General features: G+C 38.5%; 60 protein-coding genes and 3 pseudogenes (2 of these 63 running past the window's edge). 29 read left to right on the top strand and 34 right to left on the bottom strand.

The genetic code is table 11. From position 1 onward, the window contains the following. The 6 genes in view from cybH to V3I05_RS09590 are tightly spaced (at most 40 nt apart) and all read left to right on the top strand, a layout consistent with a single transcriptional unit that may run on beyond the window. A protein-coding gene (cybH, locus tag V3I05_RS09615) for a Ni/Fe-hydrogenase, b-type cytochrome subunit (protein ID WP_300451887.1) crosses the window boundary here: on the top strand, nt 1-608 show its 3' portion. Its footprint begins 151 nt before the window's first position; only the last 608 of its 759 coding nucleotides appear in the window; the start codon falls outside the window, past its left edge; its stop codon occupies nt 606-608. 1 nt (nt 609) lies between these two features. Next, complete coding sequence (locus V3I05_RS09610; protein WP_300449096.1) at nt 610-1149, top strand: HyaD/HybD family hydrogenase maturation endopeptidase; 540 nt, start codon at nt 610-612, stop codon at nt 1147-1149. After that, nucleotides 1146-2903 (top strand): hypothetical protein, encoded by a 1758-nt coding sequence (locus tag V3I05_RS09605; RefSeq protein ID WP_343353453.1) that lies wholly within the window; start codon nt 1146-1148, stop codon nt 2901-2903. The genes V3I05_RS09610 and V3I05_RS09605 overlap by 4 nt, the downstream gene beginning before the upstream one ends. Before the next feature lie 40 nt (nt 2904-2943). Continuing rightward, nucleotides 2944-3717, top strand: a complete 774-nt coding sequence (locus tag V3I05_RS09600; RefSeq protein WP_295702222.1) for a cystathionine gamma-synthase — start codon at nt 2944-2946, stop codon at nt 3715-3717. A gap of 10 nt (nt 3718-3727) precedes the next feature. Next, nucleotides 3728-4882 carry a trans-sulfuration enzyme family protein gene (locus V3I05_RS09595; RefSeq protein WP_300449099.1) on the top strand — a complete coding sequence of 385 codons (1155 nt, stop codon included), beginning with the start codon at nt 3728-3730 and terminating at the stop codon, nt 4880-4882. Beyond that, nucleotides 4882-5811: a PLP-dependent cysteine synthase family protein gene (locus V3I05_RS09590; protein WP_300449100.1), complete on the top strand. Its 930-nt coding sequence runs from the start codon at nt 4882-4884 to the stop codon at nt 5809-5811. Before V3I05_RS09595 ends, V3I05_RS09590 begins: the two co-directional genes overlap by 1 nt. On the opposite strand, the gene V3I05_RS09585 is transcribed toward V3I05_RS09590, so the two are convergent. Then, nucleotides 5808-7769 carry a methyl-accepting chemotaxis protein gene (locus tag V3I05_RS09585; RefSeq protein ID WP_343353451.1) on the bottom strand — a complete coding sequence of 654 codons (1962 nt, stop codon included), beginning with the start codon at nt 7767-7769 and terminating at the stop codon, nt 5808-5810. The two genes, V3I05_RS09590 and V3I05_RS09585, sit on opposite strands and share 4 nt — an antisense overlap. A gap of 313 nt (nt 7770-8082) precedes the next feature. Here V3I05_RS09585 and V3I05_RS09580 point away from each other — a divergent pair, with 313 nt between their 5' ends. After that, nucleotides 8083-8619 carry a DinB family protein gene (locus V3I05_RS09580; RefSeq protein WP_295701963.1) on the top strand — a complete coding sequence of 179 codons (537 nt, stop codon included), beginning with the start codon at nt 8083-8085 and terminating at the stop codon, nt 8617-8619. A 15-nt stretch (nt 8620-8634) separates the two neighbouring features. Here the strand turns inward: V3I05_RS09580 and V3I05_RS09575 are convergent, their stop codons facing one another. Genes V3I05_RS09575 through lepA form a run of 5 tightly spaced genes read right to left on the bottom strand, consistent with a single transcriptional unit; the run spans nt 8635 to nt 13897 of the window. Then, the gene (locus tag V3I05_RS09575) at nt 8635-9726 is read right to left on the bottom strand and encodes a DegT/DnrJ/EryC1/StrS family aminotransferase (protein ID WP_300448302.1); all 1092 of its coding nucleotides are present in this window, start codon (nt 9724-9726) and stop codon (nt 8635-8637) included. A 30-nt stretch (nt 9727-9756) separates the two neighbouring features. Beyond that, a complete protein-coding gene (locus tag V3I05_RS09570; protein ID WP_295701967.1) occupies nt 9757-10158 on the bottom strand; it encodes a sugar 3,4-ketoisomerase in 402 nt (133 codons plus the stop codon). Between the two features lie 2 nt (nt 10159-10160). Further along, a complete protein-coding gene (gene rfbB, locus V3I05_RS09565) occupies nt 10161-11171 on the bottom strand; it encodes a dTDP-glucose 4,6-dehydratase (protein WP_300448305.1) in 1011 nt (336 codons plus the stop codon). Continuing rightward, a complete protein-coding gene (rfbA, locus tag V3I05_RS09560; RefSeq protein WP_300448307.1) occupies nt 11168-12058 on the bottom strand; it encodes a glucose-1-phosphate thymidylyltransferase RfbA in 891 nt (296 codons plus the stop codon). The genes rfbB and rfbA overlap by 4 nt, the downstream gene beginning before the upstream one ends. Nucleotides 12059-12094: 36 nt before the next feature. Then, nucleotides 12095-13897 (bottom strand): translation elongation factor 4, encoded by a 1803-nt coding sequence (gene lepA / locus V3I05_RS09555; RefSeq protein WP_295701973.1) that lies wholly within the window; start codon nt 13895-13897, stop codon nt 12095-12097. A 131-nt stretch (nt 13898-14028) separates the two neighbouring features. On the opposite strand from lepA, the gene V3I05_RS09550 reads away from it, so the two are divergent. Next, on the top strand, nt 14029-15492 hold the full coding sequence (locus V3I05_RS09550) for a DEAD/DEAH box helicase family protein (RefSeq protein ID WP_343353448.1): 1464 nt from the start codon (nt 14029-14031) through the stop codon (nt 15490-15492). A gap of 135 nt (nt 15493-15627) precedes the next feature. On the opposite strand, the gene V3I05_RS09545 is transcribed toward V3I05_RS09550, so the two are convergent. Continuing rightward, the gene (locus V3I05_RS09545) at nt 15628-15753 is read right to left on the bottom strand and encodes a hypothetical protein (RefSeq protein ID WP_300599994.1); all 126 of its coding nucleotides are present in this window, start codon (nt 15751-15753) and stop codon (nt 15628-15630) included. Between V3I05_RS09545 and V3I05_RS09540 the strand changes: the two genes are divergently transcribed. The 5 genes from V3I05_RS09540 (at nt 15725) to V3I05_RS09520 (ending at nt 20415) form a co-directional block, all read left to right on the top strand. Next, nucleotides 15725-16078 carry a type I restriction enzyme subunit R domain-containing protein gene (locus tag V3I05_RS09540; protein ID WP_425531752.1) on the top strand — a complete coding sequence of 118 codons (354 nt, stop codon included), beginning with the start codon at nt 15725-15727 and terminating at the stop codon, nt 16076-16078. The two genes, V3I05_RS09545 and V3I05_RS09540, sit on opposite strands and share 29 nt — an antisense overlap. 273 nt (nt 16079-16351) lie before the next feature. Next, the gene (locus V3I05_RS09535) at nt 16352-16942 is read left to right on the top strand and encodes a hypothetical protein (protein ID WP_300451504.1); all 591 of its coding nucleotides are present in this window, start codon (nt 16352-16354) and stop codon (nt 16940-16942) included. Nucleotide 16943: 1 nt separating this feature from the next. Then, nucleotides 16944-18587 carry a class I SAM-dependent DNA methyltransferase gene (locus tag V3I05_RS09530; protein ID WP_343353443.1) on the top strand — a complete coding sequence of 548 codons (1644 nt, stop codon included), beginning with the start codon at nt 16944-16946 and terminating at the stop codon, nt 18585-18587. Between the two features lie 570 nt (nt 18588-19157). Beyond that, a complete protein-coding gene (locus tag V3I05_RS09525) occupies nt 19158-19322 on the top strand; it encodes a hypothetical protein (RefSeq protein WP_300448318.1) in 165 nt (54 codons plus the stop codon). Next, complete coding sequence (locus V3I05_RS09520) at nt 19309-20415, top strand: restriction endonuclease subunit S (RefSeq protein ID WP_366916076.1); 1107 nt, start codon at nt 19309-19311, stop codon at nt 20413-20415. Before V3I05_RS09525 ends, V3I05_RS09520 begins: the two co-directional genes overlap by 14 nt. Nucleotides 20416-20686: 271 nt before the next feature. On the opposite strand, the pseudogene V3I05_RS09515 reads toward V3I05_RS09520, so the two are convergent. Then, nucleotides 20687-21800 (bottom strand): annotated as a pseudogene (locus V3I05_RS09515) (N-acetyl sugar amidotransferase). A gap of 174 nt (nt 21801-21974) precedes the next feature. On the opposite strand from V3I05_RS09515, the gene V3I05_RS09510 reads away from it, so the two are divergent. The 15 genes and pseudogenes from V3I05_RS09510 (at nt 21975) to V3I05_RS09440 (ending at nt 34295) form a co-directional block, all read left to right on the top strand. Continuing rightward, nucleotides 21975-23036: a nucleotidyltransferase family protein gene (locus tag V3I05_RS09510; RefSeq protein WP_295701988.1), complete on the top strand. Its 1062-nt coding sequence runs from the start codon at nt 21975-21977 to the stop codon at nt 23034-23036. A 254-nt stretch (nt 23037-23290) separates the two neighbouring features. Continuing rightward, on the top strand, nt 23291-23605 hold the full coding sequence (locus tag V3I05_RS09505; protein ID WP_343353440.1) for a hypothetical protein: 315 nt from the start codon (nt 23291-23293) through the stop codon (nt 23603-23605). Continuing rightward, entirely contained in the window at nt 23551-24075 is a 525-nt protein-coding gene (locus V3I05_RS09500) for a methyltransferase domain-containing protein (RefSeq protein ID WP_300744162.1), read from the top strand. The genes V3I05_RS09505 and V3I05_RS09500 overlap by 55 nt, the downstream gene beginning before the upstream one ends. 56 nt (nt 24076-24131) lie before the next feature. Further along, entirely contained in the window at nt 24132-24923 is a 792-nt protein-coding gene (locus tag V3I05_RS09495; RefSeq protein ID WP_295701994.1) for a cytidylyltransferase domain-containing protein, read from the top strand. Further along, a pseudogene (locus V3I05_RS09490) lies at nt 24924-25622 on the top strand (Gfo/Idh/MocA family protein); the annotation flags it as partial. 255 nt (nt 25623-25877) lie between these two features. Beyond that, nucleotides 25878-26627: an acylneuraminate cytidylyltransferase family protein gene (locus V3I05_RS09485; protein ID WP_300451515.1), complete on the top strand. Its 750-nt coding sequence runs from the start codon at nt 25878-25880 to the stop codon at nt 26625-26627. A gap of 103 nt (nt 26628-26730) precedes the next feature. Next, nucleotides 26731-27441, top strand: coding sequence for an acylneuraminate cytidylyltransferase family protein (locus tag V3I05_RS09480; protein WP_343353438.1), 711 nt, complete (start codon nt 26731-26733; stop codon nt 27439-27441). A gap of 48 nt (nt 27442-27489) precedes the next feature. Beyond that, on the top strand, nt 27490-28281 hold the full coding sequence (locus V3I05_RS09475; RefSeq protein WP_343353437.1) for an SDR family oxidoreductase: 792 nt from the start codon (nt 27490-27492) through the stop codon (nt 28279-28281). After that, nucleotides 28275-29330: an oxidoreductase gene (locus V3I05_RS09470; protein WP_343353436.1), complete on the top strand. Its 1056-nt coding sequence runs from the start codon at nt 28275-28277 to the stop codon at nt 29328-29330. Before V3I05_RS09475 ends, V3I05_RS09470 begins: the two co-directional genes overlap by 7 nt. Next, nucleotides 29330-30046 carry an acylneuraminate cytidylyltransferase family protein gene (locus V3I05_RS09465; protein ID WP_300448386.1) on the top strand — a complete coding sequence of 239 codons (717 nt, stop codon included), beginning with the start codon at nt 29330-29332 and terminating at the stop codon, nt 30044-30046. The genes V3I05_RS09470 and V3I05_RS09465 overlap by 1 nt, the downstream gene beginning before the upstream one ends. After that, nucleotides 30043-30951 carry a class I SAM-dependent methyltransferase gene (locus V3I05_RS09460; protein ID WP_343353434.1) on the top strand — a complete coding sequence of 303 codons (909 nt, stop codon included), beginning with the start codon at nt 30043-30045 and terminating at the stop codon, nt 30949-30951. The genes V3I05_RS09465 and V3I05_RS09460 overlap by 4 nt, the downstream gene beginning before the upstream one ends. A 21-nt stretch (nt 30952-30972) precedes the next feature. Next, complete coding sequence (locus V3I05_RS09455; protein ID WP_343353432.1) at nt 30973-32265, top strand: glutamate-1-semialdehyde 2,1-aminomutase; 1293 nt, start codon at nt 30973-30975, stop codon at nt 32263-32265. 41 nt (nt 32266-32306) lie between these two features. Continuing rightward, a complete protein-coding gene (locus V3I05_RS09450) occupies nt 32307-33116 on the top strand; it encodes a class I SAM-dependent methyltransferase (RefSeq protein WP_343353430.1) in 810 nt (269 codons plus the stop codon). After that, complete coding sequence (locus V3I05_RS09445; RefSeq protein WP_300451473.1) at nt 33113-33826, top strand: hypothetical protein; 714 nt, start codon at nt 33113-33115, stop codon at nt 33824-33826. The genes V3I05_RS09450 and V3I05_RS09445 overlap by 4 nt, the downstream gene beginning before the upstream one ends. 304 nt (nt 33827-34130) lie before the next feature. Further along, complete coding sequence (locus tag V3I05_RS09440; RefSeq protein WP_295702148.1) at nt 34131-34295, top strand: hypothetical protein; 165 nt, start codon at nt 34131-34133, stop codon at nt 34293-34295. A gap of 127 nt (nt 34296-34422) precedes the next feature. Here the strand turns inward: V3I05_RS09440 and V3I05_RS09435 are convergent, their stop codons facing one another. The 16 genes from V3I05_RS09435 to V3I05_RS09360 all read right to left on the bottom strand — a co-directional run bounded on the left by V3I05_RS09435 (nt 34423) and on the right by V3I05_RS09360 (nt 46681). Further along, on the bottom strand, nt 34423-35295 hold the full coding sequence (locus tag V3I05_RS09435) for a pyridoxal-phosphate dependent enzyme (RefSeq protein ID WP_343353429.1): 873 nt from the start codon (nt 35293-35295) through the stop codon (nt 34423-34425). Next, the gene (mnmE, locus tag V3I05_RS09430; RefSeq protein ID WP_343353428.1) at nt 35295-36692 is read right to left on the bottom strand and encodes a tRNA uridine-5-carboxymethylaminomethyl(34) synthesis GTPase MnmE; all 1398 of its coding nucleotides are present in this window, start codon (nt 36690-36692) and stop codon (nt 35295-35297) included. The genes V3I05_RS09435 and mnmE overlap by 1 nt, the downstream gene beginning before the upstream one ends. Next, nucleotides 36655-37464 (bottom strand): Jag N-terminal domain-containing protein, encoded by an 810-nt coding sequence (locus tag V3I05_RS09425; protein WP_300451467.1) that lies wholly within the window; start codon nt 37462-37464, stop codon nt 36655-36657. Before V3I05_RS09425 ends, mnmE begins: the two co-directional genes overlap by 38 nt. Further along, nucleotides 37461-39203, bottom strand: coding sequence for a membrane protein insertase YidC (gene yidC, locus V3I05_RS09420; RefSeq protein WP_300448347.1), 1743 nt, complete (start codon nt 39201-39203; stop codon nt 37461-37463). The genes V3I05_RS09425 and yidC overlap by 4 nt, the downstream gene beginning before the upstream one ends. Continuing rightward, nucleotides 39187-39570, bottom strand: coding sequence for a membrane protein insertion efficiency factor YidD (yidD, locus tag V3I05_RS09415; protein WP_300448349.1), 384 nt, complete (start codon nt 39568-39570; stop codon nt 39187-39189). The genes yidC and yidD overlap by 17 nt, the downstream gene beginning before the upstream one ends. An 8-nt stretch (nt 39571-39578) precedes the next feature. Continuing rightward, nucleotides 39579-40013, bottom strand: coding sequence for a ribonuclease P protein component (gene rnpA / locus V3I05_RS09410; RefSeq protein WP_295702161.1), 435 nt, complete (start codon nt 40011-40013; stop codon nt 39579-39581). 26 nt (nt 40014-40039) lie between these two features. Continuing rightward, entirely contained in the window at nt 40040-40174 is a 135-nt protein-coding gene (gene rpmH / locus V3I05_RS09405; protein WP_011114959.1) for a 50S ribosomal protein L34, read from the bottom strand. Between the two features lie 60 nt (nt 40175-40234). After that, entirely contained in the window at nt 40235-40951 is a 717-nt protein-coding gene (locus V3I05_RS09400; protein WP_300448353.1) for an OmpA family protein, read from the bottom strand. Between the two features lie 15 nt (nt 40952-40966). Beyond that, entirely contained in the window at nt 40967-42886 is a 1920-nt protein-coding gene (locus V3I05_RS09395; RefSeq protein WP_300448356.1) for a hypothetical protein, read from the bottom strand. A 23-nt stretch (nt 42887-42909) separates the two neighbouring features. Beyond that, nucleotides 42910-43290: a biopolymer transporter ExbD gene (locus V3I05_RS09390; RefSeq protein ID WP_295702168.1), complete on the bottom strand. Its 381-nt coding sequence runs from the start codon at nt 43288-43290 to the stop codon at nt 42910-42912. Next, entirely contained in the window at nt 43287-43739 is a 453-nt protein-coding gene (exbB, locus tag V3I05_RS09385) for a TonB-system energizer ExbB (protein WP_300448359.1), read from the bottom strand. Before exbB ends, V3I05_RS09390 begins: the two co-directional genes overlap by 4 nt. A 9-nt stretch (nt 43740-43748) precedes the next feature. Next, nucleotides 43749-44216 carry an SsrA-binding protein SmpB gene (gene smpB / locus V3I05_RS09380; protein ID WP_300448362.1) on the bottom strand — a complete coding sequence of 156 codons (468 nt, stop codon included), beginning with the start codon at nt 44214-44216 and terminating at the stop codon, nt 43749-43751. 3 nt (nt 44217-44219) lie between these two features. Further along, entirely contained in the window at nt 44220-45005 is a 786-nt protein-coding gene (locus V3I05_RS09375; protein WP_343353423.1) for a 4-(cytidine 5'-diphospho)-2-C-methyl-D-erythritol kinase, read from the bottom strand. A 3-nt stretch (nt 45006-45008) separates the two neighbouring features. Continuing rightward, nucleotides 45009-45254, bottom strand: coding sequence for a carbon storage regulator (locus V3I05_RS09370; protein ID WP_300448368.1), 246 nt, complete (start codon nt 45252-45254; stop codon nt 45009-45011). Further along, on the bottom strand, nt 45223-46068 hold the full coding sequence (truB, locus tag V3I05_RS09365) for a tRNA pseudouridine(55) synthase TruB (RefSeq protein WP_343353421.1): 846 nt from the start codon (nt 46066-46068) through the stop codon (nt 45223-45225). Before truB ends, V3I05_RS09370 begins: the two co-directional genes overlap by 32 nt. Before the next feature lie 97 nt (nt 46069-46165). Continuing rightward, complete coding sequence (locus tag V3I05_RS09360; RefSeq protein ID WP_300448374.1) at nt 46166-46681, bottom strand: PAS domain-containing protein; 516 nt, start codon at nt 46679-46681, stop codon at nt 46166-46168. 166 nt (nt 46682-46847) lie between these two features. Between V3I05_RS09360 and V3I05_RS09355 the strand changes: the two genes are divergently transcribed. Beyond that, nucleotides 46848-47648 carry a methyltransferase, TIGR04325 family gene (locus V3I05_RS09355; RefSeq protein WP_343353419.1) on the top strand — a complete coding sequence of 267 codons (801 nt, stop codon included), beginning with the start codon at nt 46848-46850 and terminating at the stop codon, nt 47646-47648. An 85-nt stretch (nt 47649-47733) separates the two neighbouring features. Here the strand turns inward: V3I05_RS09355 and V3I05_RS09350 are convergent, their stop codons facing one another. The 10 genes and pseudogenes from V3I05_RS09350 to prpD all read right to left on the bottom strand — a co-directional run. Continuing rightward, nucleotides 47734-49962 carry a type I restriction endonuclease subunit R gene (locus V3I05_RS09350; RefSeq protein ID WP_343353417.1) on the bottom strand — a complete coding sequence of 743 codons (2229 nt, stop codon included), beginning with the start codon at nt 49960-49962 and terminating at the stop codon, nt 47734-47736. After that, nucleotides 49854-50759, bottom strand: a complete 906-nt coding sequence (locus tag V3I05_RS09345) for a type I restriction endonuclease (RefSeq protein WP_343353415.1) — start codon at nt 50757-50759, stop codon at nt 49854-49856. The genes V3I05_RS09350 and V3I05_RS09345 overlap by 109 nt, the downstream gene beginning before the upstream one ends. 381 nt (nt 50760-51140) lie before the next feature. Continuing rightward, the gene (locus tag V3I05_RS09340; RefSeq protein WP_295701523.1) at nt 51141-51401 is read right to left on the bottom strand and encodes a type II toxin-antitoxin system RelE family toxin; all 261 of its coding nucleotides are present in this window, start codon (nt 51399-51401) and stop codon (nt 51141-51143) included. Continuing rightward, a complete protein-coding gene (locus V3I05_RS09335; RefSeq protein ID WP_295701526.1) occupies nt 51398-51673 on the bottom strand; it encodes a type II toxin-antitoxin system RelB/DinJ family antitoxin in 276 nt (91 codons plus the stop codon). The genes V3I05_RS09340 and V3I05_RS09335 overlap by 4 nt, the downstream gene beginning before the upstream one ends. 207 nt (nt 51674-51880) lie before the next feature. Further along, nucleotides 51881-52156, bottom strand: a complete 276-nt coding sequence (locus V3I05_RS09330; protein ID WP_300448207.1) for a GIY-YIG nuclease family protein — start codon at nt 52154-52156, stop codon at nt 51881-51883. A gap of 84 nt (nt 52157-52240) precedes the next feature. Next, on the bottom strand, nt 52241-53641 hold the full coding sequence (locus V3I05_RS09325; protein ID WP_343353413.1) for a restriction endonuclease subunit S: 1401 nt from the start codon (nt 53639-53641) through the stop codon (nt 52241-52243). 108 nt (nt 53642-53749) lie between these two features. Further along, nucleotides 53750-55304 (bottom strand): annotated as a pseudogene (locus V3I05_RS09320) (type I restriction-modification system subunit M). 130 nt (nt 55305-55434) lie between these two features. Then, nucleotides 55435-57084, bottom strand: coding sequence for a cation/acetate symporter ActP (gene actP / locus V3I05_RS09315; protein ID WP_300448212.1), 1650 nt, complete (start codon nt 57082-57084; stop codon nt 55435-55437). 10 nt (nt 57085-57094) lie between these two features. Beyond that, nucleotides 57095-57439, bottom strand: coding sequence for a DUF485 domain-containing protein (locus V3I05_RS09310; protein ID WP_295701535.1), 345 nt, complete (start codon nt 57437-57439; stop codon nt 57095-57097). Nucleotides 57440-57471: 32 nt separating this feature from the next. After that, nucleotides 57472-57671, bottom strand: partial view of a 2-methylcitrate dehydratase gene (prpD, locus tag V3I05_RS09305; protein WP_343353412.1) — the final stretch only. The gene runs 1258 nt beyond the window's last position; only the last 200 of its 1458 coding nucleotides appear in the window; its start codon lies off the right edge, out of view; it ends in the stop codon at nt 57472-57474.

Below are 57671 nucleotides of genomic sequence, written 5' to 3'. Positions count from 1 at the left end.
CCGAAATTACACAAGCTACTTTGGAGGGGACTTTACAGGGAGAGGTAGTGATCAAGCAACCTATGGGCGTAGTAGGCACATCTTACTTGCAGGCTTATATCCGCAGTGTGCATTTGATTATGGGCTTTGTGCTGATTGCCATCTCGTGTTTTAGGCTCTATCTCTTTTTATTTGATAAAAAATCCCTGCCCGAGCGCATTTCCTTTGCTCAAGTCAAAGATAGAAAAATATGGTTAGCGCAAATCAAAGCCTATCTTTTTATAGGCAATCACCCTCATATTAATGGCGCATACAATCCTTTGCAGTTTGTTACATATTTTTGTCTTGGTGTGCTTGTATTACTTATTTCACTCACAGGTGTAGTGCTATATTATAATGTCTATAATGATGGACTTGGAGCAATCTTAGCATTTTGCTTTAAATGGGTGGAAGTGCTTTTTGGTGGCTTATCCAATGTCCGTAATTTTCACCATATTTTAACTTGGGCATTTGTCATTTTTATCCCCGTGCATATTTATTTAGCCGTGTGGAATGCAGTGAAATATCCTAATGGTGGAGTAGATTCTATCATAAGTGGTATGTGCTACACTGATGATGTAAAAATCTAAAATGAAAATTTTAGTGCTTGGCATTGGCAATATCCTCTTTGGCGATGAGGGTATTGGAGTGCATTTAAGCAATTTTTTGAAACTCAACTATCGTTTTAGTGGCGAAAACAAAGTAGATTTTGTCGATGGTGGGACATTAGCTACTATGCTTATTCCTTTGATCACTTCTTATGATAAGGTGCTTATCCTTGATTGCGTGAGTGTTAATAATGCTGCTATTGGCGAGGTGTATTACTTTGACTTTGATAATGTCCCTAACGTCATCACTTGGGCAGGAAGCGCCCACGAAGTAGAAATGCTCCAAACCTTGCGTCTCACAGCCATTAGTGGAGATTTGCCTCCTGTAAAAATTATAGGTATTATCCCTGAAGTTATAGGTGAAGATACTGCTTTTACCCTCTCTCCTGCGGTAAAAGAGGGGGCAAAAGTGATGGAAAAACTTGCCCTAGAATTTTTAGAACAAAATGGAATCTATGCGCAAAAAGTCGATAATAGAGATTTACAAGAAGTGGCAAACGGCTCTTTTAGAGGCTATGAATGATTTATGACTTTAGCTTCTTTAACACAAGTAGAGATGAAAAATTTTTCCTCTATATCCTTGCTAGAACAGCTAAAAGCCTACATTTAGACGCATTTTTCTATACACACGCAGAGCATACGCATTGCCTCTTGCCCGATATATCCGCTTTAAGCGAATCTTACAAAACATATATTTCCACAGATGGCAACCCCTTAGAATCGTATAGAAACAACGACATCAATTATGCGCAAAATATCCTACAGTTTGCCAATGATATGGCGCACAATATGCCCCTTTCGCTTTATTTTTATTTCCTGCAACTTACCCCCATTAATCCACCAAAAGACTTCTATGAGGCACTTAATATCCCATCATCTCCAATATCTCTAAGCGATATTTGCACCCACGCCCTTCCACTAGGCAGCCCTCAAATCACAAGTGACACAATCTTACACAATACAGAATCTATTCTCGCACATTTTGATACACCAAAGACTTATTACTACACACCTTTAGCATTTCAGCATATTCTTAATCCCTCTAGTGGCACCTTTGGGCTTTTAAACCCGCCAAATACCCCAGCACACAAGCCTTTTACAGAACCAAACAAAGATTATTTCACACAAAGCGTTCAATCGCTCAAATCTGGAGAAAGCATTACATTTTCTACATCACGTGGGACACAGCTTCTCTCCCTTGTTCCCACATCTAGCACACACACGACCATTGCATGCGATATTGCCTCACTCAAAACCTACTTTCGCGCCCATCAAACACATATTGATATCCTTGCAAGTTTTGAAAAGCCCTTAACGCATCTTGTGCCAAAGGAGGTTTTTCAATCCCAATTTCCCATTAATAAATGCGGCTTAGTGCAGGTTGGACTGCCCTATGATATGCCCTTGGCGTTACTTGGGGCATTGCTTTTGCAAGAAGAGATTTCCTACTTCTTCCTCTCGCACACTACAGAATCTGCACCTTTTGACTTTCAGCACTCCCCTAGCCCAAAGGAGCAGATTCTAAGCATTGCTCAAAATGGCATATTTATCGATACACACATTACACAAGGCAACACCCTGCAATCCCTTATAGACGCACATTTAAACCCTAAAGACAATCAAAGACATCTAGTAATTTATCTTAGCACACGCAACCCAAGTGCATTTCTTATTGTCGAGCAAACAGCTAGAATCCTCCTTGATATTGCCTTTGAGAATAATCCTCGCCTAATCCTTGAAAACATTGCACGTTCCTATGAAAGCGGCGATGAGCTACTCAAAAACTTTAGTAGACTTTTTCCCAATCTTGCCTCTAATGCTTTCACTCTACCCTCCACGTCTATACCCTCAAGCAACCTTATAGATATTTTTGATAGTGCAGCCACCATACTCGGCTTTCACGCACAAGAGAGCAATGATAAAAATGCTATTTTCTATCGTGCATATCGATTCGTGCGTGAGAGGGGACCCCGCATTGATTATAAACTTTTACGCAAGGATAATGAGATTTCTTTAGATTATCATCGCATTATCCGCTCCTGTCTTAGCTTCAAATGCGCGGGTATGGAGGATGAAATACTCTGCTTTGGGCTATTAGATTCTCTAAGTGAGTTTGTCGCTACGCTCGTGCGCGATACTTTAACCAATCTTACCATTGACAAAGTTCTTTTGCTTGGCGATATGCTAAGTCATCATATATTCCTTGATAGAATCTTAGAGTATCTGCCTAAAAATATTCAACTCCTTTTGCCAAAAGATGGTTTGATAGATTACTGAAAATGGCTATAATCCCACGCATTTTAATCAAAGGAGAGATATGAAAGCTATCATATATACCCTAATATTCACCTTTGCAGCCCTTATGTTAGGTGCTTGCAGTAGTGATAAAGATGTCCTTAGCACGAATGAATGTCCGCAAAATGCACTTTGCCTCTATAAAAATGTATCCTTCACACACAATATTATGCCTAATGCCTATAAGGCGAGTATCCGCATTACTGAAAGCGATACCTTACGAAAAGGTGGCGAGATAGAATCTAACACAAAAAAAGACATTGCTAATACGCTTAATGATATTCTTAATTTGAGTAAAGAGCGGGGATTCTGTGAGGGGGGCAATCACGATTTACGCCCTAATATCCAATACAAAGATGGTGCGGCAAGGGATACAGTGGGCTATACACTAAGCTTCAACCTTGAATGCGATGTCCCAAGTGAAAAAAAGAAAGAATATGATACATTCATCGCTAATATTGATAAAAAAATCAATCAAAACAAGTATCTTAGCTTCCTTGCACCCAATGTCAATGTCATTGCCACACCTCAAGCGTGGCAGGACACGCAGGATAAAGCCTTTGGCGGTGCGTTAGAACTCGCCAAACACAAAGAAAAGGATTATTCTAAGATTCTAAATAAGCATTGCATTCTCGCAAGTGCTGACGCTATGGGTAATAATACCCTGCAGCCTGAAGTAATGAGAATGACTAAAACAAGTAATGTCTCTGCTTATGCTGATGTGAACTGGGAGCTGCCTATGCCTAAAGAGCAAGAAATCACAGCTAAAATCCAAGTTAAATACATTTGTAAATAAAAGGAATGATATGAAAAGCACACTTGATACGCTCCTCATACACGGAGGAATGACGACAGACCCGCACACAGGTGCGGTAAATCGCCCCATATACCAAACATCTACCTACGCGCAAAAAGCCTTAGGGGAGCATTCAGGCTATGAATACTCCCGCACGAAGAATCCCACACGTGATGGTATTGAAAGCCTTATCGCAGAATGTGAGAGCGGGAAATATGGCTTTGCCTTTGCTTCAGGTATGGCAGCTATTGGGTGTGTCCTCTCTCTCTTTAAAAGCGGAGATTCTATCATTATCTCCCAAAATGTATATGGCGGGACATTTAGAATCTTAGATAAAGTCTTTTCTCATTTTAATATCAGCTATAAGATTATCGACACAAGGGATTTGAGTGCCATTGAAGCAGCCATAACACCTGAAGTTAAAGCGGTGCTTATAGAAAGCCCAGCCAATCCGCTTTTAAGCATCACTCCACTAAAGCAAGTGGCTACATTGTGTAAGAACAAGGGCATTTTAAGCATTGTAGATAATACCTTTATGACGCCCTATCTGCAAAAGCCCTTAGCGCTTGGTATAGACATCGTGCTGCATTCCGCGACAAAATATCTAGGCGGACATAGCGATGTGATAGCTGGACTTGTCGTAGTCAATGATGAGGAACTCGCCCAAAGAATAGGATTCTTACAAAATAGCATTGGCGGGGTATTAGCCCCTTTTGATAGCTTTTTGCTCATACGCGGTATGAAAACATTAGGTTTGCGTATGCAACGGCATTGTGAGAATGCCCTATTCCTCGCCCAATCTCTAAGTAAACATAAAGCCATAAAAAAAGTATATTATCCGGGTTTGCCTAGTGATGAAGGCTATGCAATCCACTCTAAACAAGCACGTGGCGGTGGTGGAATGCTAAGCTTTGAACTAAAGGATGAATATGATTACAAAACATTCTTTAAATCCACTGCTATTATTGTCCTTGCTGAAAGTCTTGGCGGCGTAGAATCGCTCCTTTGCCACCCTGCCTCAATGACACACGCCTCCATTCCCAAAGATATACGTGAAAATATAGGGATAAGCGAGCAGCTTATCCGTCTATCGGTAGGGATTGAATACGCACAGGACTTATTAGAGGATTTAAATCAAGCCATTGAGAGATCAAAGATAAAATAATGTTTATTGCTTCAACTCTTGAACTCATCGGCAATACACCACTTTTAGAACTCACCCGCATAGCAATTCCAAACAACAATCGCATTTTTGCTAAATTAGAATCTCGCAATCCGGCAGGGGGCGTTAAAGACCGCGTAGCTTTGCATATTTTCACACAGCTTTATGATAAGGGCAAACTCACCAAAGATTCTGTGGTCATTGAAGCCACAGCAGGCAATACCGGACTTGGAATCGCACTTGTCGCACAGCAATTTCAATGCAGGGCAATACTTATCGTGCCGGAGAAATTCTCCATTGAAAAGCAAATTTTAAGTCGTGCTCTTGGGGCAGAAGTGATTAGCACCCCCAAAGAGCTAGGTATGCAAGGCGCGATAGAGAAGGCAAAAGAGCTTTTAGACACGATGCCACACGCCTTTAGTCTTAATCAATTTGAAAATCCACAAAACCCCAAAGCACATTATCTCACCACAGCAACAGAAATTTATGCTGATATGCAAGGGCTTAAACGCCCAAATGCACCGCTTTTTGATTATTTTGTATGCGGTGCGGGAAGTGGTGGGAGCTTCAGCGGCTGTATGCGCTATTTTAAAGAGCAAGATTCTTGCATACAAGGAGTGCTATGCGACCCGATAGGTTCGATTATTGGTGGAGGAGTGGAGAGCTGCGCGAATATTGAGGGTATTGGCAATAATGTCATTCCCAAGACTATGGACACTTCTTTAATGGATAAAGTCAAAAAAGTGAGTGATGAGGAAGCCTTTGAAGGTGTAAGAATCTTAGCCAAACAAGAGGGAATCTTAGCTGGAATCTCATCTGGAGCTTGTCTTAATGCTTCGCTTCAACTCGCGCAAGAAGTGCAAAATAGCTTTATCGTAACGCTTTTTGCTGATGATTTAAGCCGCTATTTTAGTAAAAACTTGATACATTAAGTATCAAAATGTTTTTTATTAGCATCTTGTAAAATATCTCCTGCAATTTGCTCAATACCTATGCTTACCTCTTGTGTTTTACGTAAGGTTTCTACATTATGTTGGGTAATCTCCCCTAACCTTGTGATAGCTTCATTGATTTGAGTAACACCTGTAGTTTGCTCTCTAATAGATTCTCCCATATCATTAATACTTTGCACTAAAAGATTTGTATTCGCTTCTATCTCTCCTAGAGATTTTTGAGTTCTCTCTGCTAGCTTTCTTACTTCATCAGCTACCACTGCAAATCCTCTGCCGTGTTCTCCTGCTCTTGCTGCTTCTATTGCTGCATTAAGAGCAAGTAAGTTTGTTTGGTCTGCTATATCTCTAATAATACCTATAACATTTTTAATATCTTCACTTTGTTGAATGACTTCTCCTGTTTTACCACTTACATTTTGCATAGATGAAGTAATCTCTTCTACAGCTTGAGCAGTTTCTCGCAAAGATTGCACCTGTTTTTTTGAGCTTTCACTTAATCCATTAGTAGAAGCTTCCAAATCTTTTGCTTTGTCATTAAGCTTTTGCGCAAAATCAAGGCTTGTAACAAGCATTTTGCGTATCTCCGCGCCCAAATCAAAAACGCCTTGATTCATTGTTTGCAATTCACCCTCTAATGCGCTAATAATATCCGTATCCTGCTTAATGTAGTTATTATCAGCATATCTTTGCAAAACGCTAAGAATATGCGATATATTGTGATTAAGCGAATGTAGCATCTCATTGAGTAAATCACCAAGTTGGTTGATTTGCGGATTATGCGCATTTGAGGTAATTTGCAAATGCAAATACCCACGTTTGATTTGCTCTACCGCCTTAGAAAATGCCTCTAGGCTATGATTATCCTGTAAAATATTTTTTTGCACACTCTCTACATTTTGCCCAATGACTTCTGCCATTTCTTGAAACTCATCTTTACTGCGCAAAACAAGGGGTTTTATCTCCTTATTTTTATGATTTAAAAACGCAAAAAATTCAAGTAGGTATACCTTAATAAGCCCAATAGGTCTAAGCAGATAACGCAATAGCAAATAAAGAGCAACGATAAGAAAAGTAGCAAAAATAATAAGCATTGTGAAAATAGGCATATTATTATCATACACCTTATTTATAATGCTCTCTTGTGGAATAATTGAGCAGAGCAGCCATTGTGTTTGAGCGTGAATCTTACAAGTGGCAATATCACTATTAAGGATAAAATGCTCCTCTTGCGAATTAAAATAGCTTAGAATTTTTTGAGACATATCATCACTTGTTAGCAGCTTTTCTTCATTAATATGACTTACATAGCGTCCCTTAGAATCAAGGATGATCACATTTTCAGCCATATTTTCCTCTATAGATTTAGCTGTATGAATATATTTATTAAGCGATTTAAGCGCAATATCCGCACTTGCCACACCCACAAATTTACCATTCATTATTAATGGCGCAGAAAAGCCAAAAACGGGAATCTTATACGAAGTCTGGATCCACGGCTCCCCCAGCACTTCATCTTTAAGTGAAGTCTTAGGGATAGAAAACCAGCTGCGACTTCGAGGGTCATATTCATCGCTAGCATAGGTGTGATTGCCATTACTTCGTAGCATTCTACCATTAGATTCTAAGCCGATGTAAGCGAGGTTGAAATCTCCTGCGGCTTGGATAAGCTTTAGATTCTGAATCATTTGACTCTCATTCAAACCACTTGCTAGTGCTTCTTGTGCGAGAGAATAAATGAGGCGCTTTTTTTCATCAACATAAACTGTTATAAGACTCTCTAATTGAGCAATCTTCTTTTCTTGTGCATCATATTCTATATGAGTAATCGTCTGCTTTGTCCCAAAATAGACAAAATATGCCAATACCCCAAAGCTAATAAGCACCAAAATCGTGGTGCTTAGCGATACCTTTGCGTTAATACCCAAAGCAAACTTCATACTTAAACCCCTCCTTTTTCTATATAGCAAAAGTAAAATATGCCAAACATTTCTTCTTTACTTCGCTCACATAATACAATGAATACAATAAATTGCGCTTAAGAGTAGAATAATTTTCCTACTTTTTTGTAGAAATACCATAATTTTACGCATAAATAATATTTTATAGCAATATTTCATATACTCTTTATTTGTATAGATTCTTATTTATAAATTTTATTGATAATATGATAGAATCCAGCGCTTTTTATCATAGCAAAAATATCAAGCTACTGATAAAAATCCATAAATGAACACACCACAAGGAGAACAAATGAAAGAAGCACTTTTACTTCAGGCAAAGTATAACAAAATGGCAGACAAAGCTATGTTTGATGTATTCAAAAATGTAGCCCAAAATGGCAAAAAAGCAGAACTCTATAAAGATTGCGGCTTGTATTACAAAAGTATTATGCACACTGCTGCACATAGCTGCGTGGGAGCTATTGGACTATTTCTAGGGCAAGTGAGCGCATTACTAGGGGATAAAAATCCTAAAATACAGGAGCTACTTACATACCTAGAGCCCAATTTCACGCTTAAAGAAAGTATCATAGAGGACATTGAGGCTTTCAGCGCATTACAAGAGCAAGTCAATGAGGCGATTATAAAGAGTATTGAAAGCACAAATGATTTTAGCAAAATTGAAACTTTGCAGCTAGGCAAAGACTTTCGCATAAGCAAAAGCAGAGCGCATTTGATACTAGGATTACTCAATCACGCCACTCACCACAGAGGTAATATCGCCGGTGCACTCGATATGCTTGGTATTGAAAATGACTTTGCAGGAATGCTCGCCCTTGAACTCTAAGCTTTGTGCTAGATTCTATGGCTTAAAGTGATTAATACTATCAACCACGATTTGCACTTCTTCATCACTCATCACAGGGCTTATAGGCAGAGATAGCACTTCTTTGTGAATGCGCTCTGTGATAGGCAAATACAAATGACTATATTCCTTATAAGCCTCTTGCTTATGCGGCGGGATAGGATAATGGATAAGCGTTTGAATCTGCCTCTCTTGCAAATATTTTTGAAGCTTTTCTCTATGCATACAACGCACGACAAACAAATGCCACACATGCCCTTCCTCACTTTTACATTGAGGCAAAACAATATGTGTATTATCAATATGTGTGCGATAATAATGCGCTATCTCCCGCCGCCTTGCATTATCGCTATCAAGCATTTTTAGCTTAATGCGTAAAAATGCCGCTTGTAGCTCATCAAGCCTTGAATTTAGCCCTTTGTAGAGATTCTCATATTTGATATGTGAGCCATAATTTCCAAATGCGCGAATCTTATCCGCAAGGGTTTTGTGCTTTGTGGTAACCGCCCCGCCATCGCCAAGGGCGCCTAGATTCTTACCCGGATAGAATGAGAATCCACTCACATCGCCCAATGTCCCTGCCCTCTTGCCTTGATACATAGCTCCGTGCGCTTGAGCGCTATCCTCGATGATATAAAGATTATGCTTCTTAGCAATCTCCCATATTTTCTGCATTTCTACAACCTGCCCGTAAAGATGCACCACAAGGATTGCCTTTGTCTGTAGCGTGATGTGAGATTCTATCAAATGCGGATTGATATTATAAGTAGCAATGTCTGGCTCGACAAGCACGGGAGTGCAGCTATTATCGGAAATGGCTAAAATAGAGGCGATATAGGTATTTGCAGGAGCAATGACCTCATCTCCTATGCCTAAGCCAAGTGCCTTAATGCTAAGTCGCAATGCGTCCAAGCCATTTGCACAGCCTACGCTATGCTCCACCCCGCAATAGTTGCTAAACTCCCGCTCAAAAGCCTTGTTTTGCTCCCCCATCACATACCAGCCGCTATCAAGAACCTCCCCAAATGCAGAATCTAGCTCCTTTTGAAATCTTTGATTAATTTTATGTAAATCCAAAAACGTAATCATCGCACCAACCTTTCATCTCTCTATCATAGCTTAATCTCTCATTTTCGCAATGCCGCAAAAGCGCTCATACTCGTAAATATATTCATCTTTATCATAATAGCTATCGCTTAATACAAGCAAGACACAATCCTTAGAAAAATCATACATCTTTTTCCACATCATTGCGCCTAAGAATAAACCCTGCCTAGGATTATCAAGGATAAATCTCTCTTGCTTCCTGCCATTATCCACCTCTATGGTGCAGCTCCCACATAGTGCGATAAACAAAAATTGAGAGATTCTATTGGCGTGCTCACCCCTACTTCCACCACTTGGGACACCAAAGATATAAAACACCCTTTTAATCTCAAAAGGACAATTTACATTATTTTGCAATGCTACTAACACCGAATCTTTATCATTAAAAAATGAAAAATCTATAAGCTGATACACTTCTAGCCCCTATATTTATGAATATACCAATCAATGGTTTGAACTATGCCACTCTCAAGGCTCTCACTAGGTTTCCAATCTAAGAACTTATGAATCTTGCTAAAATCTATCGCATATCGCCTATCGTGTCCTGCCCTATCCTGCACAAAGGTAATCTGCTCCTTGTAGCTTTTCTCCTTAGGGTATTTTTCATCTAAAACCTTACAAATCATTTGCGCGAGCTCTATATTGCTCTTTTCATTGCCTCCACCGATATTAAAGCTCTCTCCAAAATAGCAAGAGTGAAACACCACATCAATTCCACGACAATGATCCTTCACAAAAAGCCAATCGCGCACATTTTTGCCATCACCATAAATAGGTATTGACTTCCCTTGCAGTGCGTTACGAATAATTGTAGGGATAAGCTTTTCATCGTGCTGCTTAGGACCATAGTTATTTGAGCAATTTGTCATTAGCGTCTTTAGCCCATACGTATGGAAATACGCCCTCACAAGCATATCGCTCCCCGCCTTTGAAGCAGAATAAGGCGAGTTTGGCGCATAAGGGGTGCTTTCTGTGAAATATCCACTCTCGCCCAAAGAGCCATATACCTCATCGGTGCTAATATGATGAAATACCGCATTTTCCTTGCCACTCTTAGGACAATGTGGCGCATTAAACCAGCTTAAATACGCATTATGTAAAAGGTTAAAAGTCCCATTGACATTAGTTTGCACAAATTTTGAAGGAGTAGCGATAGAATTATCCACGTGAGATTCCGCAGCGAAGTGAATCACCGCCTCAATATTATATCTTGCAAAAATATCCTTTACCAGCCCCTCATCGCAAATATTACCCTCTATAAATGCATAGTTTGCATAAGATTCTATGTCTTTTAGATTTGCCAAATCCCCAGCATAAGTGAGCAAATCTAAATTGATAAGGAAATATTGCGGATATTTGCGTAAAAAGTAGTTTATAAAATTACTACCGATAAACCCTGCTCCCCCAGTGATAAGAATATGCTTCATTCTCGCTCCATATAAGGAGATTCTATGATAGCGCGTAAATACTGCCCATAGCCACTTTTATCAAGGAAATCAGCCCTTTGCAAAAGCTTTTTCTCATCTATCCAGCCATTATAATAGGCGATTTCCTCCAAGCACGCGATTTTATACCCCTGCCGTAGCTCTATGGTCTGCACGAATGTCGCTGCATCAATAAGACTATCGTGTGTACCTGTATCAAGCCACGCAAAGCCCCGCCCCAATGTTTGTGCCATAAGTTTGCCCTTTTGAAGATAGGCAAGATTCACATCTGTAATCTCTAGCTCTCCTCGTGGGCTTGGGCGGAGCGTTTTAGCAATGCTAATCGCCTCATTATCATAAAAATACAATCCCGTTACAGCAAAATTACTCTTTGGTTTAGAGGGCTTTTCCTCAAGGCTTATCACACGCTCTTGTGAATCTAGCTCCGCCACACCAAAGCGATGAGGGTCTTTCACAGGATAGGGGAAAATCGTCGCCTTACCTTGTTTTGCCGCTTCTTTTGCCTCAAGGAGCATAGGGGTAAAGCCCTGCCCATAGAAAATATTATCCCCTAAAATCAAGGCTATATCATCATCTTTGATAAAATCCTCCGCTAAGATTAAGCCCTGTGCCAAGCCATCGGGGGAGGTTTGCACACAATACTCTATATGCATTCCTAGCCAATCACCATTCCCAAAAATCTCTTTAAATCTAGGCGTATCCTTTGGTGTGGAGATAATCAACACTTCTTTAATACCTGCTAACATCAGCACAGAGAGTGGATAATACACCATAGGCTTATCATACACAGGTAGAAGCTGCTTTGAGAGCATCAATGTGCTAGGATAAAGCCTTGTACCGCTACCCCCGGCTAAGATAATGCCCTTCATACCTCTTTGCTCCTTGTCTTTATATTTCCCATAATCCTACCCATCAATCTTTAACACCGCTAAAAATGCCTCTTGAGGTAGCTCTACCCTGCCGATAGCTTTCATTCTCTTTTTGCCCTCTTTTTGCTTTTCTAGTAGCTTTCTCTTACGCGTTATATCACCACCATAGCACTTTGCCGTTACATTCTTTCCCATAGATTTCACCGTCTCTCGCGCGATGATTTTACTCCCCACACTCGCTTGAATCGCCACTTCAAAAAGTTGCCTTGGGACAATCTCTTTCATCGATTCTACCAATGCTCTGCCCTTTTCATAGCTTTTTTGCCTATCTACGATGATAGATAAGGCATCAACAACCTCTCCCGCCACGCGTATATCAAGGCGCACCAAATCCCCCTGCCTATACCCGATAGGCTCATAATCAAAACTCGCATATCCCTTCGTGCAGGACTTTAGCTTATCATAAAAATCCATTACAATCTCATTACTCGGCAGAGCATACACAAGCATAACACGTGATTGCGTGAGGTAATCCATTTTTTCCTGCACCCCGCGGCGGTTTGACAATAGAGTGATAACATTCCCCACATATTCGCTAGGAGTGATAATACTCGCCTTTACATAAGGTTCATAGATAGATTCTATCTTTTGGACTTCGGGCAGCTCACTAGGATTTTGCACTAACACCTTAGAACCATCGGTTAAATACACTTCATATACCACCGTTGGCGCAGTAGCGATAAGTGAGAGATTAAACTCCCGCTCTAATCGCTCTTTCACCACCTCCATATGCAAAAGCCCTAAGAATCCCACGCGGAAGCCAAAGCCTAGAGCTACGCTTGTTTCAGGCTCAAAGCTAAGGGCAGAATCATTAAGTTTAAGCCTATGTAGCGCGTCCCGCAATTCCTCAAATTTATCTGTTTCAATAGGATAGATTCCAGCAAATACAAAGGGCTTAGCCGGTCTAAAACCACTTATGGCTACATCTGTTGGTGTTTTCGCATCGGTTATCGTATCGCCCACTGCCATATCAGTGAGCGTTTTTAGCCCAAGTGAGATAATGCCAATCTCACCGCAAAGAATACTCTGCGTGGGAATTTTCTGCACCGGGTGAGGATAATACAAGCCCAGCACCTCATATTTTTTGCCACTGCTCATCATCTGCACTTCCTGCCCTACGTGCAACGCGCCATCTTTGATACGCACTAATGCCAAAGCCCCCAAATAGTTATCAAACCAACTATCATAGATAAGAGCCTTTGTAGGGACATTCTCATCACCACTTGGAGCAGGTATATGCTCTATAATATGCTCAATTAAGGCTTTTATACCCTCTCCACTCTTTGCACTTACCTTTAGTGCGTTCTTGCAGCTTAAGCCAATGGTAGATTCTATATCCTCACACACGCGTTCAGGGTCTGCTGCGGGTAAATCGATTTTATTAATCACAGGGATAATTTCTAAATCATTTTCCATTGCAATATACACATTTGCAATAGTTTGCGCCTCTACGCCTTGACTTGCATCAACTACGAGCAATGCCCCCTCACACGATGTAAGAGAGCGCGACACCTCATAGCTAAAATCCACGTGTCCGGGCGTATCGATAAGATTCAAAATATAGGTTTGCCCTTTGTATGGGTAGCTTAGACGCACTGATTGCGCCTTAATGGTGATGCCCCGCTCCTTTTCAATATCCATAGTATCCATAATCTGCGCTTTCATCTCGCGCTCACTCACCGCCCCACACTCCTGTATGAGCCTATCAGCAAGTGTAGATTTGCCGTGATCAATATGAGCGATAATAGAAAAATTGCGAATATGGCTTTGCGTAGTCATTGCACCTCTTTTTCTCAAAATTTCATCTAAAAAATATATAATTATACAAGTTTTTTAGAATCTCTGTGATAATATCACGGCTCACTTATTTTGTATCTTACAAAAGCCTTAAAAATATTCTTGGAGATGAGATGACATATTCTAATAATTTTAACGAAAATACGCGCGTTAAGATTCCATCTTTACTTACACTTGTCCGCTTAGGTTTTGAATACATATCGCTTAATGACAAAAACACAAAATCAGCTTTCCACAAACAAACAAATATATTCCTTACGAGCTTTCACTCCGCCCTAAAGAGGCTAAATCCCACCATAAAACAAGAGCATTACTCTAAGATTCTAATTACCTTTGTAGAAGTGAAAATACCAAATAATATTCAAGGTATCCAAGCAGAACTTGAACGTGCCAAAAGGCGATTTAGCGATGAAAGTTTTAAGCGATATTTTAACCTCACGCAAATGATTGTATATTCTAACAATACAGAATATAATGAAACCGAGCTTACTCCCATAAATGGCGCATTCTATTCCACAAGCTATAATCTTAAGCTAAACCATTTTAGAGAGGAGCTATCTCACACCCTGCCTACACAAGATATTGCACCGCTAGAGACTAACGCTATCAAACAGATTCTAAAAGATACGAATACTCAAGCTATTCTTAACACGCCAGAATTTCACACAAATACCGCCCTAGACACGCCTACAAACCGCCTTCTTATCTCGCTTTTTTCACATCAACGTCTTATGTTTTTCTTACGTTATGGCATAGCCTTTGTGAGAGATAGCCACAGCATACAAAAGCACATTATGCGCTATCCGCAGTTTTTTGCAACCCTCACTATACAATCTAAACTGCACGATTGGCTTAAGCCTCACCACGAGACAAACACTAAAGATTTAAACATTTCTCATAAAAGAGGCATTATTTGGCACACGCAAGGCTCAGGTAAAACCGCGTTAAGCTTCTACGCACTAAGAGCAATAAAAGATTTTTATCAAGCGCACTCTATCACGACAAAATTTTACTTCATCGTGGATAGGCTAGACTTGCTTCAACAATCCTACAACGAATTTAAAAAACGCGGCTTATCCGTCAAAGCTATAGAATCTAAGCAAGATTTTATCCAAGAACTACAATCGCTCAAATGTAATAACACAGAGGGCAGAGATGAAATGATTGTTGTTAATATCCAAAAGTTTAGCGAAGATGCTCTAAGTGTGCCAAATGTTTATCATCTTAAAGTCCAACGCATATTTTTCATAGATGAAGCCCACCGCAGCTATCAGCCCGCGGCTAAGTTTTTCACTCATCTTTTTAATGTCGATAAGGAAGCGATTTTCCTCGCGCTCACAGGCACACCTCTACTACAAAGTGCCAAAAGAGAGAAATCCACGCATATTTTTGGGGATTATATCCATAAATACTATTATGATTCTTCTATCAAAGATGGCTACACCCTACGTCTTATCAAAGAAGACATACAAAGTAGCTACAAAGCCTCGCTTAATGCCGCCTTTGAGACACTTAAAATTGAGCAAGGCTCTTTACGCATAAAAATTTCACAACCCCGCTTTGTGAATATATCATAAACGACTTTGCCACAAGTAGAATCAAACTCGGTGATAACACCATAGGCGCGATGGTCGTATGCCACAGCTCCCAGCAAGCTAAATCTCTCTATGAGATTTCACGCTCTCTTAGTATAGATTCTCGCTTAAAAGCGGCTATTGCCCCCCCCCCCCAGACACAAACCACATTACAAATGATGGCATAAATGATAGTTTAGAATCTACAAGCCCCTTAAGATTCACAACTGCCCTTATTCTGCACGATACATTAGACGTAGGCACTTATATAGAATCTTTCAAAAATGGCAAGATTGATATTATCTTTGTCTATGCTATGCTGCTTACAGGCTTTGACGCCCCAAGATTAAAGAAGCTCTATCTCTGCCGCGAGGCAAAAGAGCATAATCTCCTCCAAACCCTAACGCGTGTCAATCGCCCATACAAAAACTTTCATTATGGCTATGTGGTGGATTTTGCAGATATTGATAAAGAATTTGACAAGACCAACAAAGCCTATTGGGACGAGCTAAGCAATGAGCTAGATGATGAGAAAGAAACGTATAGCAAACTTTTTAAAACCCAAGAGGAGATAGCCCAAGAATTGTAAGAGATAAACCAAACCTTATGGGAATACGACACGCACAATGCAGAAGTCTTCGCAACTCAAATCCAAAATCTCCCTAAAGCTGATATACACGAGCTAAAATCCGCTATTAATAACGCCGCAGCACTCTATAATCTCATCACCCTACAAGGCTATGACACGCTTAAAAACAAGCTTGATTTCCACACCTTTGCTAAACTCCTAAAAGTCCTAGATAGGAGACTGCACACACTCCACCTACAAGAAGCCCTATCTCAAGAATCCCCCTCAAAAGCATTGCTTGACACCGTCCTAGAAGATTACATATTCCATTTTGAAAAAAGAGGACAAAATGAGCTAATCCTATTAGATTCCCTTAAAATCACAATTAGCAAAGTGCGAGAAGCCTTTAGCAATAATCACGACCCAAAAGACAAGACATATATCACACTATATGAAGAGCTTCAAAGGCTCTTAGCCAAAAGAGACATTAATCCCACCCAAGAGCAAATCACCGCTTTAAGCGCAGAATACAAAGCCCTAGAGGAGCAAATCACTTTGCATAATGCCAAAGACGAACGCCTACGTGCTAAATACAACAATGACGCGAAGTTTTTACGCATTCACAAACGCATTAGAGAATCTTACCCTACATTACAAGATAGCGCACTTCACGCGCAACTTATGCCCATAAAGCACAAAATCGATACAAGCCTTTTAGATAATGAGCACATCATAGAAAATAAAGACTATTTCAAACACGAAGTAACCCAGCAAAGCAAAGACAACATACAATCCCTGCTAGATTCACACTACAACCGCGACAATCGCGCCACACTTTTACATCTTATCATTAATGAATACCTGCATCAATACAAAGGAGCATAGAATGAGCCAATCTACACCGCCCACACAAGCCCAAGATTCCACCCTGCAGAGCCAAATCATCGCGCTTATTGATAGGCTTAAAGCCATTTGCGCACAAAGCGGACTAGGCAATGACGCCGGAGAGTATAAAATCATCACGCAAGTATTTCTTTACAAATTTTTAAATGACAAATTCACGTATGAAGTCAAAAGAGCAGAATCACGTTTAGCCAAACTAGATGCTATTGCCCTTTACAAAGAGCTAGAATCTATGCCCGATGAGCACTATCAAATGCTACTAGAAGACATCGGCGCAAATGTCAAATTTGCCCCTAGTGATACATTTCCCGCGCTTTTTTCCGCACAAAATGACCTAAACTTCCACACCAAGCTTGATAATGCCTTTGAAAATATCGCAAATAACAATACAGAGATTTTCTCTATCGCTACTGAGGGCGGGAGCAAAATCAAGCTTTTTGAGCCACTTATGCCTATCATCACGGATCAAAGCAAACGTGATGGCGTAGCTAAAGCCCTCATATCATCACTAAGTGATTTTGACTTTGAAGGGGCATTTTCTCAAGGCTATGACTTTTTCGCACCGCTCTTTGAATACCTTATCAAAGATTATAACAAAGACAATGGCGGCAAATACGCCGAATACTACACGCCCCATTCCGTAGCTGCCATTATGGCACAAATCCTTGTAGGCAAGGAGAGTTACAAAAGCGTATCCTGCTATGACCCAAGCGCAGGATCTGGCACATTGCTAATGAGCCTAGCCCACGCTATTGGGCAGAGCAAATGCTCCATCTATGCCCAAGACATTAGCCAAAAGTCTAGCTCATTGCTGCGCCTAAACCTTATCCTAAATAATCTCGCCCATTCTATCCATAACATCACACAGGGTAATACCCTAACCCACCCGCGCCACACGCACAAGAGCTTTGATTTTATCGTGAGCAATCCCCCTTTTAAGCTTGATTTTAGCGAGTATAGAAATGAACTCGCTAGTGATAAAACGCGCTTTTTCGCCGGTGTGCCAAAGATTCCCAATAAAGACAAAGATAAAATGGCAGTATATCTATGCTTTTTCCAGCATTTGCTAAACTCCCTCTCCCCCACAGGTAAAGCCGCCATAGTCGTGCCTACGGGCTTTATCACCGCGCAAAGCAGCATAGAAAAGAGCATTAGAAAACACCTTGTAGATTCTAAAGCCTTGAGTGGCTGCATAACAATGCCTCCAAATATCTTTGCCACCACAGGCACAAATGTATCCATAGTCTTTATAGACAAAGGCAAAAAAAGCGATTTTGCCCTGCTTGTCGATGCTTCAAAGCTAGGGACAAAGCAAAAAATCGATAAAAACGAGCGAGTATTTTTAAGCAAAGATGATGAGCTAAAAATCATCAATGCCTTTATAGAATCTCAAGCAATAGAGGACTTTAGCATACAAGTAAGTCTAGAATCTATCGCGGCAAAAAACTACTCTTTTTCCGCGGAGCAGTATTTTGACTTTAAAATCGAGCATATTGATATGAGCGAGACAGAATTTAACGCCAAGATAAAAGAGAGTAAAGAAAGCCTAGAGGCACTTTTCACCCAAAGCCAAGATTTGCAAAAGCAGATTCTAGAAAACTTTGCAAAAATAAAGTTCAATGACTAATTACATTATAACGTCATTGCGAGGGGCGGCAATCCATTTGCACAACGTGCCAATCTGTTATCGCAAATCCATAGAATCAAGTGCAATTTTTATCTTTACGTGGTGGATTACTTCGGGCTTTGCCCTCGTAATGACTACGAGCATTCCGTCATTGCGAGGACGACAGGACGAAGCAATCTGCTATGTCCATTGTATATCTTGTCTCACTCTTTGTTCCCCTCTCCCGTTGCGGAGATTCCACACATCTTGTTCCCCTCCCCTTGCGGGAGGGGCTAGGGGAGGGGTTTTTATGATTTTAGGATTCCCCACCCCCTTTATCCCCCTCCGCAAATGGAGGGGGAAATAGAGTAAAAACACCGCTTGTCATTGCGAGGCAAAGCCAAAGCATACGCACAAAGTGCTTATCTACACTTGCAAATCCATACTGAAACGTCATTGCGAACGCAAGTGAAGCAATCCATACTAAAAATATAGATTTGCGCTAAAGCGGGTGAATTTGCTAATACAAATGCACGCCACGAATGCTACGCATTCTCGCAATGACAATTTAATTATTCTAAAGGAGATTCTATGAAATACACATTACCAAAAGAATGGGAGAGGGTAAAGTTGGGGGATATAATATCCACAGAATCCCAAACTATAAATCTAAAAGAAATTTCTTTTATTAATTACCTTGAAACAGCAAATCTTACGGACAATACAATATCAAGCGTGAAATATCTTAAAAATTAAACGAGATAAAATCCCAAGTAGAGCAAAGCAAATTGTAGAAAAAGATATGATTCTATATTCGTGTGTTCGCCCAAATCTCAAACACTATGGCATTATTAAGCAACCACTAGAAAATATGGTTTGTTCCACAGGGTTTGCAACACTAACCATAGAAAATAAAGAATATGCCAATGCAGATTTTTTATATTACAATCTCACGCAAGAGCATTATATAAATCTACTTCACACAATCGCTTCAACAAGCACCTCAAGCTACCCATCAATCACGCCTGATGACTTACTAGATTTAGACTTAGCTTTACCGCCATTACCCATTCAAAACAATATCGCTAGAATCTTAAGTGTGTTAGATTCTAAAATCGAGCTCAATAACCGCATTAATAAAGAGTTAGAGAATCTTGCCAAACTCCTTTACACGCGCTATTTTGTGGAGTTTAACTTCCCTAATGAGCAGGGCAAACCCTATAAATCAAGTGGTGGCGCAATGGTGTATAATGAAACCCTCAAACGCGAGATTCCCAAAGATTGGGAAGTTCTCAAGCTCTCTCATCGATTACATTTTGAACGTGGAGCAGAATTTGGCACTTCAAGTTATGCCCAATCTCAACTAACACCAAATTATATCAAGTTTTATCGCGTAGGCGATATGCTAGATAGTCAAAATAGCGTTTATATAGATTCTAGCAAGGAGGACGCACCACTCATCAATGAAAATGATTTGCTTGTGTCATTTGATGGAAGCGTAGGCAGAGTAGCCTATGGGCTAAATGGCACTTATTCATCGGGTATTAGAAAAATCACAGATAAACATAAACTTATAAGCCAAGCAGGACTTTTTTGTATTTTTAACGATTCTTATATTCAATATACCATTACTCAATATGCCACAGGAACAAATATCAAACACGCAGGAGCAGCGGTTGAAAATCTTTATATGCCATATTGTGAAAGCATTTTTCTATCATTGCAAAAAGAGATAGAGCCTATTTTTGCACTAATGAAACAGACAAAGACAGAATCCCACGTATTAAGCAAGTATCGCGATTTCTTACTGCCTTTATTAATGAATAATCAAGTAGAGGCTTTAGAGTAAAGCTTCGTATTGTTTTGTAGAATTGAATTTAATGTAGGAATTCTTCCCCTTTCTCATTATAAATAAAGGCTATGGGGAAAAGTCTCTATGATACTATAAGAAAGCACGTGGGAAATTGGGTAAATGTGGTGTGGGGCTAAAATTCCTCTTTCCTCATTGTGATGCAGCACATAGCATAAACAAATCTCAAACACCCCCTCCATACAATTATGGGTATTTAAAATATCTTTTTTTCATTTTTACTCCCTTATTTTTGTATTTTATTTTGTCTTTAAGATTTCCATACGGGTTCTTTAAGCACCCATCTGCCAAACCTATCTTTAGTGAAAATTTCACGATTATAGAACTTATCTATAATTGCCCAAAATTCACTCTCCCTATATCCAGCGAATCTGCAAAAATCTTCTACCGCTTTAGAATCAAGATTATGGTCCCTCTGCCTTACAATCTCCACAGCCTCATCTCTGCTCATCATACCATAGCGAATAAATCGCGCCGCATAATCCGTAGCGCAAGCGTGACCAAATTTAGGATACTTCATCCACGCATGCACTAAATAAGCAATAGAATCCACTTGGTCAAATTGCTCTGCGCACATAGTTCTATCCCATTCACCAATAAGGTCGTGAAATCCGCGCGATTTGGCAAAAATATAATTTGAATATGAATTCCAAGGAATAAAATATGAAAGATAAATGGGGTCAAGCTGCTTGAAAGCTAACGGGGGGGGGGGCAATAGTTAAGTCAAGATCTTTTTTTGAAATCTGCTCATCAATAAGGTCTTCTAGTGAAATATCACTTGCTACGCCATTACTTAAAATTTCACGCGCACTATATGTTTCCTCGCTATCTCCACCACCATATTCATAGCTTACATTTTCTCCATATACAAGCAATGGTGTATTAAACTTTAACGCCATATGAATAGGATAAGTATAAATGAGCCTATCAATAAACCAAGTGGGCTTACCATACTTTTCAAATGTTTTACGCATTAGGGCTTTTTGTGTGCGGATATCCGGCTTTAATGTGATAAGATGACAACCAAAGGCTTCAGAAATATTACGCAAATTATGCCTACCTGCTTCTGTCATTGAAAAATTATCCTCTACGGAAAACAAAATAGGATTCATACCCATAACTTCCTTCATCATATAAGTTTGGAAATGAGAATCTTTCCCTCCACTTACAGCAATCGCGCAATCCCAAGAATTGCCATTACACCCGCGATATGTATCACAAAGCTTTTTAAACTCCTCAAATCGTGCTTCATAATCTACCTTTTGCTTGCGCTCGTGATTTTTGCACGGCATACATACACCATCACTATCAAAAGTAATGCCCGGACGAGTATCTGGCATTACACATTTCTTACAATACTTCATTATATGTGCTCCTTTTCTATTTAAAATGAGAATGGATTCTATCATAAAATAAAACTAAATAGCTAAAACTTACATATTGCTTATGTCATTTGAAAAATATGCAAATCTGTGTTTATGCTATAATAGCCTCTAAAAATCTAAACACCCCCCAACATAAAATATTAAAGGCAAAAAATGCAAGATATTAAAAGAATCTCCGTGCTTCCTGATACGACACTGCAGGAAGCCTTAAAAATATTTGGCGTTTATGATGGTGTGCGATTACTCATAGTAGTCGATAAAGATGATAATTTTTTAGGTATTATTACTGACCCAGATATCCGCCGTGGGCTTACAAAAGGTCTAAATTTATCAAGCCCTATACAATCTATCATTCAAAAATCCCCCATTACTGCCTCAATTCACGATAGTAAGCAAAAGCTTATTGCCCTCTCTGCCCAGCATAATATTTATGAGATTCCATTACTTGATGATAATGGACGTATCGTCGCTATAGAATCTATCTCTTCGCTTTTAAGAGAAACGCGATTACATAATACGATTGTTATTATGGCTGGAGGCTTAGGTATGCGTTTGCGCCCGCTTACAGAATCTATACCAAAACCTATGCTAAAAGTTGGCTCAAAGCCCATTTTGCAGATTATTTTAGAACGTTTCAAATCACAAGGTTTTTATAACATCGTGCTATGCGTGAATTACAAGTCTCATATTATTGAAGATTATTTTGGTGATGGGCATTCATTTGGCTTATCTATTACTTACATTAAAGAAGAAAAAGCGCTAGGGACAGCAGGAGCGCTAAGTCTCATCGATGCGGATTTTTTAAGCAAAGGAGAAAATCAAAGTTTTTTTGTGATGAATGGAGACATATTAAGCGATATTGACTTTACAAAAATGCTATCTTTTCACACACAAAGCAATGCCTGTGCTACTATGGGCGTTAGAGAATATAGTATGCAGGTGCCTTATGGTGTGGTAGAATGTGAAGAAAACAAAATTGTTAAATTAACAGAAAAACCGGTGCAAAATGTCTTAGTCAATGCTGGAATTTACTGCTTAAAACCCCAAGCTCTGTCTCTTATCCCAAAGGATACATTCTTTGATATGCCTCATCTTTTCAATACCCTATTAAGTCAAACAAACTATGATGTGCGTTCATATCTCATTACAGATTATTGGATAGATATCGGCGCACACGAAGAATATGAACGAGCCAATAATGAATATAGATTCTAAACCTTAGAATCTCACTTTGCAAGTGTGGATAAGCACTTCGTGCGAATGCAGCGGTTACATCGCAACAGCAAGGGCATAATAGATTAGAGAATCTAAAGATTTTTAGACAGAATTAGATAAATAGAGTATTTATTGTTTCTCATATCACTCTCATATCTCTAAAAATCATTTATCTTAATGCAAAAAGTCGCATCTATTTTTACACATTATAATTATGCCTTACCAACTACGTCCTAAAACTAAAGGTAATTCTTATGAGCAAACCTGTTGTATATATTGTGCATTGCATTGATACAGCAGGACCCCTCGATCAAAGCACTCAAGCTATTTGCGAACTCCTCCAATCCACATTTGGCATAGCAGTGCAAACAAAAGAAGAAATTTCCGCCCTACAAAAAGGCAACTTTAATGTGCTTTTACGGGGGGGGGCAGCACACACTTTGATTATGGTTGTGGATTTGGAAGGGCTATTCCTTATTTTGAACAATACAAATGTATATAATATGGCTGCGACATTGCACAATCCTGTATTGATTACATATCAAACAACTATCCCCATATCAATGTGAAAAAACTTCTTAAAGATGACAAGATTCCCTTTTCTAGCGATAGTTTTGATGCTGTATTTTGCTATGGCGTATTTGATGCTTGTTTTCAACATATCGCATTAGAAGAAGCACTACGTGTGCTTAAAATTGGTGGAGTAGCTCTTATCACGGGGAAAAATAATCATTATTTAGATACTGACACAATGGCTAAAGAAACTAAAATAGGCGCACGTAAAAATGGACACCCAAACTTTTTTACCGATACAAAAACATTGTTTAACTTACTCTCAAGTAGAAATATAAACATACTGCATTCTCGTTTTTTCCTAGAGCGAAAAGATAATGCCACGGATTCATATCTCACCGATATGCCAGACAAATTTTATACCTACGCCATACTCATTCAAAAAACGCAAAAATCATTACTCAAACCTTTTCAAAACTTCAGTGTTTCTAAAAGCCAAAATTTTAAAATTAAAGAGAAAAAATAAAATTCTTATGCTAGAATGACGCTCCAATTCGCACAAAAACTTAAGGGTATATCAAAGTGTTATATGGAGCCTCTTTCCTTGCTATAATCCCTGCCAGAAGTGGGAGCAAAAGACTACCTGATAAAAATATTAAACCACTTTGTGGTAAGCCACTTTTAGCTTGGAGTATTCAAGCTGCTTTAGATTCTAAGTATATTGATGAGATAGTAGTAAGCACAGATTCTAATATTTATGCAGATATTGCTAAATCTTATGGGGCTAATGTGCCTTTTTTGAGACCTGATTATTTAAGTAGTGATACGACTACTACTTTTGAAGTATTAGAGCATTGTATTGATTATTATAAAAAAGAGTTAAATAAAGAATTTGATTATGTGGTGCTATTGCAGCCCACTAGTCCTTTACGTCAAAGTTGGCATATTAAAGAATCTTGTGAAAAAATTATTACACACAATATGGATTCTCTTATCTCTGTGTGTAAATGTGAGCATTCCCCTCTTTGGAGTAATACATTGCCCGAAGATGAAAATATGAATGGCTTTTTGCAGGATTCTATCCGCAATGTCCGCTCCCAAGATTTACCGCAATACTATCGCTTAAATGGAGTAATTTTTATCGCAAAAACGCAATCCCTGCTAACGCACCGAAGCTTTTTCACGCCTCAAAGCATTGCTTATAAAATGGATAATATATATTCAAGTGATATTGATAGCCCACTTGATTTTGATTTTGCCACTCTTTTAGCTACGAAAGTAATGGGGGGGGGGGCAGATACAAAGCTAATTAATAATCCTTATATCTGCATTCCTACAGCAGCGCATTATTTGGCATATCCAAAGGTCGCCTAAATGTCTCTTGAGGTGCTTATTGTAGGATATGGTTCGATTGGGAAACGCCATAGTGAGGTATTGCAACAATATTTCAACGCTCATATCACTTTGATTAGCTCTCAAAATCTTCCTAACGCCTACCCTACTTTTGAATCCCTACCCGATATAGCAGCCTTTGATTATTACATTATCGCTTCACCCACAGCAAAACATTTTCAAGATTTAAAATATATTGATTCTCTGTGTGAAAACAAAATTATTTTTGTTGAAAAGCCCCTTTTTGAATCAAACCTTTATTTTGCCCCTAGTGGTAAAAATACGATTGTGATAGGCTTTTGCTTAAGGTTTCACCCTATTTTGTGGCTTATGCGCCAAGCCTTAGAAAAAGAAACGCCCTATTTTGTAGAAATTTCCTGCGGTTCTTATCTACCACTATGGAGAGAGAATACAGACTATCGTCATACTTATAGTGCTCATAAAAAAAGGGGTGGGGGAGTATTGCTCGACCTAAGCCACGAGCTAGATTATACACAATGGCTTTTTGGGGATTTTATATATGAAAGTATCAAAGGTTTTAATGGTAAAATATCCGAACTGGAAATCTCAAGTGATGATATTCTCACTTTTGTAGCCCATACTGCTCAAGGTGCAATTATCAATCTTACCTGCAATTACTTCAGTAAAATCCCACGGAGAACTATAAGAGCTCATACCACAAATGCAACTTATGAATGCGATTTAATACAAAACACATTCTCTACTTTTACCAAACAAGGCGTCCAAAACACCCAAAGTATAAGCTTTGCTCGCAATGAACTTTTTGCCATTATGCACCAAAGTGTATTGCACTCTCCATCTTTCACTTCACACACAATCCCAAAAGACCTACTTGCCGTATTGCAAGCAGGCTCAAAGGGAATCTTGCCTACCCTCGATTCATCTCTTATGCAAACTCTCACAAGGATTAAAAATATGAAACTCACGCAAAATATACTCTGTGTAATCGGCGCACGTGGTGGAAGCAAAGGTGTAAAAAATAAAAATATTATGCCTATTGCTGGCAAACCACTTTTAGCTCACACAATCATTCAGGCTCTTCAATCGCGTCTTTTTTCTCACATCGTGCTTAGCACAGATTCAGAGGATATTGCCAAAGTAGGTGAAGAATACGGAGCTGAAGTATTTTTCTTGCGTGATAAAGCCCTTGCTACCGATGATTCTGGGAAGCTTCCTGCTATACGGGACGCTCTACTTAGAAGTGAAGCACACTACAAAACACATTTTGATGTGATTTTTGACCTTGATGCGACAAGCCCATTGCGCTTAGTAAGTGATATTACACAAGCTTATGAACAATTTCTACACGATGATAATGACATTCTCATCACAGCCTCTCCAGCACGAAAAAGTCCATATTTCAATCTCATAGAAATCTTTGAAGAGGAAGGAGAAAAAAGAGTGAATCTAAGCAAAAAACCACCAAAACCTATTCTAAGGCGACAAGATAGCCCAAAATGCTATGATATGAATGCAAGTATTTACATCTGGAAACGCGAAGCACTTTTAGAAAATGATAGTGTATTTACTCCAAACACAGGGCTTTTCATTATGCCAGAAGAGCGGAGCATAGATATTGATACGCCACTTGATTTTGCATTTGTGGATTTTATGCTTAATCACGCTAATAAGCAACAAATCAGCGGGGGGGGGGTAGTAAATTAATTTTTCATATCTCACCTCCACTTTCATCTTTTTCTCATCTCGATAACATCAATTTTTCACATATTTTTAATGAAAAATACACTTCCTTATGGGAGGTGGCATAATGATACACAATCTTGCTATAATCCCTGCACGTGGAGGAAGCAAAGGCATTAAAGAAAAAAATATCAAACCCCTTTGCGGCAAACCTCTTATCGCCCACACTATTGAATTTATCAAAACTATCCCTGCATTTGACAAAATTGTCGTATCAACTGATGATATAAATATTAAACGTGTGAGTTTAGAATATGGTGCAGAAGTCATTGATAGACCAGCTGAACTTGCTACTGACACAGCCTTAGCGATGGATTCTATTCGCCACGTAGTGCAAAGCCTACAAAACAATAATGAAGAAATAAAGCATATTTTTATCCTTGAGGCTACTTCACCTCTTCGTAGGCAAATTGATATACAAAATTGCATAAATATCTTAAAAAGTGGTGAGTATGATAGCATTGCTACCCTTGTAGCCTCAAGCATTTCTCCCGGAAGATTATTCACCATTCATAATAACATCATCTCTCCATATATAGAGGGTTCAGTAGCGTGGCAACCACGTCAAAAACAGCCAAAAGCCTATCAATGCGATGGAATCCTCTATGGCTTTAGCAATGCCATTTTGCAAAAAGAAGTAGATTCTAAGTCTGCCTTTTTAGGCAAAACATACCCCTACATTACGCCGTATGAATGCTTTGATATAGACACACTTTTTGAATTTAGACTTATTGAGCGATTACTTGAATTAGGCTATCCACAAAAGGTATTAAAATGAAAAAATCTTTATTACAAAAACAGCAAAGATTCTAAATAAGGAGATAAAATGAAAACGCTCAAAGAACTATCAAATCTAAAAGGAAAAACTGCTTTAATTACAGCCGGCGGTGGCTATCTAGGAATGGCTATCAGCGAGACATTAGCTGAACTTGGAGCACAAGTGATTTTAGCAAGTCGAGATAAAGATAAATGTCAAAATAAAGCAAATGAAATTACACAAAAATTTGACACACGTGCTATCGCAGCATATGTGGATATTACTGATGATACAAGCATACGCAATCTTAAAGAGTTGATAGAAAAAGAATGTGGCTCACTTGATATTCTTGTAAGCAATGCCGCACAGAGAAAGAAAAACACGCTTGAGAGTATCGACAAAGAAGATTGGTTATTTGATATAGAGCATTGCCTTAATGGTGTGTTTTATTTGGTGCAGCACTTTATCCCACTCTTAAAACAAAGCAAAGGCTGCATTATCACAATCGCTTCAATGTATGGACATATCGCACCCGATTATAGAATCTATAATAAAGAAAGCTATACCAACCCTCCAAGCTATGGTGCTGCAAAAGCCGGAGTAATACAGCTAAGCAAATACCTTGCGAGTTTTCTTAGCCCCTATGGCATAAGGGTTAATAGCATTAGCCCCGGTGCTTTCCCCTATGGATTTACCAATGATGATGAAGAGTTTATGACAACCCTATCGGGCAAGGCTATGCTTAATCGCATTGGAGAGCCTGATGACTTAAAAGGCGCAATCGCGCTTCTTGCAAGCGATTTAGGTAAATTTATCACGGCTCAAAATATTTGTATCGATGGAGGCTGGAAAGAATGGTAAAAGATAATAAAATCAATCTTGGCATAATAGGCTTAAGCGAAGGCAACGGACACCCCTACTCTTTTAGTGCGATTATTAATGGTTATGATAAAACTGCGATGAAGCAAAGCGGGTGGGATGTAATTTATAATTACCTTCTAAAGTGCGATGAGCAGGACTTTCTCAATCGTGAAGATGTCGCTATCACCCATCTTTATACACAAGATTCATTACTTTCTTCTCAGCTCTCATCTGCTTGTAACATTCCACATATCACCCATAGCCTTGTAGAACTTGCACAATCTCCTATTGATGGAGTTATTTTAGCACGTGATGATTGGCAAAGCCATTTAAACTTTGCCAAAATATTTTTAGAATCAAATAAATTTGTTTTTATCGATAAGCCTTTGAGCTTAAATGCAGATGATATAGCATACTTTAGTCCATTTCTTGCAAATGCTAAACTTATGTCCTGCTCTGGTATGCGATATGCAAGGGAGCTAGATGACATACGCAAAGCCATAAAAGAAGATAATCACAAAGTGCATTTCATTGAGGCAAGCATTGGTAGCGCGTGGGATAGATATTTAATCCACTTGCTTGATGCTATTATGGGTATTATTCATTTTGAAGCTTTGCATATTGAGGTGATACGACTTGAATATTGCATAAGTGTGCTGATACAGACTAAAGATTTTATGATTCAGCTTAATAATCGCCAAGTCTCATTTCAGCCCTGCACGCTTCATATCATTACAGATAAAAATCACTACAACATCACATTAAGCGATAATTTTAGTGCATTTCGTCGCACAATGGGGCATTTTGTAGATTTTATACAAGGAAAGTATTATTTTGATTTTCATTCCACTCTAGAATCTATGCGCATACTTTCACGTATCCATACTCTCTTAAATATGCAAGATTCTAAAACATATAAGGCTTCTAATGTAAGCGGGGGGGGGGATAATACATTAATTCTTAAGCCATTCATATTCCCCTTCATACCAAACTACCCTTTAAACTCTCTTATTTATCCATCTCCTACCTCTTGTATGGAGGTAGCTTGATGTATCAAGGACATAGCTTTCTTGCCATTATTCCTGCGAGAAGTGGAAGTAAAGGGTTACCTGATAAAAATATTAAACCACTTTGTGGTAAGCCACTTTTAGCTTGGAGTATTCAAGCTGCTTTAGATTCTAAGTATATTGATGAGATAGTAGTAAGCACAGATTCTAATATTTATGCAGATATTGCTAAATCTTATGGGGCTAATGTGCCTTTTTTGAGACCTGATTATTTAAGTAGTGATACGACTACTACTTTTGAAGTATTAGAGCATTGTATTGATTATTATAAAAAAGAGTTAAATAAAGAATTTGATTATGTGGTGCTACTAGAGCCAACAAGCCCTTTAAGAGAGAGGGGAGATGTGGATAAAGCCATTGAAATTCTCCATAATCACAAAAAAGCGCAATCCATAGTGGGAATCTGCGCCACAGAGGGAAGTAACCCCGCTTTTCTTGTATATCTTCATAATGATTTTATTCACCCTTATGAAAATACAGACTTCTCGCCATTACGCAGACAGGATATTAAACCTGTGTATTTTTTTGAAGGGAGTTTGTATATTAGCCTGACTACAGCACTTTTAGAGCATAAAAACTTTTATCACGAGCTAACTCTAGGCTTTGAAGTCCCAAAATGGAAAAGCTTTGAGATAGATGATGAAGATGATTTCGCCATTATTCAAACATTGGCAACAAAATACAAGGAGAGGCTATGAAAATCACAAAAGACAATTACCTAAAAGCCACTCAAATGGATAAGAAAAGCAAAACCTACTTTACCAAATCTACCAATAAAACAGAGCAGCAAAAAGCTTTAGAATCTTTGCTCTTAGAGGCTATAAATAAAGGTATTTTAGATAAAAATGCTTCTTATAAAATTGCAGATTTAGCTTGTGGTGGAGGGACATTAAACTATCATTTGGCTTCATTTTTTCCAAATGCTACTTTTGTTTTACTTGATTATAATGAAGATGGTTTAGACTTAGCTAGAGAATTTAATACTCCATTTAAAGAGAGAATGCAATTTATTCAAGGGGATTTACGCACTCTACCTTTTGAAGATAATACTTTTGATTTAGTGTTTTGTTGGCAAACATTAGGCTGGGTGGTGAAAGAAGATCTACAAACTATCCTTTATGAGATTATACGTATCCTCAAGCCTCAAGCACATTTTTATGCTTCAAGCCTTTTTAATACTGAATTTGATGTGGGTTTAGTATGTAAATTTAAAGATTTGACACGAGATTCTGGCAAAGCTGGGATTTGGGGACAATACACGACTTTTTCTCTTCCAACTATGCAAAGAATCTTATGCCACTACATACATTTTAAAAATTATCTATTTTATCCAAATATTAATTTTCCACGCACCATACATAGCGGGATAGCCACTTTTAGCTATCGGGTTTTAGAAGATAATCAAAAGGAAGTGGGAGAAAATTTTGGTGGTGCCTTTGTAGAGACAAAAGATTTTATAAGTGGTATTGATGATAAAAACTTAACTGCTTTGAATATGCAATCAATAGGGGGTGGGGCAATATACACAAACATATCGACATCTGCAAATCTCTGCGGATATGCTGCCCAATTGGGGGATTTTAGAGGCAAGAAAATAGCCTAGTACATAAGTTAAGGAGACAGAATGAATTATCAAGAACAATTACTCAATGCTATTCCGGGTGGAGCGCATACATATTCACGTGGATATGATCAATATCCAAGTAATGCCCCACAGATTCTAAAAAGAGGCAAAGGGGCATATGTATATAATGAGAAAGAAGAAGAATTTTTAGACTATGGTATGGCACTTAGAGCGGTATGTATAGGCTATAGCGATTCGCGTGTTAATGCAGCGGCGATTCAACAAATAGAATATGGGAACAACCTTACACGCCCATCGCTCATAGAGCTTGAAGCCGCTCAAACACTCATTAATGCTATTGATAGTGTAGATATGGTGAAATTTACCAAAAATGGCTCTACTGCTACAAGTGCAGCTGTAAAGCTATCGCGAGCTTATACCGGTAGAACGCTTATTGCACGTTGTTTAGAACACCCATTTTTTAGCTATGATGATTGGTTTATTGGCAGCACAGAGGTAAAACGTGGTGTGCCTCAAAATATACAAGAAGATACGCTTACCTTTCACTACAATAATATAGAATCTTTGGAAACTCTATTTAAAAAATACCCAAACAATATCGCTTGTGTTATTTTAGAGCCGGCTAATTTAGAACACCCCAAAGATAATTTTTTGCAAAATGTCCGCTTGTTATGCGATAAGTATGGAGCGGTGATGATTTTAGATGAGATGATTACAGGCTTTCGATGGCATATTAAAGGAGCTCAACATTACTATAATATAAAACCAGATCTATGCACTTTTGGCAAAGCTATGGCAAATGGATTTTCAGTCGCCGCCGTAGCAGGAAAAAGAGAGATTATGAGTCTAGGAAGTATTGAATTTAGTGGAAAAGAAAGGGTATTCCTTCTATCAACAACGCACGGCGCAGAGATGTCTCCACTTGGGGCTTTTGTAGAAACATACAAGATTCTAAAACAAGAGCATATCGTAGAATATCTGTGGGATTATGGGAAAAAAATCGTGCAAGGCATTAATAAAATCGCAAAAGATTTACAAATCCACGAACACTTTGTAGCAACAGGTATAGAGTGTCAGCCTTATATTCTTACTTTTGATAGCAATAGGCAATCTAGCCTTGCTTTTCGCACATTATTTTTGCAAGAAATGCTTAAATCTAATGTTCTCTTTCCCTGTATATCAATGAGCTATGCTCATAAGCAAAAAGAGCTTGATTATACGCTTGAAGCCATAGCAAAAAGTTTAGAAATATACAAAAAAGCCTTAAATGAAGGGGTAGATTCTTATCTTAAAGGAGATGTGATTAAACCTGTTTTTAGAAAGTATAATTAAAGGCTATAATGCAATCTATATTTTATATCAAAGGAGCAAAAATGAAAGATCTTTACTCAAAGAGTATGAAGACTGACAAAGAATTGGCTAAAACCTACTTTACCAAATCTACCAATAAAACAGAGCAGCAAAAAGCTTTAGAATCTTTGCTCTTAGAGGCTATAAATAAAGGTATTTTAGATAAAAATGCTTCTTATAAAATTGCAGATTTAGCTTGTGGTGGAGGGACATTAAACTATCATTTGGCTTCATTTTTTCCAAATGCTACTTTTGTTTTACTTGATTATAATGAAGATGGTTTAGACTTAGCTAGAGAATTTAATACTCCATTTAAAGAGAGAATGCAATTTATTCAAGGGGATTTACGCACTCTACCTTTTGAAGATAATACTTTTGATTTAGTGTTTTGTTGGGGAGTTTTGCTTATCTTTGATGAAAATGAGCTTTTGCCTCTTGTAGAAGAAGTGAGACGAGTTTTAAAACAAGGAGGACTGCTCTATGCCTCAAGCCTCAATCCACATAATCCAAAATCACCGCTTATCAATACCTATTACAATACTTACTGCACACAAAGCATTATTGATATGTGTGGGGATTTAGTTTCCTCTATAAATATGATACCTTTTTCTCCCCATATAGATTTTGAACGAAACCTAGCACAAAGGGATATTGGAACTTTTACTCTTAGGCTCTCTCAAGAAGAAAATAATATATTAGCTCTAAACAATGGGGGGGGGGGATATAAACAAAACTCCTATACATCTACAAATCCCTGCGGGTATGCTGCTCAATTGGGGGATTGCCATTATTATAAAATAACAGCCCTTACCCCAAAGGAGATATTACAATGATTACCTCCTTTACTTCATACCAATCTCTTATCCCATCTCTACATTCTCATCTTCAAAAACAAGTTTCTAACTTCTTTGAATCTCCTGTCTTTGATGATAAGATTACAGAAACTGCCCTCATAAAGTTTAATACCTGCATAAGTGCCATACAAGAAAAATATTTTTCAAATACTCCATTAAGTATGGAGGATTTCTATCACTCTGATAAGTATGCGATGTTTTTGTGCTGCCTTGCTAGGAGCTATTTCTTAGCAGGAAATCCAAAAGTGGCTACTCAGATTTACTATCTTAATAAGATTCTACATAGCATTGATATATTCTATGAAGTTGCCCTGCCTGATATTTTTATATTTACCCACCCTCTAGGAAGTGTGCTAGGACGCGCACAATATAGTAATTTTTTAAGTATATATCAAAACTGCACGATTGGAGGAGACCAAAGAGAAGATGGCATTTACTACCCAACCTTAGGGGTAGGTGTGGCACTCTATGCGGGAAGCAAGATTATTGGCAAATGTAATATTGGAGATAATGTCATCTTGGGCGCAAATGCGTTTATTCTAAATTGTGATGTGCCTAGCAATAGTATCGTAGTAGGCACTTACCCCCATCATAGAATTTTACCTAACCCACATTGTGTCTTAAGGGATATTTTTCACACAAATCTCACATGCAAGGAAGCAAAACAATTAACTTCACGCCAAAACTAAATCAAAGGAGCAAAAATGAATGCCATAAAAGGCTGTGAAATATGCGGATTCCCAATGGAATACCGCCATAATCCCTATCAGAAAAATGGAATCTGTGGTGCCTGCATTAATGCTAAAGCAAAATTTTGATTTTAAGGCTAGCTAGCAATGGCTCACCCAGCATCTCAAAGAAAGTAACCAGCTAATAGGGTGGGGATATATGATTGTGTCATAGGCGTAAGTGGTAGGAAAGACTCTCGTATAATTGTTAAATATCTTATGCAAAATCATCAAGTAGACAATCCTTTACTTATTACTCCACTTGATGAATCTACCCGCACACAAGTTTGAAAAATATCTTAATCCCTATATGTTAGCAGAGTTGCAGCTTGGGAGCTTTGAAAGTGAAGTAGTAAAATCGCTAGGGCTTAGTAGGGAACAAGCCCTTATTTATATCAATGAATTAGACCACGTGCTTGATCATTTGTAAAATACAATATGTGTCAAACTATAGAAATCAGTAAAAAACATTCAATCAAATCGTAGAATCTCACGCAAATACTAAAATTGTCAAAAAAGATGCAGACTGAATATAGAGATGTATAAATATTGTGTGATCACCTATGAAGCAAAGATTCATACCGCTTTACTTGGCTTATATCGCCTACAAGTCCCCCAGAGTGGATAAAGACAAGCTGCCTTTGTGAAAATTGCTCTAAATGTGCTTTTATCACGCAAAAAGCGGGGCTATCATAGATTAAATCACATCTCACATCATTTTGCGATAGATACTCCCTCATCTCCCAAATCTCCCTTTTAGGCTTAGCAAAGGCAAAGGGGGATTGCAAAATTTGCAAATGCCCTACATTATGACTATATGCCCTCTGTCTTAGTTCATTTTTACTCCCCGCACAACAAATCGCCACCAAACTCGTCTGTGGAAAGATAGAATCTAGTGCCTTTTGCAAGGCTATCACCCCTACTCCGCTTCCGCTTGCGTAAAAAAGCAGAGGATTCCCACCTATGCTTTGCTTTAGCTCTAATGCAAGGGCAGACATACCGCTCAAGGCATATTCTACGCTTCCACCCTGCGGGATAAAGAGTGTTTGAGAATCCACAAGTGAAAGGGCATAAGATTCTAAATCGCCTACACTCGTGCCTGTGGGTAAAACATACACCTCCATACCCCATTTAAGTGCATAGGCAAGATTATCCATCTCTTGTCTATGCGCTAGGCTAGACATTTGAGGCATTACATACTTAAATCTCACGCCCTTAAAATGCGCTAGATAGGCAAGGGCAGACATCGCATTAGACTGATTGCCCCCATAGCTTAGCCACACAGGATAACGGCTCTCATCAAGCAGGGCAGCGAACTTCCGTGCTTTGTTGCCATTGCAATAAGGGTGGATTACATCATCGCGCTTTATCCAAAAATCTCGCTCAAAAAGCGTCCTTTTCTCCACAAAGCTTAATGAAAAATCAAGCATTATTTGCCCAAGCAAAATGCGCTAAAAAGCTTGTCAAGCAATTCCGCATTCTCATAAGGGCGCGTGATGTGGCTTATAGAATCTATGGCATCGCGGATATGATATGAAAGCAGCTCTAGCTCCCCACTTGCTAAAAGCACATACGCCCTATTGAGTGAATCTAGGCTACCCTTTAAAGATTCTAATTGATGTTGTGAAGTGAGAATAAGGCTTTGGTGTCCACTCTGTGTGCTAATTACACCTTCAAGTGCCTTAGTAATCTTATGCGCCTCTCCATTATAAATACTCACGCGCAGCGGGGCAGGAAGCAGGGCTTTAGTATGTGTAGCAAAAAAATTATCAAACACATTTAGCTCACAGCTTTGAAATAAATCGCTTTTATTTAGCACAAGTAGCACATTTTTATCAAGGCTTTGCAACATTTCTAGCACCGCCTTATCTTGCTCATCAAAGGGTATTGAACCATCAAAAAGGGCTAAGATAATATCACTTCTTTGCAGAGCTTCTTGCGTCTTTTGTATACCGATACGTTCTATCTCATCATCACTTTCTCTAATCCCCGCCGTATCCACGATACGCACGAGCGCACCATTGATATGCAAACTCTCCTCAATCGTATCGCGTGTAGTCCCCTCTATGCTACTCACAATCGCGCGTTCGCGCATAAGTAGGGCATTTAGCAAGGAGCTTTTACCCACATTTGGCTTACCCACAATCGCCAATGTGTAGCCCTCAATAATCGGGGCTTGTCTTATAGAAGCTTCATATACCTCTCTTAGCTTAGATTCTGTGCGTTCTAGTCGCGTGAGCATATCATCTTTATAATCTGTGTCCATCTCCTCGCTGTAATCGATATTTGCCTCGCTTATGGCAAGAATCTCTAGCAAAGATTCTCTCACCAACTCTACAAACACTCCCACATCACCCCTAAGCTGCCGCATAAGAATCTTATTTGCCTCAAGGCTATTTGATTGAATGAGGGAAGCCACTGCTTGAGCCTGTGCTAAATCAAGCCTCCCGCCTAAAAAAGCGCGTTTAGTAAATTCTCCCGCTAGGGCGATTCTCGCACCCATTTCAAGGCATAGCTGCATAATCGCCCTAGCACTTGTAATCCCCCCATGGCATTGAACTTCGCATACATCTTGTGTCGTATAGCTATGTGGAGCAGGGAAATACAGCACCAAAGCCTCATCAATAGCCATATCTTGCCTATCATAAATACAACATAAATGTGCGTAACGTGGCTTTAGCAAATCCCTGTGTGTAAGGCTTAGAGCTATTTTATAAGCTTCCTTGCCACTCAAGCGCACGATACTAATCGCTCCATTACCCACAGGTGTAGCAATAGCTACAATCGTGCTATCGTCTAAAATCGTTGATGATGATGTATTTTTCATCAGCCTCATTTTGTCGCACAGAGACATATTTATTAGGGAACATCTCGCGCAATTTATTTAGCGCAATATAGACCAGAATTCCATCAAACGTTTTTGTCTGCGCTCTACCATTAAGCTTAATCAATCGCACAATATCCTTAAGATACACATCTATCATCTCTTCTTGATTTTTCAAAAATTCTGCGATTTCAAGGCGGAGTGAATAGCCATACTTTGAATTAACCCAATTAAAGAGCAAATAAGAGAGTGCCTTGTAGCGATAGCCTTTCTCCCCAATAAGCAGGGCACAATCACGCCCATCAATATATACAAAAAGTGTTTTATCAGGCTCCAAACGCACATCAAATTTATCAATATCAAAAGGCAGAAGCGCAAATAAAGATTCTATCTCTGTGCGGATTTGAGCGACATTTGCCTCATCATCTTGATTCTGGCTCTCACAAGCCCTATTTTCTTCGCCCCAAATATCTTCCGTATATGTCTCAAAAGCTGGATTATCAGTAGCCTTTGGTGGAATTTTAACATCTTGTTTGACTTGCTTTGGCTCCTTGTGTGAAACCTCTTTTATTTTCAAAGATTGACTATGTGCTGTTTTAGCCCATCTTTGCTTTTTATCATCTACGATAATAATCGCTTCTTTTTTTCCTAATCCCAAAAATCCTCCACTAGGATTTTGCACCACTTCATACTCTAAATCAGCTACCGAACAGCCAAGCTCCATTGATGCCTTGATGAGGGCAGCCTCCAAGCTTTTTTCTACAATTTTTCTCATTTCGCCCCCTTTTGCTTTTCTTTATCATAATGTCTATGATGCTCTGCAATCTCCTTTGTTTTTCGTTTTTCTACAACTTTATTAAGCATTATTTGCTGAATAATAGAAAAGACATTATTAATCGTCCAATACAGCACAAGCCCAGCAGGAAATGGAAAGACAATAAAAAATATAGCAAAAATAAGAGGGAGCATTTTAAAGATTTTTTCCTGCATAGGGTCTGTGAAATTTGATGGTGTGAGCTTTTGAGAAAGATACATACTTAAACCCATTAACACAGGTAAGACAAAATAAGGGTCAATAGCCGATAAATCATCAATCCATAGAATCCACGCAGAGCTTTTAAGCTCCACCGCATTATGCAGCACACGATAAATAGCAAAAAACACAGGAATTTGCAAAAGCAAGGGTAAGCAACCACCAAGTGGATTTGCCCCGTGCTTTTTATACAAATCCATCATATGCATTTGCAGCTTTTGTGGGTCATCTTTATAGCGAGTTTGCAATTCTTTCATTTTAGGGGCTATATCTTTAAGCTTTTGCATAGACATCATACCCTTATAAGTGAGAGGATACAGCACTACACGCACAATAAGCGTTAGAAGCACAATCGCCCAGCCCCAATTCCCGCACAAATCATAGAGGTATTCAAGCAAGACAAAAAGAGGTTTAGCAAAGAATGTAATGCGCCCATATTCCACTACGTCTGTGAGGCTATCATCTATCCTTTGCAGCTCCTTATAGGTCTTTGGTCCTATATATCCCGCAAAAGACGCATTACCCTCAAATCGCACAAAAGGCATAGGATTATGTGCATTATCCCCACTGAGGACAACATGCAATCCCTGAGGCGCATTACTATAAAACAAACTTGTATAGTATCTATCCACACTTGCTACAAAGCTAGATTGACGCATATCAAGCGCGGTTTTTGCGATATAGTCGCTACTCGCATCGCCATCTTCAATTTTTGTCAAAACCCCATCAAGACTACTTCGTGTCAAAACACCTCTAAAAGCATACGTATCACTATCGGCAGTAGGTCGCATACCATTACTTACAAAATATTCTACATTAGGCTTATTCAGCTCTATGCGCACATCATAAGAAAGGTTTGGGTGGATAGTGAGATATTTAGTGATTACAATCTCGCCAAGATTCTGCTTAAGTGTAAGCTCCACAGGAGCCCTATCAATATCAAGCTGTGTCGCGCTTGCAGTATATGGGGTATCAAAAGCTTTTTTGTTCAATTCAACATCACTAAAGCGCACTTCCATTGTGTGCAATGCCAAATCCCCAAACAAAGGGAGCTTTTCAACCACTGCTTGATGTGATAACTTCAGCCCTAATGCCTCACCTATCATACCAAAAAGGCTGTTTTGCTCATTGCGTGTGAATTTTTTATCTTTAAGATAGACTTGTCTAATTCTACCCAAAGCATCAATATCGATTTCAAAAGAGTGTGCTTGAATACGTGTAATAATTGTTTGTTTCAAAGATTGGTTATTCTTTATGGCTAGAGATGAATCTTGCGTAGTGTTTTCTAAATGGGTATTGGAAGCCATAGAAGGAGAATGCGAAGTAGATTCAGGAGCTAATTCCACTACTTTTGAAGCCTCTTGTGGAGGCTTTTGAGGAAAAAAATACGCATATACAGCAAAGAAAGCAATGGAAAGACCTACGGCTATAAGCACACGTGAAAGCGACATACCATTGTCTTGTTCATTTGGACGATACATAACACTGCCTTTGAGGAAATGATTTGACAATATAGACTTGTAAATAGTAAATTTTGTGAAAAATGGGTATTATATCCAAAAAACTTGCATTTGTAGTAGGCACAAACCAATATTTTACCTTTTTGGGCGCAAATATAATATTTTGGAAACATATCTTTGCTCGGGGATAAGCAATACCCCCCATAAAACACTGATTGCAACGTAAAATACGTAAAAATGACTTAAATAGCGCCAAAAAAGGATTGTCAAAATATAAAAGCCATAATGTGTATTGTGAGCAGCTAGGATAATAACGACAAGCTCCCACACTAAATGCAGAGAGATATTTTTGATAGAATCTTACACTCCAAATAAAAACCCCGCTCATACACCTCCTTAATAGCATTCATACCTCTTTTTTAAAGATGACTTTTGAGATGGAAAACATAGCATATCGTATGCTCTTGTAAAAGCAGAAAGCACATCTCTTTTAAGCATAGGAAAAGCAAGAGAAGTTGCCCCATCTTTAGCAACAAATATAAAGATAAGCCCCTCATAATGTGCGCTATTTTCATACACAATAGCTTTGATGCGTCTTTTGAGGAGGTTACGTTTATTAGCTTTGCCAATTTTACGAGAAATACTGAATCCAAGGTAGATAGCAGCTTTACGCGATTGAATACTTTGCAAGATTTTTTTATCCCGAAAGTGAGGGGGTTGGTGGTGTGAAATCCTAAGCGCATAGAGTATAAAATGCTTATAAAAAAACTTTTTTGCATTTTTATAGACAAAGTCAAATTCTAGCTTTGTTTTAAGAGAATCTAACTTCATCAAAGCTATACTACCTATTTTATTGCTTACACAGAAAGTCTTTTACGACCCTTTGCCCTCCTTGCATTAATCACACGGCGACCATTTTTTGTTTTCATTCTTGCGCGAAATCCGTGAGTGCGCTTTCTAGGTGTATTATGAGGTTGATATGTTCTTTTCATAATTTAGCCTTAACGTTAAAATAAGTCCGGGATTATGCCCATTTTTTACTTAAAGATAGGTTATTTTAGCTCTAAATCTTTGCTAATTTCAAGGATCTTAAGCAAATCTTTATTTGCTTTAGTAATCACTCTAAACTCTACACGTCTTGATTTTTCATCATCTGCTAATGGTTTAGCAAAGGATAAGCCATTAGCGCGAAACACTTTAATCAACCATTCTTTATATCCATCAATACTTTTAAGATTAAAGCAATATTTTAGCACCTCTAATGCTCTTGCCTGTGAGAGTTCGGCGTTGCCAAGGTATCGCTCTTCTAAGCTATGGGCTGCAAACCAAATTTGAGAGGTATGCCCCTCTATACGGATTTCTTCAATATTATCCTTAAATTTCTCTAAGGACAGAATCTTCACATAACGAGGAAAAAAATCATCTAAAATATCTTTAAAACGTTTTTTTACCTGCTTTTTACCTGTATCAAATAGCACTTCAGGCTCATTAAAGCGAATGGTATTATCCTCATCAATATACGCATCCCACGCCTTTAAGTCCTTGCTAAATTCTTTGAGTAATGCCTCATAAAGCTCTTGTTGCAAATTTGAATAATTCTGCGCAATCGCACTCATTGCTTCATTGAGTGCCAAAAGCTTTTGATTTTGAATCTTTAAATCCTCTTGGGCTTGCTGCGTAATGAGCATAAAAGACACCATAATGAGCAAAAAAATCATCATAATGCCTGCCATCATGTCCGAAATGCTAATCCATTGATTGTATTTCATCTCTCCGCCTCTGTGCTATCTTGAGCCAATAATCTCACGCACACGGCGCAAAAACCACTCATAATTTTCCTTAAAATTCTCCATACTTGTATTCATTTGAGAATCAAGCGTATCAAATGTCTCTCTAATCTCTTTTTGTAATGTTTTATTGCCCTCAACATTTTCATTCACAATATTTTGCACATTGCGATAGAGCTCAATAAGTTGTGCGCTATTATGCTGAATCTGGGCGTTGAGATTCCCTAAATGCGAGAGGAGATTATGCTGCAAAGTGCCAAAGTCCTTTACCACTTGCACACCCATATCCTTGGGAATTGCCACAGAATCTTTAGTGAGCTTTTGCATAATCTTCAAGTATTCGCCTGCAAGTTTTTTAATGAATCCACTGATATGCGTATATTGTGAATTAACATACTTATCGCTTTTTGTCATCAGTTTATCAAAACCCTCTACTCGCGATTTTATCATTTCTTGCTCTTTATTTAGTATGCTATCCATATTTTCATTTGCCCTAAGAAGATAGGCTTCTTGCATATCTTTCATATCTTTTGTCATATCTTGCATAATCACTTGATTATGAGAGGTAAGATAAGAAAGACTAGATTCTAAGCTCTCCACAATCGCGCTATGATTTTTAGCAATATGCTCTCGTAATTTGGCAAACTCCTCTGCATTATGAGTGCTAGATGCTATGTTTTGCGCGATATTTTGCTCCAAAGATTCACTTAAATGCCTGATATGCGTATTCGCACTTTGCACAATCTCTTCAAACAATGCCTTACTTTGCCCCGTAAAGACATTACATTGTGTGCTAAAACTTGCACTATGTTCGCTTAAAACCTCTCCTATATGCTCTTTACTCTGCTGTGTGCTTTGCTCTATGAATACTCTTAAATGCTCCATATTCTGCTGTGCGTGTTCATTTAGTTGTGTGAAATAACGCATAATTTCATTTTTCAGCCCTTCAACCTGTTTAGAAGCGATACCCTCAAGCGAAGTGATACTCTCTGTAGCTTTTGTGAATAGGCTATCCATATCACTTAAACATTGCTTTGCGTGAGAGCCAAGTATGGCAATTTCATTGAGTTGCACCATAAGCTTATCACCCTTACTCTTCATATCATCAAACACCTCTAAAGTTTTACTATAAAATTCCATTGCGCTTTTATTATTCGCAATAATAGATTCTAAAGTCATCTGTGTGGCATTCATCGCGTTTGCACTTTCATTCATAGCACTTTGTGTTTGCAAAAGCAAATCTTGTGTATTTTCAATGCTTTGTTTATAATTCTCCTGCCATACAAGTAGCCGCCCCACAGCATTATTAAGCTCTTTAAAATTCTCTCCAAATTGATTTTGCAGATTATGATTAAAATCCCTAATAACAAGCTCCAATGCACTAATAAGCTCCTTTGAAGCTCCTGAAGCAAGCTGCTTAATCGCCTCCTGCAAAGAAGTATCAATCTTATGCAAACTTGTTTCTAAAAATGTATTTGTGGAAGCATTTATCATACGCATATCTTCTTTCGTGGGTAACGTAAGCATTTTATTATTAAGCTCCTCAATACCCTTAAGATAGCTTAAATTCCCCATTTGGTTAAGCATATAGTCCATATTTATATCTTGAGTGCTTTTTACATCTTTTGCCCTTTGAATAATAGAGAGGGCAATTGCTAAGCCCATGCCCAAGATAGATGTGTAAAATGCTGTCTTTAATCCATTAAGCAGCAAAGGTACAGAATCTTGCAAAGCATAGGTATCAAAGCCTATAAGCCCTACAAAGATTCCCACAAATGTCCCAAGCACCCCTGTGCTCATAATGATAGTTTTAAAGTCCTTATGCGAAGGCTCACCAAAAGTCTTAAAATCCCATACGAACAGCCCCACCATACCAATGGTGAAACATATATTAATCAGCCAATTAATCTCTTGCATATATCCTCCTCACACCCTAAATACTATTTTTGCTCTGTGGTAACATATACATCATAAATACCCACATCACGCAACATTGTAGTAACCTCAAGGAAAAATTCTAAATCACTCTGCCTATCACTACGGATAATAACCTGCGTATCTCTTTCCAATTGCTCCACTTGCGCCTTTAGCTCATTTAAAGATAAAGGCTTATCGTCAAGAAAAAAGTGCCCCTCTTTGTCAATAGTAATAGAATGGGTTTCTTTTTTTTGAGTATTTTGTCCTTGTGTCTCCTCAAGTCGCGGTACATCAACTTGTATTTGAGAGCGCACGACAAAAGATGCACTTGTTAGCACAATCACAAGCAACACAAGCATAATATCAATAAAAGGAATGAGATTAAGAGAATCTATCTTTTTCACACATCATACCTTGTAGAGACTTTACTTTTATGTGGCGGATTATGTGCGATTTCCCAGAGTGAAAGCAATACCTCTGCCTTACGCAACAAAAAATTATAAAATACAATCGAGGGTATCGCCACTAGCAGCCCCGCTGCCGTAGCCTTAAGCGCGAGGGAAAGCCCCACCATAATGCTTTGTGTATCTACAAGCGCATTTGAGCCAATTTCTACAAATGTTATCATAATGCCAAAAACCGTCCCTAAAAGCCCGATATATGGCGCATTTGAGCCAATAGTCGCAATAAGTGTCAAACGCTTATGAAGCAAAAGCTCCAAGATTCGCTTATCATCAAATGCTTCCACATCTATTTTATGATATGCCCATAAACGCTCTAATGCCACGCCCAACATCACAATGCTTAAAAACAGCAAAAACCCTAGCACACCATAATCTATGACTTCTTTCATCGCCCACTCCTACAACTTTTTACCATAATCTTTCATATTTGCCCTTGCCTCACGCTCTAGCGTCTTTTGCTTAAGACTTTGGCGCTTATCATAGAGCTTCTTTCCTCTCACAAGTGCAATGCAAAGCTTGATTCTATTTCTTTGATTGAAATAAATGTTTAATGGAACAATGCTTAAAGATTGCTGACTCACCTTCCCAAAAAGCTTATCAATCTCTTTTCTATGGAGCAAAAGCTTACGTGGGGCACGTTCATTAGGTTTAAAATATGTATAAGTAGTCTCTAAAAAAGATATATGTGCGTGAAATAAAAACGCCTCCCCCCGCACGATTTTCACAAAACTATCCTTGAGATTTACCCGCCCTGCGCGAATGCTCTTAACCTCACTTCCTGCTAGGACAATGCCGCTCTCTAATGTCTCTAAAATCTCATAATCAAAATATGCCTTTTTGTTTTTAGCAATAATGCGCGTTTCCATTCTTTAAGCCCTTATCCTAAAAAAGCTACTGCCACTTCCGCTAAAATACCACCCCTCACCCAAATCTAAAGCAATATCTTTAAGCGCAGGATAGAGGAAAGTAGCACTTAAAAACAAATCATTGAGTTCTTCGCGCAAATGCGATAAATGGAGTAAATCCTTACTTGTGAGGGTAAACCATTGCGTTGTGGGCTTACTATAATGGCATTTTTGCGATTTTATAGAATCTTTATAGCTTTGATACACCTTCGCTGTATCACAAGAAATAGGAGGTGTGTAAATGTCATACTTGAGTGGAGATTCTATAAAAGGCTCTATGCATTCGCCCCTACCACTCACATTTGCACTCTTTACCCCACTTGCAAAAAAGCTCACATCAGCCCCCACCTCTTGTGCTATGTGGATTAGCTCTACATCGCTTAATCCAAGCTCCAAAAAAGCATTTACCCCTCGTAAAAATGCTCCCGCATTGCCACTGCCACCGCCAAGCCCCGCACCTTTGGGGATAACCTTTTGCACTTCTATTTTGAGTGATTGCAAGCCCTTTGTTTCTTTACCCCGTGCGGATAAAAAATCCTCCATTGCACATTTTGCTTTATAAATGAGATTATCCTGCATTTCACAGCCAAAATCTCCCATTAGCATAAAGCGAGATGATGAGCTTATCTGCATTTCATCATAGACTTCTCCGATAGCTTGCACAAAGCGTGAATTGAGCTGATGAAAGCCTTCTTTATATCCAATAATTTTAAGAAAAATATTGAGTTTAGGATAGATGATAAGATTCACTACTTATCTCGTTTCTTTTTTTATATTAAGGAGTGTGTGAATCTGCGTAAGAGTAGTGTTATCAGTATCTTGTGAGGCTTGTTTATTAGCAGAGGTAATCGCCTCTTTAAGCTCACCACGCAAAATCACACAAGATTCTGGTGCGGAAAAGCCCAAACGCACACTATTTTTGTCAATAGAAATAACCTTTATTTCTATATCATCGCCGATAATAACGCTATCCTCTTGTTTGCGTGAAAGTATGAGCATACTCTATCCTATTTAAAATATATTTGATACTGCTATTTTCCAAAACCTCAATTATAGAGAAAAAATCCTCAAAACACACTATATATTTACCTTTTCGTGTATTTTTTAAGCAAATCTTTTTCCCATTAGCCACATCTTGCGCACAAAGCGATGTAGATTTAATCTTTGCGTATGGGAGATAATCTAGCGGATTTAAGATTCTTATACCTTCACTTTGATTTACTGCCATCGCACCCTCACTGATCCGCTCTAAGCTTGATAATGTGCCATTTACACCTAAATGTTGTGCTATCATCTCGCCAATACTCCGCACATACCCTCCCTCACTCACGCTTACCTCAAAATGCACAAAAGGATGACAATAGGATAAAAGTTTTATATGATAAATCTCCATTTGCACTTGCGAGAGAGAGAAGCTTTCTCCCGCTCTAGCAAGTTGATAGGCTCTTTTGCCATTGATATGCTTTGCGCTAAAAAGTGGTGGGGTATATGTATGTTTGCCTTGCAACCCATTTAGAATCCCCTCTATGTGTGCTTGTGGATAGGTATTAATAACCTTTACAGATTCTATATGCTCTATATCTAAGCTCCTAGAATACGCCCCAAGCCATAGAGTTGCCCTATATGTCTTAGGGGATTTCTGCAAATACATAAAGAGCCGCGTATAGCTCCCAAATCCCACCACAAGCGTGCCTTTTGCAAAAGGATCAAGTGTGCCAAGATACCCTGCTTTTGATATATGAAAACGCTTTTTAAGCGATGAAAGGTAAGCATTGGAGCTCATAAATGGTGGCTTATAAGCGGCAATAAGCATATTTCTCCTTTGTTTATACAATGAGATTCTATTATGCCTTTGCTATTGCACTTCGTGCAAATGCGGCGATTTTGTCGTAATATAAAAACAATCAATCCTAATGATACCCTTGTGTTTTACCTGTATTTTGTAGATTAATCACTAATTCATCATAGCTAATATTGGCTTCTTGCAAAGTATTTGTAAGCAGCGTAAGAGAAGCTTGCACGCCACCTTGAGATTCTGCCTGAGACAGTTTAGCATACATATCGTTCATAAAAGCCACACCTTCTTTACTAGGGCGGCGACGCACAGAATAATAACCAATAATATTATTTTGCTTGTCATAAGAAGGAGTGATATTTGCAAAAACCCAATAAGCACGTCCATTACGTGAGGTATTTTTCACAAATGCAAAAAATTCTTTGCCATTTTGTATATTTTCCCATAAGAGTTTAAAAGCAATGCGAGGCATATCTTTATGCCGAATGAGATTATGTTTCTTGCCTAAAAATTCTTCTTCTTTGAACTCGCTAAAATATACAAAATCATCATTGCCATACGTAATACAACCCTTTAAATCTGTTTTGGAGATAATGAGGGTATCATCTTGTAGGTAAAGTTCTTGCGACATTATTGTTCCTTAAGGTATGCAAAAATAGAAGCGCGGATTATCACATAAACACTCTAAAAGCTCACTTAGAATCACTGCAGATTCTACATAGCTTTGTATCGAAAATAATATGCTACAATTCCCTTAAAACTACTTTGCCTCAAATTCATCTCAAAAAGGAACATATATGAAAAAGATTCTAAAATCTTTATTGAACTTTTGTAAGGATATATATCATTATTTGCATTTTCCTAATGCTTATATTGCTTATCGTGGAGTATATACTAGCTTTGAAGAAGCACTTGAGTGTATGCCTAAGACTAAAGGAAGAAATAAAGGTTATATAGATACACCACAAGATATATTGCAATCTTGGTGTGAAATGTTTAAAAAACCTATTGCTTTAGTAGATACAGAATATCCTCTCTTTTTTCATCTTGATAGAATCTTAGCTCAAAATCCAAAGGCAAAAGTATGTGATTTTGGTGGAGCAAATGGAAGACATTATTTTGCCTATACTTCATATAATGCTCTTAAACCTCAATGGGAGGTAGTAGAGTTAGAATCTAATGTAAGTGTAGGGAATGCGATGACAAAAGAGCTTAAAATAGAGAATCTTAGCTTTAGCACAAATCTTAGTCCATCAAACATACTCCTTAGTTCATCTGCCTTTCAATACGTAAAAAATATTTGGGAGCTACTTGATAAGTTTGCTCTATTAAGCAGCGGGGGGGGGGCTACACACATTTTGCTTACGCGCATTCCCCTTCAAAGTAAAACTCACACTTTCATAACACTTCAAAATGCTCTTAATCAATATTACTTGCCACTCTATATTTTTAATAGAGATGAGTTTATAGGATTCTTTACTTCACGTGGATATAGATTAGTAGATGAATGGAAAGATCCTTTTGATAGTTCTATGATTCCTTTTCATAGGGATATATCTGTATATCAATATAGTGGGTTGTGTTTTGAAAAGGATTAAAGCATCACCCTATACACGGGCAATGATAATCCTTAAATTTCACGCTTATTTTATAATGCAAACAAGTCGCTAAATATCGATAACCTTAAGCCGAAATTTTAAAACCCCTAAAACTTTCAAAAAACGTATAAAGCCGTGTAAAAATATGCGTATGATTCTCTTGCGTGTGGGGACTAAAATAATCTCTTGGGGGCAAAATCTCGCTAAAAGATGTGCCATACTCACTCATAGAATCTAGCTCAAAAGCTTTTCTCACAAATGCTCTTGTCTCTGTGGGCTTTAGATTTTCCGCTGTGATAATCGCCTCTAGCTCCTCTTGTTTCTTTTGTGCGATAAAGGCTTCTAATGCCTTATCCACATCACTTTGGGGTGAGAGCGAGGCAAGAAAGCTTAATATCAAATCTTTTTTATTTCTTAATTCTATGCTCGAATCGATAGATTTTTCAATACTTAATGAAAATGCCCTATCAAGCCTATTATCCTTATGCGATATACGAATAAGCTCGATTATATATTCGAGATTTGCCTCTATTTGCTTGATCAGCTCTACTTCAAGCACACTCTCCCGCTCTTCAAGCTCCTTCTTGTAAGCTGTGTATATATCAATATAATGACTTTGATAATCCTGCCATTCCCTCTGTGTGAGAATCTCCTTGCCCATAAACTCATCAAAGCAAGATAAAATATTTTTACTTTTTAAAATATGTGAAAAAAGCTCTATAAAAGCTTTTTGCTGTGTCTGTAAAGGCAACTTTTCCAAAATATGCTCTAATGCAAAATCTGCCCTCAAGCTCTCTACAAGCTCTGCATAACACTTATGATATGTGCCATTCTCATCATAGCCATAATAATATTCCTCAAAACTCCGCAAAAACACCATTTTTTGCGCATTTTCATCACCAAAAAGCATAAGGCTCTTATCTGTGGCTTCTTTAAGATCACGGAAACATACGATATTCCCAAATGTCTTTACTGCATTTAAGATTCTATTTGTCCTAGAATACGCCTGAAGCAGTCCGTGATATTTAAGATTCTTATCCACCCAAAGCGTATTGAGCGTAGTCGCATCAAAGCCTGTCAAAAACATATTAACCACAATCACTAAGTCAATCTCCCGCTCTTTGAGCCTTTTGCTGATGTCTTTATAATAATTTGCAAACTTCTCCGCACTTGCATCAAAGCTTTGTTTAAACATTGCATTATAATCGCTTATGGCAGATTCTAAAAAATCCCTTTGACTCTTTTCAAGCCCTATTGTCTCATCGCTATTTTCTTCATCAATGCCCACCCCATCAATATCTGCCCGTGCCTCTTCATTTGCGCCAAAGCTATAAATAAGCCCGATTTTAAGCTGCTTATGCTTCTCTAAGCATTCATTTTGCCGCTTAAACTCTTTGTAATACGCAATTGCCGCTTCGATAGAAAACGTCGCAAAAAGGCTGTTAAAGCCCTTCATTGAGTTATCTTTGCTCGTATAGATTTTATCGCGCTTGGTTTGCACATCAAAATGCTCTAAAATATAAGAGACTATCTTTTGAATCCGTTCATTTGATAGCAGTAGCTCATCTTTATTGATTGCATATACCTTTTTATCCTCTATATCCTCTTTTTGCTTTATCGTAGAGATGTATGCCACGCGGAAGGGCAGAACATTCTTATCCCTAATTGCGTGGATTATGCTATATGTATGGAGCTGCTCTCCAAAAACACTTTGTGTCGTCTCAATCCCATTGGCATTTTGAGCAAAAATCGGCGTGCCTGTGAATCCAAAGAGATAATATTTTTTAAAATGCTTTTTAATAAGCCCGTGCATTTCCCCAAACTGACTTCGATGGCATTCATCAAAGATAATCACTATATGCTTATCAAATACCGCGCTTTTATCATCTTTATGCTGCTGGACAAATCTTGCGAGTTTTTGAATAGTCGTTACGATGATTCTGCTCTCATCATTATGGAGTTTTTGAGAAAGCACTTTTGTATTTTTGGTAGAATCTACCGCGCCCTTTTGGAATCTATCATATTCTTTTATACTTTGATAGTCTAAGTCCTTTCTATCCACGACAAAAAGCACCTTATAAATCTCCTTAAAGCCACTTGCAAGTTGCGCGACCTTAAAGCTTGTAAGTGTCTTGCCACTCCCTGTGGTATGCCAGATATACCCTCCACTTTGTGCCCTGCACCCATAAAGCTTATGATGATAGCTCATAGCGATTTTTTGCAAGATTTTCTCCGTAGCGGCGATTTGATAAGGTCGCAGGACAAGCAGCTTTCTATCCACATCAAACACGCAATACCGACAGAGAATACGCAAAAGTGTATGTTTAGCAAAAAAAATGTCTTTGCAAAATCGCATAAATCACTGATAGGATTATTTTTCAAATCCGCCCAAAATGATGTAAATTCAAAGCTATGACCGCTTTTTTGCACTTTTATATCATTTTTGTCTTTGAGATGAGATTCTCTTGTCGTATTGGCATAATACTTTGTGTAAGTGCCATTGCTAATAACAAAAATCTGCACAAATTCAAATAACCCATTCCCCGCCCAAAAGCTCTCCCTGCCATAACGCGAGATTTGATTAAACGCCTCTTTGATATGCACACCCCGCCGTTTTAGCTCGATATGCACCAAAGGCAGTCCATTGACAAGCACACTCACATCATAGCGATTTTTCCGCCCTCCCTCTACCGCGTATTGATTAATCACTTGCAGACGGTTATTATAAATATGATTTTTATCAAGCAGTTTGATATTAATCTCACGCCCATCATCGCGTTTAAGCACTTGGATTTCTTGCTCTTGTATTAATGTCGTCTTTTCGATAATCCCATCACTCGCGCGGCATAGCACTTCTTTAAAAAACCTCTGCCATTCACTCGGGCTAAAAGTGATGTTATTAAGGGCTTCAAGCTGCTTTTTAAGATTCTCTATCAATGCCTCCTCACTCTTAATAGGCACATATTCATAGCCTTGCGATTCTAAGATGGCTATAAACTCCGCTTCTAAAGCCGCTTCGCTTTGATAGCCGCTATTTGTGTGCTTTGATGGTGTGTATTGCGCCACAAGTGTAGAGCGTTCATCTTGCATAATTCGCTCAAGTGATTGCATTTTTGCTCCTTTGGTTTGAATATGTCATCGCAAGGCTTTGCCGCATAGCTTATTGCGTCATTGCGAAGCAGAATCGCCGCGACAATCTAACTTTTTTTGTCATTGTGAGAAACTGCAAAAGCAGATTCGTGGCAACCTAGGCTTTTGCTGTCATTACGAAGCCCTTTAGGGCTGTGGCAATCCATTACATTGATTTTATAGATTGCTTCGGTCGTTACACTCCCTCGCAATGACAATTTTGTCCGTCATTGCGAGAGGCTTTAGCCTCGTGGCGTGCATTTGCACCAGCAAATTCACCCGCTACCCGCGCAAATCTCGATTCTAATACAAACTAATTTTTCAAGCCTCCTTTAGAATCTTTTATTGTTTTTAGCTAAAGCCTCATTTATACACATCGCCTCTGCTATCTGCATCATAAGCATAGATGAGTATTTCTTCATCTCTTATCTCATAGAGGATTCTATATTTGCCAATCCTCAAGCGAAAGCAATTTGTCGTATGCTGCAGCTTTTTTATATCAAGGGTATTTGAGTATGGATTTTGCGCGATTTGCTCTAAGCAATCAATGATTTTAGGAGCTAAATCGCGATGCTTATGTAAAAATTTCTTTACAGCTCTACTATATTTTATATCAAAATTCATAAGCCCAATTCCTTTTTTAGCTCCTCGTGGCTTATCGTTTCACCATTTTCTAGCTCTTTTAAAGCCTTTTTATAAGCTCTTTTGTTTGCTTCTGTTTCCATCGTGTCAGGGTCGATATTTGTGCTGATTTGAAAGGGTATCTCACCTGTTTTTAGCACCTTTGCGGCAAAGATTCTAAAAGCCGTGCCCAAATCAAGCCCCATATCTTTAAGCATTGTTTCCAAAAGCTCTTTATCGTTGCTATCCATTCTAAACTGCACTAATGAAGTCATAATCTATCCTTTTGTATGAATTTGTATGTGATTATAACATATTTGTTTGCTTTTGTAAGCTTTTCATTGTCATTTGCTCCTTGTCATTGCGAGAAAGTCCGCAGGGCTTTCGTGGCAATCTATTTCGTCATTACGGGCATAGCGAAGTAATCTATTATTCTTTTTATAGATTACTTCGTTGTGCTTCACACTGCCTCGCAATGACAGCTACAATAAACTTTCATATAAATCCTCCCATTGTGGATTGAAACTCTCTATCAAATCAAGCTTTTTCTGCCTGCTTCCAGCTTTGATTTGCTTTTCTCTTGCAATAGCGTCTTTTATATCATCATATATTTCATAATATCCCAATTTATCAACATTATATTTTGCACTAAAGCCCTTTGTGATTTTGTTTTTATGCTCATAAATTCTTTTAGGCAAATCACTTGTTACACCTGTATAAAGTGTGCCATTGGCTTTAGAAAAAAAGTATATACACATAGGCTTTTTTCAAGGTTAGTCCTTTCTTTTGTTTATATATGGATTGCTTCGTCTCTCACTTCGTTCATTCCTCGCAATGACAGATTATGCCTCCTTAAAGCTAAGTAATTGCTCCCTATAATACCCATATTGTGCTTTTCTTGCCTTTATCTCTGCGGGGATTCCTATGCTTATATCATTGACCAAGCTATCAAAGCTATCTAAAATTTCTACGATTTCCTCCTGCACTTTTAAAGGCGGCAGGGGGATTTGAAATTTTTTTAATATAGAATCTGAAATGCTTGGGTAACTTGCCCCTTGCTGATATTTTTCTACATATTCATAAAAATCATTTGTAGTTAAGTTAAAAAATATCCATTTTTCTAAAATCTCATTTTTATTTACACGAAACACACAAAAGCCTGTGCTACAAATTTGTTCATCATAGTTTTTTGTAATGTAGCAATATCTTTTTAATGTAGGTCTTGTAGTGCCAAAAATCACATCTCCCTCTTTAATAACTTGTTGTGCCCTGCTTGGTGCGTTAGTATGGTTAATAATTTGTGTTTCCTCAATTTTGCAATTATCCCTATTGACAGAATTTAAATCAACATAGTAAAAATTCTTATCTTTATTTTCTTTCCATTTTATGTTAGATACTTCCTCGCACACTTCCCCCAAGCTTACCATTTTCACAAGGGGTTCATTATGTGGATTGCCGCACTCGCTTTGCTCCTTCGCAATAACGGGCGGGATTCTGTCATTGCGAAGCCCTTTAGGGCTGTGGCAATCCATTACATTGATTTTATAGATTGCTTTGTTGTGCTTCGCACTTCCTCGCAATGAGAGGAGAGTGCGTCTCTCTAGCTCATCAAAGCTTAAAAGTGTATTACGATAATATTCATACTGCTTTTTGCGAGATTCTAATTCTTTCTCTAATTCTGTAAAGCTATCTAAAATCTCCACGATTTTTTCTTGAATCTCTAAGGGCGGCAGGGGAATAGGGAAATCCCACAAATATTTTTTATTAAGTTTTGGCATAGAACCACCATATAAATGCTGTTTTAGTTCATATTCGTTTGCTTTTAAATAATAATAAACAAATTTGATAGAGATTTTGTCATTGCGAGAATCTGCGGAAGCAGATTCGTGGCAATCCATAGAATCCGCCTTGTGATTTTCTTTTATGGATTGCTTCGTCCTGTAGTCCTCGCAATGACGGCTACTTGCGACAAAACATACATCAGTAGCCCAAAATTCTTTTTCCTGCCAACCCACAGAACCAGCACTTCCAGCCCTTGCAATAGTAATGGCATTTTTAAAATTAAATTCGTGGTAATAGCCTGTGGGTTCTACACCTCCGCCATAAACAGGATATTTTTCATTATCTTTCATCATTGATTTTATAATTCTATCTCCTGCCCTTAAATGAGTTATCTCCCAAAGTGCCTTAAACTCCACGCCATTAGAGCAAAGCTCTTGTATAAGTTTCTCTATGCTATTCATTTGCCACTCCTTTTATTTTATGTATGGATTGCTTCGTTGTGCTTCGCACTTCCTCGTAATGACTAAAGGCGTGGATTACTTCACTGCGTTCGCAATGACAGGATGGGGTTAGCCCTCCAAATCTGCGACTATGGCATCAATCTGTGCTCTTAAAGCTGCTTGTCTTTCTACAATCTCCTTAATCTCAGCATTTAGCTCCTTAATATCCACCCTTTCGCGCGTATCCTTTGCCTCGATGTAGCTTGAAGGGCTTAGATTATAGTCATTAGTGGCTATCTCCTCATAGCTTGCCACCTTACACACAAAAGGCACATCTGCCCTTTGTGTGTAAAATTTAAGGAGATTGTCTATATTTTGTGGGGAGAGCTTATTCTTATTAGTCGCTTTTGCATATTCCTCGCTGCCATTGATGAAAAGCACGGAAGTATCAGGCTTATTTTTCTTTAGCACGATGATACAAGCAGAAATACTATTACCAAAAAAGAGATTAGGCGGCAGGGTAATCACGCTATCGATGAAATTATTATCGATTAGATATTTGCGGATTTGCCGCTCTGCACCGCCGCGATAGCACACACCTGGGAACATTACGATTGCCATAATGCCAGAGGGAGAGAGCCACGATAGCCCGTGAAGCAAAAACGCAAAGTCTGCCTTGCTACTTGGAGCAAGCACTCCCGCCGGAGCAAATCGCTCATCATTTATAAGCAAAGGATTATCCTTACCCTCCCATTTGGTAGAAAATGGCGGATTTGACACAATCACATCAAAAGGCTCACTATCGCCGTGTTTAGGCTCTAAAAGCGTATCGCCCAAAGCGATATTAAAATTTGTAAAATTGATATTCATGCAAAATCATATTCATACGGCAGAGGTTGTAAGAAGTGGGGTTAATCTCCTGCCCGTAGAATCCCTTTAAGATTCTATCTTTGCCTATTCTCTCGCACTGCAGGAGCAAAGAGCCACTGCCGCAAGTGATATCATAGACTTTATTTGCCTTTTTTCTCTCATAAAAGACCACTTGCGCCATAAAGTGCGAAACCTCTTGAGGTGTGAAATACTCGCCTCCGCTTTTTCCCGCTGCTGCCGCATACATACCGATTAAGTATTCATAGGCATCGCCAAAGGCATCAATGCTATTATGGCTAAAGCCTAGCTCTAGTGTAGCGATAACACTCATCACTTTGTAAAGTTTGTCATTGCGCTTTTTGACACTCTCGCCAAGTATCGTATCATTAAGGCGCATATCATTAAATAGCCCTTTGAAGGCTATCTCGCTAGGAGTGCCAATAGCGGAGGCTTGAATAGAGGTAAAATGTCGCTTAAGGTAGTATTGAGATTATTTCTATACTCTTGTGAATCTTTTGCTTTATCTAAAACGCGTATGAAGCATTGGGAGGGGAGGATAAAAAAGCCCTTTTCTCTAACGAGGGCTTCTTGTGCTACTTTAGCTTTTTCATCTTCTAGGGCTAAATAGTTGAATACCCCTCCCCCTCCCCCCGCTACTTTGTTTTTCATTAATATGAGCGACAAAATTTTCTGATAAAAATCGATAGAATAAGAATCCTAAAACATAGTTTTTAAAATCCCAGCCATCGACACTGCCGCGAAGCTCATCGGCGATTTTCCAAATAGTAGTGTGCAGTCTTTGCTTTTCGCTCATTATAAGTCTCCATTATTTATATATATTTAAGAGGAATATTTGAGAGTATAGAAAATGATAGCAAACTTAAACTTTGAATATTATGAATAATACAAATAAATACCTTTGCACTTTGGCAAAGGTATAAGAATCAATGTATATTGGCGCTATTTGCTCCTATGCCTGTTTTTGCCCTAAAATCAAAGGCGGCGAAATTTTCTTTATCAATACTAGCTCTTTTACTTTTATCTATGATGGAGAAAAACCACAGCAAGAAAAAGGTAAGAGGTATAGAAAAAATAGCCGGATGATCATAAGGAAAAATCGCACTCTCAAAGCCAAAGGTCTTTACCCACATACTAGGAGAAAACATTACAAAACTAACCACAGCTAAAAGCCCTAGTAAGCCTCCTAAGAAAACGCCCCTTGTAGTCAAACCCCGCCAATACAAGCACAGCAAGATGATAGGGAAATTCACACTCCCTGCTATGCCAAAGATAAGCCCCACCATAAAGGCTACATTTTGATTTTCAAAAACAAAGCCTAGAATAATGGATAAAATCCCTAAAACTATAGTGGCGATTTTTGAGATTCTCAAAGCGCTTTTAGAATCTGCCTTGCCTTGCTTTATGGCGTGATTGTATAAATCGTGAGCTATGGCTCCAGCTCCGCTTATGCAAAGCCCAGAGACAACAGCCAAAATAGTCGCAAAAGCCACAGCAGAGATAAAGCCCAAAAGCACATTACCGCCTAAAATCTCAGCCAAGATAATCACCACCATATTACTCGCTCCGCTAAAATTCCCACTCGCATCAATGTATCTTGCATCAGCTAAAACAAAGGCTATCGCTCCAAAACCCAAAACAAACATCAAAATGAAAAAATACGCGATAAAGCAAGTTGCCCAAAAAGCGGATTTTCTAGCCTCACTCGCATCCTTAACCGTGAAAAAACGCATTAAAATATGAGGCAAACCGGCTGTGCCAAAGGTAACTGCAAGTCCTAAAGAAAAGGTAGCAATAGGATCTTTAAAGAAAGTCCCGGCTTTCATTATGGCTTCGCCTTTGGGGTGATTGTTAATTGCCATATCAAAATAATATTTCAAGTCAAAATTTGAGAGATAGAGTATGACTAAAGCCATAAAGCTAGTACCTCCAAGTAAGAGCGAGGCTTTGATGATTTGCACCCAAGTTGTTGCGTGCATCCCTCCAAAGATCACATAAGCCATCATCAAAAGCCCCACTAAAACCACAGCTAAAGCATAAGGAAGCCCAAAAAGCGTTTGTATGAGCTGCCCTGCACCTACCATTTGAGCCACAAGATATAAAATCACTATGCAAAGTGTGCTTAAAGCAGCAACTATACGTATAGGCTTTTCCTCAAGTCTTAGAGCTATAACATCAGTGAAGGTGAATTTGCCTAGATTTCTAAGCCTTTCAGCAATTAAAAATAAAATCACAGGCCAAGCAATAGTCCAGCCCACAGGATAAATCAAAGCATCAAAGCCATAAGAAAAAATAAGAGCAGAAAGCCCTAGAAAAGCTGCTGCACTCATATAATCTCCACTTATAGCAAGTCCATTTTGAAAGCCAGAAATTCCTCCACCTGCAGTGAAAAAGCTCTCAGCACTTTGGGTTTTTTTAGAACAATAATAAGTAATGACTAAGGTAGCCACGACAAAAAGGGCAAACATCGCCACAGCGGTGAGATTGAGATCGTTTTTAACAACCTCTGCCTCGCTATCAAAAGCAGCACCCAAAGCCAAACTCAAACAGGCGCTTAAAATCAACAATGCTTTCATTTTAACCTCCTTAAATAATGAGCTTTGCTTCTTTCATCTTTGCTAATAATTCCTCTTGTCTTTTGTCTAAAAAATTATTCGCAATAAAGCTATACACATAAGTGCCAAGCACACCAAGCAAAATAGCACAAATGCCAAAAACTATACCCAGGGTGATGGCGCTTTCTCCTATACTAATACCGAGAAAATCAGGAAAAAATCCCACCAAAGCCAAAAAGCTAAAATAAGCCCCAAGTATGATAAAGCTCAAAAACAAAGCAAAGTTGAGCTTAAAACGCATAAAATTTTCATATTCCTCAAAAAGCTTTTTTTGCTCTAAGTTTTGAGGCTCACAATAGGCTTTCTCACAAGTCATTTTTTTCCTCCTTAAATGTGTTGTTGAAATTCTTAGCCTAGCCAGAATAAATTGCTAAAGGCGTGAAATGGTGTAGATTCTAACGCTTTTTGATTGGCGCATATTTCATTAATAGCTGCGCACTTTTTGGGGCTAAGTTTAAGAGCGATATTGCGCTTAAACTTCTCAATAAGCACAGGAATCCCCTCATCTCTCCTTCTCTTATGCCCGATAGGATATTCCACCTCTACCT

The sequence above is a fragment of the Helicobacter mastomyrinus genome, from assembly GCF_039555295.1.
Taxonomy (GTDB): domain Bacteria; phylum Campylobacterota; class Campylobacteria; order Campylobacterales; family Helicobacteraceae; genus Helicobacter_C; species Helicobacter_C mastomyrinus.
Note: the sequence above shows the minus strand (reverse complement) of the source record. Positions and strands in the feature narration are given on the sequence as shown.

What these genes read in the sequence shown, in the direction of transcription:
- V3I05_RS09610 (WP_300449096.1), top strand. Translation starts at nt 610, where the DNA reads ATGAAAATTTTAGTGCTTGGCATTGGCAATATCCTCTTTGGCGATGAG.
- V3I05_RS09605 (WP_343353453.1), top strand. Translation starts at nt 1,146, where the DNA reads ATGATTTATGACTTTAGCTTCTTTAACACAAGTAGAGATGAAAAATTT.
- V3I05_RS09600 (WP_295702222.1), top strand. Translation starts at nt 2,944, where the DNA reads ATGAAAGCTATCATATATACCCTAATATTCACCTTTGCAGCCCTTATG.
- V3I05_RS09595 (WP_300449099.1), top strand. Translation starts at nt 3,728, where the DNA reads ATGAAAAGCACACTTGATACGCTCCTCATACACGGAGGAATGACGACA.
- V3I05_RS09590 (WP_300449100.1), top strand. Translation starts at nt 4,882, where the DNA reads ATGTTTATTGCTTCAACTCTTGAACTCATCGGCAATACACCACTTTTA.
- V3I05_RS09585 (WP_343353451.1), bottom strand. Translation starts at nt 7,769, where the DNA reads ATGAAGTTTGCTTTGGGTATTAACGCAAAGGTATCGCTAAGCACCACG.
- V3I05_RS09580 (WP_295701963.1), top strand. Translation starts at nt 8,083, where the DNA reads ATGAAAGAAGCACTTTTACTTCAGGCAAAGTATAACAAAATGGCAGAC.
- V3I05_RS09575 (WP_300448302.1), bottom strand. Translation starts at nt 9,726, where the DNA reads ATGATTACGTTTTTGGATTTACATAAAATTAATCAAAGATTTCAAAAG.
- rfbB (WP_300448305.1), bottom strand. Translation starts at nt 11,171, where the DNA reads ATGAAGCATATTCTTATCACTGGGGGAGCAGGGTTTATCGGTAGTAAT.
- rfbA (WP_300448307.1), bottom strand. Translation starts at nt 12,058, where the DNA reads ATGAAGGGCATTATCTTAGCCGGGGGTAGCGGTACAAGGCTTTATCCT.
- lepA (WP_295701973.1), bottom strand. Translation starts at nt 13,897, where the DNA reads ATGACTACGCAAAGCCATATTCGCAATTTTTCTATTATCGCTCATATT.
- V3I05_RS09550 (WP_343353448.1), top strand. Translation starts at nt 14,029, where the DNA reads ATGACATATTCTAATAATTTTAACGAAAATACGCGCGTTAAGATTCCA.
- V3I05_RS09530 (WP_343353443.1), top strand. Translation starts at nt 16,944, where the DNA reads ATGAGCCAATCTACACCGCCCACACAAGCCCAAGATTCCACCCTGCAG.
- V3I05_RS09525 (WP_300448318.1), top strand. Translation starts at nt 19,158, where the DNA reads ATGAAATACACATTACCAAAAGAATGGGAGAGGGTAAAGTTGGGGGAT.
- V3I05_RS09510 (WP_295701988.1), top strand. Translation starts at nt 21,975, where the DNA reads ATGCAAGATATTAAAAGAATCTCCGTGCTTCCTGATACGACACTGCAG.
- V3I05_RS09505 (WP_343353440.1), top strand. Translation starts at nt 23,291, where the DNA reads ATGAGCAAACCTGTTGTATATATTGTGCATTGCATTGATACAGCAGGA.
- V3I05_RS09485 (WP_300451515.1), top strand. Translation starts at nt 25,878, where the DNA reads ATGAAACTCACGCAAAATATACTCTGTGTAATCGGCGCACGTGGTGGA.
- V3I05_RS09480 (WP_343353438.1), top strand. Translation starts at nt 26,731, where the DNA reads ATGATACACAATCTTGCTATAATCCCTGCACGTGGAGGAAGCAAAGGC.
- V3I05_RS09475 (WP_343353437.1), top strand. Translation starts at nt 27,490, where the DNA reads ATGAAAACGCTCAAAGAACTATCAAATCTAAAAGGAAAAACTGCTTTA.
- V3I05_RS09470 (WP_343353436.1), top strand. Translation starts at nt 28,275, where the DNA reads ATGGTAAAAGATAATAAAATCAATCTTGGCATAATAGGCTTAAGCGAA.
- V3I05_RS09465 (WP_300448386.1), top strand. Translation starts at nt 29,330, where the DNA reads ATGTATCAAGGACATAGCTTTCTTGCCATTATTCCTGCGAGAAGTGGA.
- V3I05_RS09460 (WP_343353434.1), top strand. Translation starts at nt 30,043, where the DNA reads ATGAAAATCACAAAAGACAATTACCTAAAAGCCACTCAAATGGATAAG.
- V3I05_RS09455 (WP_343353432.1), top strand. Translation starts at nt 30,973, where the DNA reads ATGAATTATCAAGAACAATTACTCAATGCTATTCCGGGTGGAGCGCAT.
- V3I05_RS09450 (WP_343353430.1), top strand. Translation starts at nt 32,307, where the DNA reads ATGAAAGATCTTTACTCAAAGAGTATGAAGACTGACAAAGAATTGGCT.
- V3I05_RS09445 (WP_300451473.1), top strand. Translation starts at nt 33,113, where the DNA reads ATGATTACCTCCTTTACTTCATACCAATCTCTTATCCCATCTCTACAT.
- V3I05_RS09440 (WP_295702148.1), top strand. Translation starts at nt 34,131, where the DNA reads ATGAATCTACCCGCACACAAGTTTGAAAAATATCTTAATCCCTATATG.
- V3I05_RS09435 (WP_343353429.1), bottom strand. Translation starts at nt 35,295, where the DNA reads ATGCTTGATTTTTCATTAAGCTTTGTGGAGAAAAGGACGCTTTTTGAG.
- mnmE (WP_343353428.1), bottom strand. Translation starts at nt 36,692, where the DNA reads ATGAAAAATACATCATCATCAACGATTTTAGACGATAGCACGATTGTA.
- V3I05_RS09425 (WP_300451467.1), bottom strand. Translation starts at nt 37,464, where the DNA reads ATGAGAAAAATTGTAGAAAAAAGCTTGGAGGCTGCCCTCATCAAGGCA.
- yidC (WP_300448347.1), bottom strand. Translation starts at nt 39,203, where the DNA reads ATGTATCGTCCAAATGAACAAGACAATGGTATGTCGCTTTCACGTGTG.
- yidD (WP_300448349.1), bottom strand. Translation starts at nt 39,570, where the DNA reads ATGAGCGGGGTTTTTATTTGGAGTGTAAGATTCTATCAAAAATATCTC.
- rnpA (WP_295702161.1), bottom strand. Translation starts at nt 40,013, where the DNA reads ATGAAGTTAGATTCTCTTAAAACAAAGCTAGAATTTGACTTTGTCTAT.
- rpmH (WP_011114959.1), bottom strand. Translation starts at nt 40,174, where the DNA reads ATGAAAAGAACATATCAACCTCATAATACACCTAGAAAGCGCACTCAC.
- V3I05_RS09400 (WP_300448353.1), bottom strand. Translation starts at nt 40,951, where the DNA reads ATGAAATACAATCAATGGATTAGCATTTCGGACATGATGGCAGGCATT.
- V3I05_RS09395 (WP_300448356.1), bottom strand. Translation starts at nt 42,886, where the DNA reads ATGCAAGAGATTAATTGGCTGATTAATATATGTTTCACCATTGGTATG.
- exbB (WP_300448359.1), bottom strand. Translation starts at nt 43,739, where the DNA reads ATGAAAGAAGTCATAGATTATGGTGTGCTAGGGTTTTTGCTGTTTTTA.
- smpB (WP_300448362.1), bottom strand. Translation starts at nt 44,216, where the DNA reads ATGGAAACGCGCATTATTGCTAAAAACAAAAAGGCATATTTTGATTAT.
- V3I05_RS09370 (WP_300448368.1), bottom strand. Translation starts at nt 45,254, where the DNA reads ATGCTCATACTTTCACGCAAACAAGAGGATAGCGTTATTATCGGCGAT.
- truB (WP_343353421.1), bottom strand. Translation starts at nt 46,068, where the DNA reads ATGCTTATTGCCGCTTATAAGCCACCATTTATGAGCTCCAATGCTTAC.
- V3I05_RS09360 (WP_300448374.1), bottom strand. Translation starts at nt 46,681, where the DNA reads ATGTCGCAAGAACTTTACCTACAAGATGATACCCTCATTATCTCCAAA.
- V3I05_RS09355 (WP_343353419.1), top strand. Translation starts at nt 46,848, where the DNA reads ATGAAAAAGATTCTAAAATCTTTATTGAACTTTTGTAAGGATATATAT.
- V3I05_RS09345 (WP_343353415.1), bottom strand. Translation starts at nt 50,759, where the DNA reads ATGCAATCACTTGAGCGAATTATGCAAGATGAACGCTCTACACTTGTG.
- V3I05_RS09340 (WP_295701523.1), bottom strand. Translation starts at nt 51,401, where the DNA reads ATGAATTTTGATATAAAATATAGTAGAGCTGTAAAGAAATTTTTACAT.
- V3I05_RS09335 (WP_295701526.1), bottom strand. Translation starts at nt 51,673, where the DNA reads ATGACTTCATTAGTGCAGTTTAGAATGGATAGCAACGATAAAGAGCTT.
- V3I05_RS09330 (WP_300448207.1), bottom strand. Translation starts at nt 52,156, where the DNA reads ATGTGTATATACTTTTTTTCTAAAGCCAATGGCACACTTTATACAGGT.
- V3I05_RS09325 (WP_343353413.1), bottom strand. Translation starts at nt 53,641, where the DNA reads ATGAATAGCATAGAGAAACTTATACAAGAGCTTTGCTCTAATGGCGTG.
- actP (WP_300448212.1), bottom strand. Translation starts at nt 57,084, where the DNA reads ATGAAAGCATTGTTGATTTTAAGCGCCTGTTTGAGTTTGGCTTTGGGT.
- V3I05_RS09310 (WP_295701535.1), bottom strand. Translation starts at nt 57,439, where the DNA reads ATGACTTGTGAGAAAGCCTATTGTGAGCCTCAAAACTTAGAGCAAAAA.